This is a genomic window from Chryseobacterium oranimense, from assembly GCF_900129755.1.
GTDB classification, from domain to species: Bacteria; Bacteroidota; Bacteroidia; order Flavobacteriales; family Weeksellaceae; genus Chryseobacterium; species Chryseobacterium oranimense.
On record NZ_FQWT01000002.1, the window covers coordinates 807403 to 865073 of the forward strand.

General features: G+C 37.9%; 54 protein-coding genes and 1 pseudogene (2 of these 55 only partly in view). 14 read left to right on the plus strand and 41 right to left on the minus strand.

All coding sequences use genetic code 11. The features are described 5' to 3' along the window. The 9 genes from murG to mraZ form a co-directional block, all read right to left on the minus strand. A protein-coding gene (gene murG / locus BUB03_RS10170; RefSeq protein WP_073062567.1) for an undecaprenyldiphospho-muramoylpentapeptide beta-N-acetylglucosaminyltransferase crosses the window boundary here: on the minus strand, window positions 1–238 show its 5' portion. Its footprint begins 875 nt before the window's first position; the window shows 238 of its 1113 coding nt (coding positions 1–238); it begins with the start codon at window positions 236–238; the stop codon falls past the left edge of the window. Window positions 239–261: 23 nt separating this feature from the next. After that, window positions 262–1500 carry an FtsW/RodA/SpoVE family cell cycle protein gene (locus BUB03_RS10175; RefSeq protein WP_040992852.1) on the minus strand — a complete coding sequence of 413 codons (1239 nt, stop codon included), beginning with the start codon at window positions 1498–1500 and terminating at the stop codon, window positions 262–264. 80 nt (window positions 1501–1580) lie between these two features. Beyond that, window positions 1581–2912, minus strand: a complete 1332-nt coding sequence (gene murD, locus BUB03_RS10180) for a UDP-N-acetylmuramoyl-L-alanine--D-glutamate ligase (protein ID WP_073062569.1) — start codon at window positions 2910–2912, stop codon at window positions 1581–1583. An 86-nt stretch (window positions 2913–2998) separates the two neighbouring features. Further along, complete coding sequence (gene mraY / locus BUB03_RS10185) at window positions 2999–4240, minus strand: phospho-N-acetylmuramoyl-pentapeptide-transferase (RefSeq protein ID WP_073062571.1); 1242 nt, start codon at window positions 4238–4240, stop codon at window positions 2999–3001. Between the two features lie 79 nt (window positions 4241–4319). Then, window positions 4320–5780, minus strand: coding sequence for a UDP-N-acetylmuramoyl-L-alanyl-D-glutamate--2,6-diaminopimelate ligase (locus BUB03_RS10190; RefSeq protein ID WP_073062573.1), 1461 nt, complete (start codon window positions 5778–5780; stop codon window positions 4320–4322). A 68-nt stretch (window positions 5781–5848) separates the two neighbouring features. Next, on the minus strand, window positions 5849–7840 hold the full coding sequence (locus BUB03_RS10195) for a penicillin-binding transpeptidase domain-containing protein (RefSeq protein WP_073062575.1): 1992 nt from the start codon (window positions 7838–7840) through the stop codon (window positions 5849–5851). Further along, a complete protein-coding gene (locus tag BUB03_RS10200) occupies window positions 7824–8189 on the minus strand; it encodes an FtsL-like putative cell division protein (RefSeq protein ID WP_040992842.1) in 366 nt (121 codons plus the stop codon). The genes BUB03_RS10195 and BUB03_RS10200 overlap by 17 nt, the downstream gene beginning before the upstream one ends. 66 nt (window positions 8190–8255) lie before the next feature. Next, window positions 8256–9149, minus strand: coding sequence for a 16S rRNA (cytosine(1402)-N(4))-methyltransferase RsmH (gene rsmH, locus BUB03_RS10205; RefSeq protein ID WP_040992840.1), 894 nt, complete (start codon window positions 9147–9149; stop codon window positions 8256–8258). Window positions 9150–9189: 40 nt separating this feature from the next. Next, window positions 9190–9648 carry a division/cell wall cluster transcriptional repressor MraZ gene (gene mraZ, locus BUB03_RS10210; RefSeq protein WP_073062577.1) on the minus strand — a complete coding sequence of 153 codons (459 nt, stop codon included), beginning with the start codon at window positions 9646–9648 and terminating at the stop codon, window positions 9190–9192. 272 nt (window positions 9649–9920) lie between these two features. Here mraZ and BUB03_RS10215 point away from each other — a divergent pair, with 272 nt between their 5' ends. From BUB03_RS10215 to BUB03_RS10225, 3 genes are all read left to right on the plus strand, one after another. Then, on the plus strand, window positions 9921–10682 hold the full coding sequence (locus BUB03_RS10215) for an alpha/beta fold hydrolase (RefSeq protein WP_040992835.1): 762 nt from the start codon (window positions 9921–9923) through the stop codon (window positions 10680–10682). A gap of 66 nt (window positions 10683–10748) precedes the next feature. Next, a complete protein-coding gene (gene yihA / locus BUB03_RS10220; RefSeq protein WP_073062578.1) occupies window positions 10749–11372 on the plus strand; it encodes a ribosome biogenesis GTP-binding protein YihA/YsxC in 624 nt (207 codons plus the stop codon). After that, entirely contained in the window at window positions 11365–11814 is a 450-nt protein-coding gene (locus BUB03_RS10225) for a GNAT family N-acetyltransferase (protein WP_073062580.1), read from the plus strand. The genes yihA and BUB03_RS10225 overlap by 8 nt, the downstream gene beginning before the upstream one ends. 52 nt (window positions 11815–11866) lie before the next feature. On the opposite strand, the gene BUB03_RS10230 is transcribed toward BUB03_RS10225, so the two are convergent. The 13 genes from BUB03_RS10230 to BUB03_RS21690 form a co-directional block, all read right to left on the minus strand. Continuing rightward, window positions 11867–12748 (minus strand): hypothetical protein, encoded by an 882-nt coding sequence (locus BUB03_RS10230; RefSeq protein WP_073062582.1) that lies wholly within the window; start codon window positions 12746–12748, stop codon window positions 11867–11869. A gap of 10 nt (window positions 12749–12758) precedes the next feature. After that, complete coding sequence (locus tag BUB03_RS10235; protein WP_073062584.1) at window positions 12759–14096, minus strand: coiled-coil domain-containing protein; 1338 nt, start codon at window positions 14094–14096, stop codon at window positions 12759–12761. Between the two features lie 6 nt (window positions 14097–14102). Next, on the minus strand, window positions 14103–14510 hold the full coding sequence (locus BUB03_RS10240) for a hypothetical protein (protein WP_073062586.1): 408 nt from the start codon (window positions 14508–14510) through the stop codon (window positions 14103–14105). Window positions 14511–14517: 7 nt separating this feature from the next. After that, window positions 14518–14919 (minus strand): DUF6804 family protein, encoded by a 402-nt coding sequence (locus tag BUB03_RS10245; protein WP_073062589.1) that lies wholly within the window; start codon window positions 14917–14919, stop codon window positions 14518–14520. Window positions 14920–14930: 11 nt separating this feature from the next. Next, entirely contained in the window at window positions 14931–15146 is a 216-nt protein-coding gene (locus BUB03_RS10250; protein ID WP_073062592.1) for a TM2 domain-containing protein, read from the minus strand. Between the two features lie 4 nt (window positions 15147–15150). Beyond that, window positions 15151–15774, minus strand: coding sequence for a PH domain-containing protein (locus BUB03_RS10255; protein WP_073062594.1), 624 nt, complete (start codon window positions 15772–15774; stop codon window positions 15151–15153). Window positions 15775–15792: 18 nt separating this feature from the next. Then, the gene (locus tag BUB03_RS10260; protein WP_073062596.1) at window positions 15793–16302 is read right to left on the minus strand and encodes an SH3 domain-containing protein; all 510 of its coding nucleotides are present in this window, start codon (window positions 16300–16302) and stop codon (window positions 15793–15795) included. A gap of 15 nt (window positions 16303–16317) precedes the next feature. Then, complete coding sequence (locus BUB03_RS10265; protein ID WP_073062598.1) at window positions 16318–17388, minus strand: type I restriction endonuclease; 1071 nt, start codon at window positions 17386–17388, stop codon at window positions 16318–16320. 10 nt (window positions 17389–17398) lie between these two features. Beyond that, a complete protein-coding gene (locus BUB03_RS10270; protein ID WP_073062600.1) occupies window positions 17399–17731 on the minus strand; it encodes a YegP family protein in 333 nt (110 codons plus the stop codon). Window positions 17732–17740: 9 nt separating this feature from the next. Next, window positions 17741–17947, minus strand: a complete 207-nt coding sequence (locus BUB03_RS10275) for a hypothetical protein (RefSeq protein WP_073062602.1) — start codon at window positions 17945–17947, stop codon at window positions 17741–17743. A gap of 129 nt (window positions 17948–18076) precedes the next feature. After that, window positions 18077–18742, minus strand: a complete 666-nt coding sequence (locus tag BUB03_RS10280) for a response regulator (RefSeq protein WP_073062605.1) — start codon at window positions 18740–18742, stop codon at window positions 18077–18079. A gap of 13 nt (window positions 18743–18755) precedes the next feature. After that, on the minus strand, window positions 18756–20396 hold the full coding sequence (locus tag BUB03_RS10285; RefSeq protein ID WP_139258814.1) for a tetratricopeptide repeat-containing sensor histidine kinase: 1641 nt from the start codon (window positions 20394–20396) through the stop codon (window positions 18756–18758). A 59-nt stretch (window positions 20397–20455) separates the two neighbouring features. After that, window positions 20456–20638, minus strand: a complete 183-nt coding sequence (locus tag BUB03_RS21690) for a hypothetical protein (protein ID WP_139258815.1) — start codon at window positions 20636–20638, stop codon at window positions 20456–20458. A gap of 382 nt (window positions 20639–21020) precedes the next feature. Here BUB03_RS21690 and BUB03_RS10290 point away from each other — a divergent pair, with 382 nt between their 5' ends. Then, entirely contained in the window at window positions 21021–21791 is a 771-nt protein-coding gene (locus tag BUB03_RS10290; protein WP_073062606.1) for a hypothetical protein, read from the plus strand. Between the two features lie 68 nt (window positions 21792–21859). Here BUB03_RS10290 and msrA read toward each other — a convergent pair whose 3' ends face one another. From msrA to BUB03_RS10335, 9 genes are all read right to left on the minus strand, one after another. Continuing rightward, complete coding sequence (msrA, locus tag BUB03_RS10295; RefSeq protein WP_073062609.1) at window positions 21860–22414, minus strand: peptide-methionine (S)-S-oxide reductase MsrA; 555 nt, start codon at window positions 22412–22414, stop codon at window positions 21860–21862. 424 nt (window positions 22415–22838) lie between these two features. Then, complete coding sequence (locus BUB03_RS10300; RefSeq protein ID WP_040992816.1) at window positions 22839–23807, minus strand: ROK family protein; 969 nt, start codon at window positions 23805–23807, stop codon at window positions 22839–22841. 83 nt (window positions 23808–23890) lie between these two features. Next, a complete protein-coding gene (locus BUB03_RS10305) occupies window positions 23891–25102 on the minus strand; it encodes a PepSY-associated TM helix domain-containing protein (protein WP_073062612.1) in 1212 nt (403 codons plus the stop codon). A 50-nt stretch (window positions 25103–25152) separates the two neighbouring features. Then, the gene (locus BUB03_RS10310; RefSeq protein ID WP_073062795.1) at window positions 25153–27270 is read right to left on the minus strand and encodes a TonB-dependent receptor; all 2118 of its coding nucleotides are present in this window, start codon (window positions 27268–27270) and stop codon (window positions 25153–25155) included. Further along, the gene (locus tag BUB03_RS10315) at window positions 27270–28472 is read right to left on the minus strand and encodes a PepSY-associated TM helix domain-containing protein (protein WP_073062614.1); all 1203 of its coding nucleotides are present in this window, start codon (window positions 28470–28472) and stop codon (window positions 27270–27272) included. The genes BUB03_RS10310 and BUB03_RS10315 overlap by 1 nt, the downstream gene beginning before the upstream one ends. A gap of 46 nt (window positions 28473–28518) precedes the next feature. After that, window positions 28519–30666, minus strand: a complete 2148-nt coding sequence (locus BUB03_RS10320; RefSeq protein ID WP_073062617.1) for a TonB-dependent siderophore receptor — start codon at window positions 30664–30666, stop codon at window positions 28519–28521. A 154-nt stretch (window positions 30667–30820) separates the two neighbouring features. Continuing rightward, window positions 30821–33895, minus strand: coding sequence for a preprotein translocase subunit SecA (gene secA, locus BUB03_RS10325; protein WP_040992805.1), 3075 nt, complete (start codon window positions 33893–33895; stop codon window positions 30821–30823). 127 nt (window positions 33896–34022) lie between these two features. Next, window positions 34023–34244, minus strand: coding sequence for a DUF2795 domain-containing protein (locus BUB03_RS10330; protein WP_002662059.1), 222 nt, complete (start codon window positions 34242–34244; stop codon window positions 34023–34025). Window positions 34245–34386: 142 nt separating this feature from the next. Beyond that, a complete protein-coding gene (locus BUB03_RS10335; protein WP_073062620.1) occupies window positions 34387–35409 on the minus strand; it encodes a GDP-mannose 4,6-dehydratase in 1023 nt (340 codons plus the stop codon). 86 nt (window positions 35410–35495) lie between these two features. On the opposite strand from BUB03_RS10335, the gene BUB03_RS10340 reads away from it, so the two are divergent. Then, entirely contained in the window at window positions 35496–36293 is a 798-nt protein-coding gene (locus BUB03_RS10340; RefSeq protein ID WP_073062623.1) for a DUF2797 domain-containing protein, read from the plus strand. A gap of 36 nt (window positions 36294–36329) precedes the next feature. Further along, window positions 36330–38984 carry a hypothetical protein gene (locus tag BUB03_RS10345; protein WP_073062625.1) on the plus strand — a complete coding sequence of 885 codons (2655 nt, stop codon included), beginning with the start codon at window positions 36330–36332 and terminating at the stop codon, window positions 38982–38984. 56 nt (window positions 38985–39040) lie between these two features. Here the strand turns inward: BUB03_RS10345 and BUB03_RS10350 are convergent, their stop codons facing one another. After that, the gene (locus BUB03_RS10350; RefSeq protein ID WP_040992793.1) at window positions 39041–39391 is read right to left on the minus strand and encodes a hypothetical protein; all 351 of its coding nucleotides are present in this window, start codon (window positions 39389–39391) and stop codon (window positions 39041–39043) included. Between the two features lie 174 nt (window positions 39392–39565). Between BUB03_RS10350 and BUB03_RS10355 the strand changes: the two genes are divergently transcribed. Continuing rightward, window positions 39566–39760 carry a hypothetical protein gene (locus BUB03_RS10355; protein ID WP_040992792.1) on the plus strand — a complete coding sequence of 65 codons (195 nt, stop codon included), beginning with the start codon at window positions 39566–39568 and terminating at the stop codon, window positions 39758–39760. Window positions 39761–39881: 121 nt separating this feature from the next. Next, a complete protein-coding gene (locus BUB03_RS10360) occupies window positions 39882–40928 on the plus strand; it encodes a PA0069 family radical SAM protein (protein WP_073062628.1) in 1047 nt (348 codons plus the stop codon). Window positions 40929–41070: 142 nt separating this feature from the next. Here BUB03_RS10360 and BUB03_RS21870 read toward each other — a convergent pair whose 3' ends face one another. Together BUB03_RS21870 and BUB03_RS10365 are read right to left on the minus strand one after the other, a co-directional pair. After that, entirely contained in the window at window positions 41071–41232 is a 162-nt protein-coding gene (locus BUB03_RS21870) for a hypothetical protein (protein ID WP_175547496.1), read from the minus strand. Between the two features lie 193 nt (window positions 41233–41425). Next, window positions 41426–42376 (minus strand): isopenicillin N synthase family dioxygenase, encoded by a 951-nt coding sequence (locus tag BUB03_RS10365; RefSeq protein ID WP_040992790.1) that lies wholly within the window; start codon window positions 42374–42376, stop codon window positions 41426–41428. 84 nt (window positions 42377–42460) lie between these two features. Between BUB03_RS10365 and menD the strand changes: the two genes are divergently transcribed. Further along, on the plus strand, window positions 42461–44137 hold the full coding sequence (gene menD, locus BUB03_RS10370; RefSeq protein ID WP_073062631.1) for a 2-succinyl-5-enolpyruvyl-6-hydroxy-3-cyclohexene-1-carboxylic-acid synthase: 1677 nt from the start codon (window positions 42461–42463) through the stop codon (window positions 44135–44137). On the opposite strand, the gene BUB03_RS10375 is transcribed toward menD, so the two are convergent. After that, window positions 44134–44760 carry an aminotransferase class IV gene (locus BUB03_RS10375; RefSeq protein WP_073062633.1) on the minus strand — a complete coding sequence of 209 codons (627 nt, stop codon included), beginning with the start codon at window positions 44758–44760 and terminating at the stop codon, window positions 44134–44136. The two genes, menD and BUB03_RS10375, sit on opposite strands and share 4 nt — an antisense overlap. Continuing rightward, on the minus strand, window positions 44744–45721 hold the full coding sequence (locus BUB03_RS10380; protein WP_073062636.1) for an aminodeoxychorismate synthase component I: 978 nt from the start codon (window positions 45719–45721) through the stop codon (window positions 44744–44746). Before BUB03_RS10380 ends, BUB03_RS10375 begins: the two co-directional genes overlap by 17 nt. 47 nt (window positions 45722–45768) lie before the next feature. Here BUB03_RS10380 and BUB03_RS10385 point away from each other — a divergent pair, with 47 nt between their 5' ends. The 4 genes from BUB03_RS10385 to BUB03_RS10400 all read left to right on the plus strand — a co-directional run bounded on the left by BUB03_RS10385 (window position 45769) and on the right by BUB03_RS10400 (window position 48638). After that, window positions 45769–46491, plus strand: a complete 723-nt coding sequence (locus tag BUB03_RS10385; protein ID WP_073062639.1) for a hypothetical protein — start codon at window positions 45769–45771, stop codon at window positions 46489–46491. 71 nt (window positions 46492–46562) lie between these two features. Next, entirely contained in the window at window positions 46563–47300 is a 738-nt protein-coding gene (locus BUB03_RS10390) for a hypothetical protein (protein WP_040992787.1), read from the plus strand. A gap of 19 nt (window positions 47301–47319) precedes the next feature. Beyond that, the gene (locus tag BUB03_RS10395) at window positions 47320–48408 is read left to right on the plus strand and encodes an AI-2E family transporter (protein ID WP_073062641.1); all 1089 of its coding nucleotides are present in this window, start codon (window positions 47320–47322) and stop codon (window positions 48406–48408) included. Between the two features lie 2 nt (window positions 48409–48410). Further along, entirely contained in the window at window positions 48411–48638 is a 228-nt protein-coding gene (locus BUB03_RS10400) for a DUF3820 family protein (RefSeq protein ID WP_073062644.1), read from the plus strand. An 83-nt stretch (window positions 48639–48721) separates the two neighbouring features. On the opposite strand, the gene uvrB is transcribed toward BUB03_RS10400, so the two are convergent. Continuing rightward, window positions 48722–50713 (minus strand): excinuclease ABC subunit UvrB, encoded by a 1992-nt coding sequence (gene uvrB, locus BUB03_RS10405; RefSeq protein WP_073062647.1) that lies wholly within the window; start codon window positions 50711–50713, stop codon window positions 48722–48724. Between the two features lie 215 nt (window positions 50714–50928). On the opposite strand from uvrB, the pseudogene BUB03_RS10410 reads away from it, so the two are divergent. Next, window positions 50929–52145 (plus strand): annotated as a pseudogene (locus BUB03_RS10410) (PQQ-dependent sugar dehydrogenase). Window positions 52146–52204: 59 nt separating this feature from the next. On the opposite strand, the gene BUB03_RS10415 reads toward BUB03_RS10410, so the two are convergent. The 4 genes from BUB03_RS10415 to BUB03_RS10430 form a co-directional block, all read right to left on the minus strand. Beyond that, entirely contained in the window at window positions 52205–54637 is a 2433-nt protein-coding gene (locus BUB03_RS10415; protein ID WP_073062650.1) for a TonB-dependent receptor plug domain-containing protein, read from the minus strand. Window positions 54638–54799: 162 nt separating this feature from the next. After that, complete coding sequence (locus tag BUB03_RS10420) at window positions 54800–55957, minus strand: pyridoxal phosphate-dependent aminotransferase (RefSeq protein ID WP_073062653.1); 1158 nt, start codon at window positions 55955–55957, stop codon at window positions 54800–54802. A 4-nt stretch (window positions 55958–55961) separates the two neighbouring features. Continuing rightward, complete coding sequence (locus BUB03_RS10425) at window positions 55962–57041, minus strand: FAD-dependent monooxygenase (protein WP_073062656.1); 1080 nt, start codon at window positions 57039–57041, stop codon at window positions 55962–55964. Between the two features lie 243 nt (window positions 57042–57284). Continuing rightward, a protein-coding gene (locus tag BUB03_RS10430) for a tryptophanase (protein WP_073062658.1) crosses the window boundary here: on the minus strand, window positions 57285–57671 show its end. 990 nt of this gene lie beyond the right edge of the window; only the last 387 of its 1377 coding nucleotides appear in the window; the start codon falls outside the window, past its right edge; it ends in the stop codon at window positions 57285–57287.

A 57671-nucleotide genomic window follows, 5' to 3' on the forward strand; every position in this document is an offset into this window, starting at 1 on the left:
TGAAAGGCAAACCTAAATTCGAAAACAAGTTTCCCCTGTCAATTCCTGCGATATCAATTCCTTCAATTTTATAACCGGCCTGGGGAACTTTTTCCATTTCCATTTTCCCGTTGGCTCCTATGAACAAAAATTCTGTATCCGGAAATCTTTTTCTGATCTCATCTGCAATGGCAATAGCCGGGAAGATATGTCCTCCTGTTCCACCGCCGGATAATACTACTTTTAATTTTTTGTTCATTTTTATTTTGTTACTGATGATACCTAAGCGATATCATTAATTTCTGCTACACTTTGTTTTTTGCCCATTCCTTCTTCATCATATATCTGGATTCTTGAGCTTATATTTAAAATAATTCCAAGCTGGAGATAGGTAACCAGCATGGAGGTTCCTCCATAACTTATCAGTGGCAATGGCTGTCCTGTTACCGGGATCAGGTTGATGGCTACAGCAATATTCACAGCAAGCTGGACAAAAATCATCACCCCGAGACTGAGCACGAGAAGCGAGCCGAAAAAGGCGGGCATTTTGCTTGCGATCATTACAATCCTGATCATCATGATGAGATACAGGCTGATAAGGAAGGCTGCCCCGATTAGTCCATATTCTTCTACAATCACAGCAAAAATAAAGTCGGAGGCGGATTGTGGAAGCATTTGTTTTAATGCACTTTTTCCTGGCCCCATTCCTGTAATTCCACCATGTACGATGGCTGCTTTGGCCTGCATAACCTGGTAGTTTTTTGCTTTTACACTTTCATCATCCACATCGGCTGTTTTTGCCTTGCTGGAAGTAAATGTTTCAATACGGCTCATCCATGTATGCACACGGTTTCCACCGATGAGGTTAGTATTTAAAGCAATAATCAGAAATAATATAATGGCTATAAAGGATGAAGAGATAAATCCTGCAATATATTTCCAGTGAAGCTGTCCGATAATCAGTACGATTACAGAAACCATCAGAATCATCAATGCTGTGGAACCGTTATCTTTTGCAACCAATACAAAAACCAGCAGGATAGGCCCGAAAATATACATAATGTTCTCTATCGGAAGCCTTTCCCTTGTTATTTTTTTGGTCAGGTACCTGCAAAGGTAAATGACGAGCATGAGGAAGGCGAATGATGACGGCTGGAATGAAATGGGGGTTCCGGGAATTTTCAGCCATCTTGAAGCACTGGCTCCGTCAATAGTCTGACCTGTAAACATGGTAACAATGAGCAAAACGATCATGAGCCCAAGCAATATACTGCTGAGCTTTCCGATGTACTCATATTTGATCATTCCAACGACTCTCATGATCACAAGACCTAAGACGACAAAGAACATATGCTTGATGACGTGACCTGTTGTGGTCCCGTTATTAACAATATATTCCAGATTTGAACTTGCCGAGTATACAGGGAAAATAGAGAAAATGGAGATCACAAGGATGACCATCCAAAGTACTTTATCGCCCTTTAGCAATTCAATTCTGTTTTCTGTGTTCTGTTCGTCCATATTATATTCTGTATTGTTGTATTCATGTAAAATGTATTCATGAATCTGAAACCATTAATACATGAGTACTTTAATACTTTTTACATTTCCTTTAATACCTGCTCTTTAAACTGTCTTCCCCTGTCTTCATAGCTTTTGAAAAGGTCAAAACTTGCGCAGCATGGTGAAAGTAAAACCGTATCACCGCTTTTTGCCAGTGATTTTGATATTTTCACGGCCTCTTCCATGCTTGACGTGTCATAAATAAATTCTTTTTTGTCTTTAAAGAATTCTATAATCTTCGTGTTGTCTATTCCTAAGCAGACAATCGCCTTTACTTTTCTTTTAACAAGATCCTCGATTTCTGTGTAATCGTTTCCTTTGTCTAAGCCTCCAACAATCCAGACTGTCGGGGTTTTCATACTTTCCAGCGCGTAATAGGTGGCATTTACATTCGTCGCTTTACTGTCGTTGATGTATTTTACACCGTTGGTTTCGGTTACAAATTCCAGTCTGTGCTCTACCGCCTGGAAAGTCATCAGCGAGTTTCTGATGCTTTCGTTGTTGATTTCCAGTATTTTACCGGCTATTGAAGCGGCTAAGCTGTTGGCAACATTGTGATTTCCAAGAAGAGAAAGTTTGTCAATTTTCATTGAAAATTCGTCCTTCATTTTTACCACGATCTCATCATTGTTAATGAAACCTCCTTCAGACAATTTTTCTTTGGTTGAGAAAGGAATCATCTTAGCTTTTATTTCCAGCTTTTCAAGAATGTTTTTGCTCATTTCATCATCTTTGTTATAGATGAAGAAATTATCATTTTCCTGGTTTTCTGCAATTCTGAATTTGGCTAAAGCATATTCTTCATAATTGTAGTTGTATTGGTCCAAATGGTCCTGCGACAAATTAAGCAGCAGGGAAATATAAGGCCTGAAGTTCTGAATATCATCCAGCTGGAAAGAGCTTACTTCCAGAACATAATATTCATGGTTCTCATCAGCCACCTGTCTGGCAAAGCTGTATCCTATGTTTCCTCCCAATCCTACATTCAGTCCGTCGTTTTTCAGGATGTAGTAGATCAGGGAAGTTGTTGTTGTTTTTCCGTTGCTTCCTGTAATGGCGATGATCTTGGCATCAGTAAATTCTGATGCAAATTCAATTTCAGAGGAAAGTCTTATTCCTTTTTCATGAATTTTATGAACGATCTCTGCCTTTTTCGGAATTCCGGGGCTTTTCACAATCCAGTCTGCATCTAAAATTCTTTCTTCGTTGTGGTTTCCTTCTTCAAATTCAATTTCATTTTCGATTAAAAACTGCTTATAGTTATCCTTAATAGCTCCTTTGTCTGAAAGAAAAACTTCCAGACCTTGTTTTTTCGCTAAATAAGCAGCTCCGCATCCGCTCTCTCCACCTCCTAAAACAACTATTTTCATATTTATTCTTTTGTAAAATATATAATGTAAAAATGTATTAATGTAATTTGGCTTTGTCTTAATACTTCATACTTTATACAAAATTTTTATCTCATTTTTAATGTGATCAGGCATAAAATAGCCAGCATTACCCCAATGATGATCATTCTGTTTACGATCTTACTTTCATGGAACCCTCCTTTCTGGTAGTGGTGGTGTAATGGTGACATTCTAAAAAATCTGTTATTCTGGGCATATTCCAGCCCGTATTTTCTTTTTCTGTATTTGAAGACTACAACCTGCAGCATCACAGAAATATTTTCAATCAGGAAGATCCCGCATAAAACAGGAATAAGAAGTTCTTTTCTCAAAATGATGGCTAAAACGGCAATCACTCCTCCAAGCATTAAACTCCCTGTATCGCCCATGAAAACCTGTGCCGGATAGGTGTTGTACCAGAAGAAACCGATAACAGCCCCTACCATGGCTACTGCAAAAATGGTCGTTTCCCCCATATTGGGAAGGAACATGATGTTGAGGTAATCCGCAAAAATAATGTTCCCGGAAAGGTAGGCAAACAGGGCAAGGGTAAGCAGTATGACAGCACTGGTTCCTGCGGCAAGTCCATCAATTCCGTCTGTGATATTGGCTCCGTTCGATACAGCTGTTACGATGAAAATAACGATAGGTATAAAGACAATCCATGCCCATTCGTGGGCATCTTTATCATTCATCCAAAACAGAATTCCACTGTAATCGAATTCATTATTTTTAGCAAACGGAACAGTAGAAACAGTAATTTTTTCTGTAGGCATGAAATTCTGCTCTACATTGTTTCTGTTCACCACCTTTGCATCTGCATATTTTCTTTTAACGGTGATATCCGGGTGGAAATACATTGTAATTCCGACGATTAGCCCTAATCCGACCTGGCCTACAATTTTAAATTTTCCGCTCAGACCGTCTTTATTTTTCTTGATTTTCTTTAAATAATCATCCAGAAATCCTATGGCACCCATCCATAACATTGAAACCAACAGCAGGACAATATATACATTGGTGATTCTCGTAAAGAGCAGCACCGGAATAATGGTTGCAATAATGATGATCAGTCCTCCCATGGTAGGGGTTCCTTCTTTCTGCTTTTGCCCGTCTAATCCGAGGTCACGTACAAGCTCTCCCATCTGTCTTGCACGCAGGTAGTTGATGATCCTTTTTCCATACACAAGAGCAATGATCAGGGAAAAGAGAACGGCAATACCGGCACGGAAAGAAATGTATTTCAACATTCCTAATCCCGGTATGTGAATTCCCTGACTTGTTAGATATTCGTATAAGTAGTATAACATAATTTCTATTCTTAATAAATGATCAATGATGATTGATGAATGATGTATCGTTTACCATTAATCAATTATCGATTATAATTTACTTGCTCATTAGCTTCCAAAGCTCGTTGATGGTTTCTTTATCATCAAAATGATGTTTCACACCATTGATTTCCTGATAGTTTTCGTGACCTTTTCCGGCTACCAATACTATATCTTTTGGTTCTGCAAACCTGATTGCCATTTTTATCGCTTCTTTTCTGTCCGGAATTGAAGTGTATTTGCTGAAGTTCTGAGGTTCAACACCTGCTTCAATTTCCTTGATGATCTGGGCAGGATCTTCTGTTCTCGGGTTATCCGAAGTGATAATTGCCAGGGTTGATTTTTTTGTGGCAATATTTCCCATTTCAGGTCTTTTCGAGTGATCTCTGTCGCCTCCGCATCCGAAAACGGTGATCAGTCTTTCGTTTTTTGTCCTGATATCATTGATGCTGTCCAGAATATTTTCCAAAGCATCCGGAGTGTGGGCATAATCTACAATAAAGAAGATTCCGCCGTCAGATCTGAAGGTTTCGAATCTTCCGGAAACTCTATTTAACTTACTGATCGCCTGCAAAATTTCATCCTGTTCAAAATCAAGCTCGGAAGCAATTCCGAAAACCAGCAGTAAATTGTAAATGTTGAATTTTCCTGTCAGTGTTGTCCAGAATTCTTTTCCATTGAAATTCAACAGCATCCCGTTGAAATCAATTTCCAGAGATTTCCCGTGGTAGTCTGCCATGGTTTTCATAGCATACGACTTTTTCTTTGCTTTTGTATTCTGAAGCATCACCATTCCGTTTTTATCATCCACATTGGTGATGGCTATGGCCGTATCTTCCAGTTCATCGAAGAATCTTTTCTTTGTTTTCAGGTATTCATCAAATGTTTTATGATAATCTAAGTGATCATGAGTAAGATTGGTGAAACCGGCCACTTTAAAATGCAGACCTTCGATTCTGTTCTGGGCAATTCCGTGAGAACTTACTTCCATAAAAGCGTATTCACAGCCTTCCTCAACAGCCTGAGCTAAAATCTTATTGATGGTAATAACATCCGGAGTAGTATGGGTTGCAGGAATAATTTTCTCGCCGATTCTGATCTCCACAGTAGAAAGCAGTGCGGAATCATAACCTAAATTTCTGAACACATCAAAAAGAAGAGTAGATACAGAAGTTTTTCCATTGGTTCCGGTAACTCCGATTAATTTAAGTTTCTGAGACGGGTTTCCATAAAGGTTAGAAGCAAGATGACCTAATGCCTTTGATGAATCTTTCACCTTGATATAGGTTACATTTTCATTCAATGTTTCAGGAAGCTCTTCGCACACTACTGCTTTTGCACCTTTTTCAACAGATGATGCAATGTATGAATGTCCGTCTGCAACGGTTCCCCTCACTGCTATATAGAGCGAGTTTTCCGTAACCTTTCTGCTGTCGAAAGCCAATTCTGAAATCTCACGGGTATCATCACCGTGAATTTCTAAAACTGGGATCCTTTTTAATAATTCTGTTATTATCATTTTTATCAATAGGATTTTATCCTATTCTTTGTTAAATCGTCTTCTTCGAGACTGGTTCTTCTTATTTTTTAATTCTGCAGAGACAAATAAATTCTCTGGTTCTTGCTGATTATGGTGCCTTCCAGCGGAAATTGTTCCTTGATTCTTCCAACCCCTTTATAATCAACTCTGTATCCTAAGTTTTCCAATTGCGGAATGACATTTTTACCGATCAGTCCGACTACGCTTGGCATTTGTTTATTATTTACAGCTATTTTAATATTAGGCTCTACCATTTTATTCAGGTTCACCTTTCTGTCTACCAGCATTTCTTTTTCGATATTCTGAGGTGTTTTCAGGAATGTTTTTCCTGCGATTTCTTTAAATACCGGTGCTGAAACGGATCCTCCATAAAAACCTTTGGCGGTATTCGGTTCGCTGATCATTACGTAGCAGGTGTACTTCGGATGATCTGCGGGGTAGAAACCGGCAAATGATGCGCGATATTTCATCGGACCGGGAAGCCAGTATTCAAACCTTGCGGTACCTGTTTTTCCTGCCATTTTCAGGTTAGGAGTAAAGATGCTTCGTCCGGTTCCTTTTTCCACTGCTTTAGTCAGGGCACTGGTCATCATTTTAATGGCTTTTTCGGAGGCCATTTTATTGACCATTACTTCCGGTTTGGCGCTGTAGATTACTTTGCCGTCTTTCATGATCTTATCGATGAAGAGAGGTTTAAGCATTTTACCGCCGTTGGCAACGCCATTATAGAAGGTTGTTAACTGCAATAAGTTGATATTCGATGAATAACCATAAGAAATAGAGGCTAATGTGGCAGCGTTCCATCTCTTGTTTTGCGGTGTTACGATCTTCGGTTTTGTGATGCCCGGAAGTTCGATATCCATTTTATCGAATAATTTCCATCTTTTCAGGTGGTCAAGGAAGATCTGAGGCTTATCTGCATAATATTTGGTAATCAGTTTTGCTGTTCCCACGTTACTTGATTTCGCTAAAACATCACTGATGTCGTAAGTTCCTCCGCCGTGGCCGTCTGAAATCCTCTGTTTGGCATAGGTCCAGACGCCGCCTCCTACATTTACCGTTGTATTTTCATCGATGAAGCCATCGTCCATTGCTGCTAAAAGAGAAATGGTTTTAAAGGTAGAACCCGGCTCAATATTATCTTTTAAAGCATAGTTGTAAGAATCTTCATATTCTCCGTCTTCTGTCCTCCTAAGATTGACCAAAGCTTTTACTTTTCCGGTTTCTGTTTCCATAACGATCACCGTTCCGTGTTTTGCTTCAAAATTGATCAGCTGCTTCTCTAAAGCGGAGTGGGCAATGTCCTGAATTCTAAGGTCTAAGGTGGTATAAACATCTTCGCCGTCCACAGGTTCTTTTACTTTCCAGTAATCGATTGGTTTCCATTGGGAAGAGTTGATTCTTTGTTCTAGTCTTTTACCGTCGGTTCCGGTAAGATATTTTGAAAATGCTCCTTCCAGACCGGCTTTCACTTCACCGTTGTCTATACCGATAGTTCCGGCTCCGATCTCTGAGGTGGCAAGCTCACGCTTATAATTTCTGTCTACGATAAAGCCTCCTTTATTTTTTCCTTTTTTGAAAATCGGGAAGTTTCTGATACGGTCATACTGATCGAAATCAAGCCCTTTTACCAAAGTATAGTACTGATTTTTCTTTCTCTTCTGTTCGTCGAATTTCTTTCTGAATTCTGTTCTGGGTTTTCCGAACATCTTACTTAAGGAATCCGTAAGCGCACCAATGTTGTTGCTGTATATCGTATCTTTCATGGTTTTGAAATCAAGATAGATATCGTAGCGCATTACTGTTGTGGCGAGTATGGAGCCGTCTGAGGCAAACAGGTTTCCGCGGGCAGCTTTCAAAGTGGCCTCACGGTAGTTTTTATTAATGTAATCGTCTTTAATTTCCTGAACATTAGTGTTTTGCAGGATTACTATCCTGGCAAGAAACATCACAAATACGCACAGAACTCCCACTGCGAAGAGGTAGCCCCACCTTAACGTTTTTTTACGTTTGTTATCGTATTCATTTTGTTTTTGCATCTGTACTGTCTAGTTTTATAAGCAGTTTATGAGGATGGTTTTCCAAAGTCATCAGTGAGTCTTTGGCGACTTCCTTCCCCAGTTGCGATTCCATTTTTACTTTGATCAGCTTACTCTGGGCGTAAGCGTTTCTCGATTTATATTCTTCAGTTTCTTCTTTTAATGCATTGACAATTTTGATCTTTTTGTTGACAAGGTGATTGCTGTAAATCATTGCCATCATCAGAACAAACAACAGTAAAAAATACTTGTAATGAGTTTTAATCTCATCACGGTTCAGAAAGTTCCCTTTTATAATGTCTATAAAAGTGAGCTTTTTCTGAGGGCGGTTTGTTGTTCTTTTTGCCACGCTGTTTTATAATTGATGACTGATAAATGATGGGTTGATCCGAATCATTCAATCATATTTTATCATTTATACCTTAATTCCTGTTCTCATTTTTGCACTTCTTGCTCTGGAGTTTTCTTCGATTTCCTTATCATCCGGGATAATCGCTTTACTTTTGAGCAATTCAAATACCTTTTTGTAGTTTCCGTAGATGTCTCTTTCCTGCTCGCCTTCAAACATTCCGTTTTTCAGGAATCTTTTTACCAAACGGTCTTCCAATGAATGGTAAGAGATAACTACAAGTCTTCCTCCTGGTTTTAAAATATTAAGTGCCTGAACGAGCATTTCTTTCAACGCTTCAAGCTCCTGGTTAACTTCTATTCTTATCGCCTGGAAAAGCTGTGCATAAAATTTATTGACCTTATGAGGCGGAATATAGCTGAAAAGCTTCTTCAGATCCTCGGTGGTATTTATGGCTTTTGCTTTTCGGTGATGAACAATATCTCTTGCCAGTTTTCTCGCTTCCCTCAGCTCACCGTAATGGTAAAAGATGTCGGCCAGTTCTGTTTCTTCGTATTCATTAATTACCCTTTTGGCATCAAGGCTCTGCATCACGTTCATTCTCATGTCCAAAGGGGCATTGTTTCTGGTAGAAAAGCCTCTTTCTGCTTCATCAAACTGGTGGGATGAAACACCAAGATCTGCCAGAACGCCATCAATCTGGGAAAAGCCATACATCAGCATGGAGTTTTCCAAAAACCTGAAATTCTGATTAACCAGTGTAAATCTTGGGTCATCAATTGTATTTTTAAGGGCATCCAGATCCTGGTCAAAACTGAAAAGTTTTCCTTTCTCTGAAAGTCTGCTCAGGATTTCTCTTGAGTGGCCTCCTCCTCCAAAAGTGCAGTCCACGTATATTCCGTCAGGATTCGTCACCAAATCATCAACGCTCTGCTTCAATAAAACGGGGTTGTGGTACATACTTAATTGTGTTTTTTACCTGCTTTTCAGCAATTGTGGTTTATTCTTCGTCAAAAGAGCCCATTACATCTTCAGCCAGGCTCGCAAAATCAGCTTCATTGGTTGAGATCACCTTTTCGTAGGCTTCTTTATCCCAAATTTCAAAAAGCTCTCCTGCGCTGGTAATCACGGTATCTTTCTGAAGGTTTGCAAAATTCACCAGATCTTTCGAGATCTGAAGTCTTCCTGCATTGTCCAGTTCTACTGTTTTTACTCCTGCCGTAAAAATTCGAATGAAATCAGCATTCTTTTTGATGAATCTGTTCAGTTTATTGATCTTGCCCATCAGTTTGTCCCAGGCATTCATGGGATAGACTTCGAGGCAAGGCTGGAACACAGATCTCTTGACTACAAACGCCTTATCGTCGAAGTTTTCCATCTGTTTGATCAGGGAGGAGGGAACTTTTAAACGGCCTTTGTCGTCAATTTTACACTCATATGTTCCAATGAAACTTTTCATTTGGGACAAATTTATATAATAATTTCCAAAATTTCCCACTTTTTCCCACTTTTTGACTTAATGTTAATAAGTTTTATTAAGGATTGAATTTGAGCGAGGTAAGTATTTGATATAATGCCTGTTGTAAAAACTGTTATTTAGCCCATAGGAATGGGGTTTTGAAAAAAGTAAAGAAAAAGGGTGATATTATATTATTTTTACTTTAAATTAGGGTAATCAAAATTTTTTTGAGGTTTAATTTGTATTTTTGCAAAGCTTTATTAAGGCATTTTATGATATTTAGTACAAAAAAAGGAAAGAAATATACTTTTGTAGAGGCGGGAGAAGGACATCCATTGGTGCTGTTGCACGGTTTAATGGGTGGTTTGAGTAATTTCGATAAAATGGTAGATTTTTTTTCGGAAAAGGGGTTCAAGGTATACGTTCCTCAGTTACCTATTTACGATCTGCCCGTACTTAATACTAATCTTACCACTCTTGCAAAATATATTATCAAGTTTATAGAAAGTCATATCTCCGAACCTGTTACCATTGTAGGAAACTCTATGGGCGGGCATGTAGGGCTTATTATGACTTTGGCAAGACCGGATCTGGTAAAGAATCTTGTATTAACAGGAAGTTCGGGACTATATGAAAGAACTTTCGGAGATAGTTTCCCGAGAAAAAACGACCGCTCCTATATAAGGAAGAAGACGGAAGAGGTTTTCTATGACCCGGCTGTTGCCACAGAAGATCTTGTAGACGAGGTTTTTTCTGTAGTAAACGACAGAATGAAAGGAATAAAGACGGTAATGCTGGCACGAAGCGCGATCAAGCATAATATGCTGAATGATCTTCCTAAGATTTTGACTCCAACGTGTCTGATCTGGGGAAGACAGGATAATGTAACGCCCCCTGAAGTGGCTGAGGATATGCACAAGTTTATTCCCAATTCGGATCTGTTCTGGATAGATAAATGCGGGCATGCTGCGATGATGGAAAAACCGGATGAGTTTAATGAGATTCTCTACAGCTGGTTAAAAGATAAAGTTTAAAAAAAATAATAGTAAACCATTAAGAGCTTTTCTTAATGGTTTGTTTTTCTAAAAAATATTCGAAAGATGGTTATTAAAACGGCAAATTTTGTAAAAAGTAGCGGAAAATGGCAGGAGTGCCCTGAACCTACTATGCCTGAATATGCTTTTATCGGAAGGTCTAATGTAGGAAAATCATCATTGATCAATGCAATGATGAATCACAAAGATTTGGCAAAAACTTCCGGGACTCCAGGGAAAACACAGCTGATCAATCATTTTTTAGTGAATGAGGAATGGTATCTGACGGATTTACCTGGCTATGGGTATGCTAAAGTTTCAAAATCTATCAGAAAGGATTTTGAGAAGCTGATCACCAATTATATTCTGAACAGAAGAAACCTTGTGAATCTTTTTGTTCTGGTAGATTCAAGGCATACTCCGCAAAAGATAGATCTGGAATTTATCCAGTGGTGCGGGGAAAGCGGAATTCCTTTTTCAATTGTTTTCACGAAAGTTGATAAACTGAAACCGAATGTTGCGATACAAAATGTAGAAAACTATAAAAACGAGCTGCACAAAACCTGGGATGATTTGCCCGAACTGTATGTAACTTCTGCGGAAAAGAAAACGGGTGGTGATGAGATCCTGGATTTTATTCAGAAAACGAATGAATTCCTTAAAAATAATAATGTAAGTTTTGATGAGTAATATAATCTGGAAGATTAAAACCTTCGATGAGTTTACGGTTCCTGAGCTGTACTCGGTCTTAAAGGCCCGTATTGATGTTTTTGTGATTGAGCAGAACTGTCCTTATCCTGATCTGGATAATTACGACCAGAAGGCTGTACATATCTGGGCCGAAGAAGACGGGGAAATCTTAGCCTACTGCAGGATTTTTGACAAAGGAATCAAGTATGAGGAAACTTCTTTGGGAAGGGTTCTAACCACGGAACAGGCAAGAGGAAAAAGTCTTGGAAAACAGCTAATCCAATATGCTGTAGAAACCATTGAAAACCGTTTTCATACTTCTGAAATTAAGATCTCAGCCCAGGATTATTTATTAAGATTTTACTCCGGGTTCGGGTTTATAGATACAGGAAAGAAATACCTGGAAGATGATATTCCGCATACGGAAATGATCAGAAAATAAAAAAGCGAAGAGAAATCTTCGCTTTTTTTGAATACCTTGAGTGTTTTTTTAATTATTTGCCTGTAATGGCTTTTAAAATAATGGGCTCTAAATTGGAAGGCAGATCTGCTGATTTTATCTGGTATTTCTTGATTTTCATTTCTTTAAACCACTTTTCCCAGTATTCTTTAATGACAGCTTCTTCAAATGGATTTCCTTTTTCTGGATTGATTCCGAGCACGATGACCTCCAGATTGCTTAAATTATCATTAGCTTTCACGAAACCAAGATTTTTTTGCTCAAAGGCTGTCTTGAAATCAGATGTTGTTAAATTATTGGATTTAACAAGCTTTGAGGTTAAATAAGAAGTCTTTGCTTTTTCTGAAAACCTGGAGTTTTCATGATACATATATCCGTCTGTCAGGATGAATAAGATATTTCTGTGATCTTCTTTTACACAATAATCATTGACTTTATTTTTAAAAAATTCCCAAATATCAGAGCCTACATAATTTCCATCTTTGATTGCAGACTGATAGATATTAGCAGGTAATTCAGCATATTTTTTTTCAACGGTATTGAAATAGGCTTTGTTGGTATTCTGGTCAAAAGAAACTTTAAGCTCTTTTGTAAAGTCATTGATTTTGGGATCTGAAGGTTCAGGATTAAAGAAAACCTGCATCTGATCATTATAGGTAATGATTCTTTTTGTTTTGATATGGTTCAAGAATCCTTTCTCGATCGCTTTAATGTATTCTATATCCCTCTGGAAATACTCCATTGTGGGATTGGGGTTTGTGTTGGGATCGATCCGGTCGGATAAATCAATCAGAATGCTCACGTTGATATTGTTGGGATCGGGTTCGGGAATACTTTTACCGCCTTTGGGATCTACAGGATCTTTACAACAGGAAATTAAAGATATCATCAGTAATATGTAGACTATATTTTTCATAGGGAGTGAGTTATAAGGCAGATAAATAGACTAAATTTTGACTGTCGGAGTTGGCTCCCACATCTTCCAGGTTGGTGCTGTAAATATCAATACAGCTATCGATCATGATTTGCTTTTCTGTTTTTGAAACAGCTATTCTCTCACCAATATACGTGATCCAACCCTGAACATATTCTGAAGCATAGAGTTTATAATCTTTAGTGGGAATGATCACTCCGTCAATGATGTTTTGAAGCTCTTCAATTCTTCCGCGTGTTTTTATAATGAGTTCTTTAGTCGTTCCGATACTGACGAGGATTTCTTCAATTTCTTTTTTAAGAACATTAATTTTTTCCATCAGGAAGAGCACGTTCTTCTGTCTGATTTCCTGTTCATTTTTAATTTTATCTTTCTCTCTGTGCTCCTTCATCACAAAATCGAAAACCAATCCCCAGATAATGTACACAATGAATCCCGCGAAAATAATTCCCCAAAACTGGTTTTTGGTAAATGCGATAGTTAGATCGAATGGGGGAGAGTCGAAGGTTTTGTTAAGTTCATATAATTTTGACTCAATTTCGTACGCTAAAATGGCATCAAAGATGAAAGTGACAATGAATAAAAGTCCCAGTTTGATATAATTGAGCCTGGTTTTGTTTTCTCCAAACATGTGGATCAAAAAGCCCAGTCCTAAGAACACAGATGGAATCAGAGTGACAAAGGCTCCTTCTATTACCCCTTCATTCCAGGCTTTGCTGAACGCCTGTGCATCCAATACACTTTGGATTACCGTACTTTTTGCATCAAAACTTTTAAAAAATGCAGAATAAGACGTAGAAATATAAAATGTAAGCAGGTATAAACTGATAGGAATAAGGAGAATAGCACCGATCCAGAATTTTGTGGAAGCCCCTTTTGTTGCTTTTACATTGTATTTTTCCGGATTTCTGGGTAAATCATTGATCTCTGCTTTTAAGCTTTCAATTTTATTTTGATGATCCTCAATCTCCGTGTTTTTATGGGTAAGCTGTTCTTCTTTGGTTTCCAGTGAGACGGTTAATGCTTTGATCTCTGTCTCACGGTTTTTTTGTTCGTTAACATAAGATTCTTTGAGTTTTTGCTGCTTTTCCACCATTTCTTTTTCCTCATTCTGGAATTTGGAATACACGGCATCCAGGCAAATGAAAAGGGTCGTATGATTTCCGTTGTTTCTGGAGCTGTCTCTATAGCCGGCTTCATGATACGTTCGTTTTCTGCTTTCCTCAGGGGACTCTGCATTAGGGTCAATTTCAGGTTTGGGGAACTCCTCTTTTGGAGTTTCAATGGGAATTGATTTTAATTTGAATAAATTTTTAATATTGGTCGTCATGATCAGTTAGTTTTTTAATTCATATAAAATATCTGTTTTATTTTTACCGTCTTTTACAGAGGCTATCAGATAATCGACAATCGCTTTTACGTTTTCTTCCAGAAATCCGAACATCCGGACATATTTTTCCATTGCAGAATATTCGTTTGGAGAGACCACTCCGTCTGCCCAGATCATTACCGTGAGGTCATAGAGGTAGTCTAGTTTTTCTTCAATCGTCTGGGGAACGAGTGATTTAAAATTGATGGGATTTAAAAGGATTTCGTCCAGATTTTTAGGTGAAATACCTCTTTCTTCTGCACATTTATAAAGCATTTTCAGTTCCAGGGCACTGAAATCATCGTCACAAATGGCCATCTGGTAGAGTCTTAAAAAGTGGGCTTTAAGATTTTCAGTAATTTGAATGTTTTCCATGGTTGGATTAATTTTCTCTTGGTTTTTTTGGATTAATAATGGCATCCCGGGAATGCAATCTAGGTGAGGCGGGATATATCGTAGGCTCTACAGGAGTTTCTATGGCTTCTTCCTTTTTTTCTTCCGGTTTTTCAGCAAAAGCAATGAGAAGAAAGAGAATTCCGGTTATAATATCCAAAGGAATCCATATACTTTTTCTATAGAGATAAATAGGAAAAACAGGATTGAAAAGGATAAGGATGAAAAGGAAAATCAGGCTGAAATAATATTGCTTAAAGCGGACTGCATTATACAAAACCAGTAAAGCACCCATGGAGATAAGAATTCTCAAAATAGTATAATATTCTATAGGAAGCCTGAAAATAGCTACGAAACAACAGATCGCACATAGGGTAAGAAAAGGTTTCATGGGATAAAGTTTTAAAATCCGGTCTTGAGATTATATTTGTAATTAAAATTATCTTCAAACATAAAAATGAATACGAAGAAATCAATCAATGCTATAAAGACGGGAATAAATGTCCAACAGAATAACAAATAAAATAATCCCAATTTATTTTGATTTAAATAAAATCTATGAATGCCCAGTCCTCCTAAAAAGAAAGCAAGTATTGCTGCAGTAAATTTTGATTTCATATGGCTAAACTCTTGATAATATCTCGTTCTTTTTACTTTCAAATTCTTCAACAGAAATGATTCCGCTATCCATTAATCCTTTCAGTTTTTGTAAAACAGCAAAAGGATCTTCGGCTTCTATAAGCTGTGTAGCAGATTGTGGGGTATGAACAGGCTGTGCTATTATCGGAGTGGCATTATTTACTGTGACCCCACCTGCTGACGCTCTTCTGACCTCAAGATCTTTTTCTCTTCTTACTCCTCTCATTTTCTCTTCAATTTCCTGGGCAAACTGATAAAGTTTTCTGGCTTGGGCTTTTGGGAGATAATCCATTATATTGATGTAATTGCTTACAGTCTTCATTGTAAAAGTAGCCCCTAAAATCCCTTCTTTAATGTGGCAGTCTGCAACATCTACCCAATTATAGTCCTGAAAGTCCATAGATAATCCAAAGTTTTTAGGTCTGCAGAAGATAATTCTTCTGTTGGTAAGTGCTATACAGTCTGGAGAAAAATTGATTGCAGGTTTTTTTTGAACCGCAATATATTCTACAAACTCCTGAGATGTTATAAGGTCATTGATTCTCTCTAAAAGCTTTTCAACAGCTTTTGGATCTTGTTCTTCGTTTAAAAATTTCTTTAAATTCATGATGTTTTTGTTTTCAATTTATTTTACATCTTTGTAATAGACATACCCAACTTTTCCGCTTTTTTTCACCTGTACTTTATACCAGGAATCATGTTTGGATAACTGTTTTAATTCTGTGTTTTTTGGAACGGTTTCTATTACTTTAGAGTTTAGAAAGGGCTTTGCATAGATTTTAGTAACTGCAATCCCTGCAAAATACCGGTTGTTGGTATTGATGTTAATTTCATCAATACGGATTTTCGGAGAGCTATAAGATTTATTTTTTTTAGTGTAATGTGAATCCGGATAATAGGCTTTAGACTTCTTTTTCTTTGAGGATGATTTCTTTCTGTAAGAACTACCACTGCATACGCCACAGCTTCCCCCGGAAGAACAATGAGCGCAGCCCGTGCAGTTGGAGCAGGCGCTGCAGGATGCAGAACCGGTACATCTTCCGCCGTGATGTAAACTTTCGGAATCAGAAAGATTAAAAGAAAGAGCCGTAAATGTACCTACGCATAGGATGAGTATAGAAATGAATGTTTTCATGGATATTAGTTTTGGTTAGTTATAATTTTCTAAGGTTTTATGGAGTTCTTCTTTGAAATTATATATTTCATCCAGATTATTCAGAAGTACTTTTTCGCCGGCTTCTTTACCATTGTGGAACGTTTCCAAATATTTGTTGTTGGTATTAAAATGGAAACGGCAGAGAGGTTTTCTGTTGTTATCATCCAATAAAACTCCGAAATAGGATAAAGTATCCCTGTGAGCAATTCTTTGAGAGGGAACTTTCTCTCTCAAAATAGCTTTGACAATCTGAAAGGCTTCCAATTCCTCTTCGGTGGTTACAATCTTTGAATCATTATTTTCATCAATAGGCTGTGCAGTTTTCATTCCTTCCTCCTGTTTTTCAAGCTGTTCATTGATACTTAAAGCAGATTTCAGTCTGAAACTGATAGACTCGTTGATGGAAGTTGCCAAAGCCTTCTTGGTATATTCCTTAAAAGAGACCATTCTGTTGGCTGTCATTGGTTTTTCAAAAAATCTGCTGACTAATAATTTAACGAGCTCATCGGAAGGGGTCTCAATTTCTTTTTCAAATTCTTTCCTGATCGCTTTGATGTATTTTAAGGCTTCGGCAGAATCTAAAATACTTTCAAGATTGTAATCTTTTTTGGTAAAACTTTCCAGGATTTTGATGGAACTGTCTTTTAAATCTTCAATATTGATGGTGAAAAATGGTTTCTCATCCATAATATTAGGCTTTTCCAGATCGGTGTAAAAATTATAGATGATCCCATTAGTAAGTACACCAAACCGTGTTTTTGAAACATGATAATACCGGTGAAGCTGGGAATTGTGTGCATCGGCGCTTTCTTTCCAGTGCTTGCATTCTATAATAAAAATAGGTTCATCATTATGCTTGATAACGTAATCTACTTTCTCACCCTTTTTTGTTCCGATGTCGCAAATATGTTCCGGAATTACTTCCGTCGGATTAAAGATATCGTATCCTAAAATCTGTATAAAGGGCATTACAAATGCATTTTTTGTGGCTTCTTCCGTGCTGATCTGTTCTTTCAGTCCGACTACTTTCTGATGTAACTGTTCAAGTTTAATTTTGAGATCCATAGTATCGTTTTTAAAGAGTTTCGTCAACGATTTCTGCAGTAGGCGCATTTTTTTTCACAGATGAAATCCCGACTTCCATTGAAGATTTGGAACTGTAATATTGGCTTTTACCAATGATTTCTCCGTTTCTTGCTTTGAGTACAAAATAATCTTTCTCGTTCTTAGCAACTCTTCTGTCGTATCTTAAGTCCTCCTGGGAATTGATCTTCACAGACTCAATACCTTTCAGACAAGATGCTTTCTGAACGTAACCTTCGCTGGTTAAAATAATTTCGCCATTTCCGGCTTTTAAATTAAACTGATATTCGCTGTTGACTCTTTTTGTGATGACAAATTTTTCCATAACAATTACTTAGCTAGTGTGACATTCGTTTGAACATGTTTTACATCCATTTGATTGGGAGTACGTTTTCTTTGATTCTTTTACAGCATCTTTACAAGAAGAATATTCTCCCAGATATTTTCTATTCGCAGATTCCGGCAGATATCTGCAGTTTTCATGATGTACTTCATGATCTCTGTTGCTTTGTGCTCTTGTGTTTACGTAATACTTTTTCATATTATTTATTTTAAATGTTTAACACTCCAAAAGTAGAATGATTAGAAAACCAATCCTTACGGTTAACCGTAAAAAGAAAAACCTTTCAAAAAATTGAAAGGTTGTATAGAATATGCATTTGAAATTTCTTTATATAATTCCTAAGTCTTTGCAGAAGGCTATTAATTGTTGATTGCTTGTAACGCCCAGCGCTTCTTTTAAACTGTTTAATTTTTTTTCTACACTACTCAGGCTATTGGGGGTAATATTATTATTCTTCAGGTAAGTTGGAATGTTTTTTTGCTGTACCCCTTGAGAAAGAAGAGAAACAAGCGTTATGTCATAGGGTGTAAACTCATAACTGTTGAGTTTCTTAACTTCCTGTTTAAGGTCCAGAGAGAGATAATTTTCGTTGACATAAACGGATGCAATTGCTTTTTTCAGCTCTTTAGAGTCGTTTCTGGCTTTACGGACGTATCCATTAATCCCGGATTCGGTAAAAAGCAAGTCAATAATTCCTGATTTACGTTCTCCGGAAAAGACGATGATTTTTAATAAAGGTTGTAACTTTCTGACTTCGTCAATCAGTTCTTTTCCATCTTTGATATTCTGTTGATGATGGTCTTCTTCATAAGAAAGATCCGTAATCATCAGGTCATAAGGATCGTTTTCCCGGATGGATTTTTTTACTTTTGCTAAAGCATCGTCACAATAATATACATAATCAACATTGGGAATATTGAGCTCTTCTAATGTTTTCTGGACAGATAAGCTACCCATTTCATGGTCTTCGGCTATTAAAATTTTTTTGAACATTTTTTTAGTTTTTTTAGTAAACAGGAAATGAAATGTCGATTTTCAATCCTTTTTCGGTTTCGGAGTCAAAAATAATTTGTCCTTTCAAAATTTCTATACGGGAAACCATATTTGCTAATCCATTTTTATACACTACTCCTCCGGGCACTCCAATTCCATTGTCTTTATAGTGAATAATAATCTCATTATTTGTTCTTTCAAAACGGAAAGAAACAATGCTTGCTTTGCTGTGTTTTTTCATGTTGACAAGCAGTTCACGAATGACTTGATAGATTTCTTCCTGTTTAGGCAGGCTTACATTTTCCCAGATATTTTTTTCATTTCCGGCAATATAAGTTTTTACGATATCATTCTTAAATGAACCAATACTGTTTGAAATTCTTTCGTTAAAATCCTGTTCAGCTTTAGCGTCTTCATTTTCATATGAAATATCCCGGGATTTCTCGTACACAAATTCCAGCTCATCTAAAGCTTTTTCTTTATCAAAATTTTCCTGGTTTTCTATTTTTGTCATGACCTGATAGATCCCGTTGGCAACTACGTCGTGAACTTTTTTAGAGAGTTTGAGCTGGGTGTTTTTGACTTCCAGTTCTTTTTCCTGCTGAAGTCTTTTTTTTCTTTTTTTATACCAGAAAAAACCACCAATTAAAAATATGGATAAAGTACTTAATCCTATATTTCTTTTCAATAATTCAACTTCGTTTTCAGCAATTTCATTTTTCATTTTTTCTGCATCAAACCTAATCATGGCGAACTGGTTTTTAGCTTTATTCCTAGCTGTTTGAAGACTATCATTAAGATTTTGATACTTCAAAAAGAAATGTTTTGAGTTATTAGAACTCTCTAATGTAATTATCTTCTGAAGTGCTCTTAACTGATCATCTGGGCTATTATTTTTTTTAGCTATCTGCCAGTTTTCATTGGCATAATACAATGCTTTTTTAGGGTCTTTATTTTCAAAATATTCTGTTAAATGATAAAAACTGGCATTTAGGCCGTCATTGTCGTGTATTTCCTTTCTGATTTGAAGAGCTTCATTTAACTCTGATTCAGCAATGTATAGTGGGTTTTGACTAAACTTAGTAAAAGCTAAATTATCATAAACTTTTGAGAAGATTTTGCGTTGAGCTTTTATATTAGGAAAGGCTAATATTTTGTTAAAAATATGAATAGCTGAATCATATTTTTTTAAGTATGTATATGAAATTGCTTTATTGTTTAACAGTGTTAATTGATATATAGGATCTTGAGAAAAATGTGCTGCTTTATTGTAGAATTGAGCAGCTTTATTAAACTCTTTTAAATTCTGAAATGTAACCCCTAAATTATTATAATTTCCTACAATTTCTAATGTATCTTTTTTTTCATTTAAATACTTAATTGCTGATAGTGCTGTTTCTTGGCTGCCATAATAATCTCCGGTGTCACATTGAATAATAGCCATATTTACTAAGCAACTACCTGCGAATGAAGGATTGTTCTCCTGAATGAAAAAATCTTTTGCACTGTTGAAATACTTAAAAGCACTATCTTTTTCCGAGCTTATTAAATAGTTATAAGCCTTATCATAATCTGTTTTGCCACTTTTCGAAATTTTATTTTTTTTATTGCAAGAAAATAGAATTACTAACAATAATAAGAGTAGTTTTTTCAATTAGTTTTTTACCAAAAATAATAAAAAAAGCGAAAGAAATTCTCTTTCGCTTGAATTGGTTATTTTTTTGGAGGAGGAGGAAGTTGTCCTGTTTCCCCTCCAGTATCTCCCGGATCCAGACCTTCTCGCGGATCTGCAAGCTGAACTGTCGTTTGGGTTTGATTATTATTGTTACATGCTGCCGTATTGGCGTTATTATTTGAAAATGCTAAACCTAATAGCATTAATATAAACTGGATCATTTCCTTAAAATTTTGAAGTTTTTAGACTGTTTTTCTTCCTCTCATGATTTTGATCATGAGCAGTACACGTTTAAAATTTCGAAGCGCTTCTAATTTTTTGGGGAAGTGAACCTTCAAAAACGGAGGAGAAACATCTGCTTCCCAACCCGAAGTTTTCCTCTGTTTTATCTGGTGAGTTTTGGAATCAGCTTTTTTTGAATCTTTTTTATTGTTTATTTCTTACTGATCTCTGAGGACAAAGTAAAGACAGAAACGGGTGTCATTCCTAGACAGTGGAAAGACAGGTTATGGAAGTTAAATGTCTGATTTTTACGGAAATCCGTAAGGTGGTTGTCTAAGTTTTGTCTAACTTAGACAGCACTAATCCATTTAAACTAATTCCATGTTTGATAAGAAGAAATTGTTGCTAAAAAAGGCATACGAAAAAGCAAAACAAAAACTAAACAGAATTTACTCTAGTAATGTTTCTGTTTTAACTTATCTGGCTTTAGAGCTAGAAGAGAAGTTTGGTTCTGTTAAGGATGTAAGGACTTTTGTGAGATATCATAAAAGACTTATTAAGGAAAATAAGGACTATGAAATAGATGAAATTACCCTAGATCAGCTAAGCTGGTATGTAGGATATGAAAATTTTGAGAAATTTTGTGAGAATGCAACGATTGAGAAAAATACAGGGGAAACAAAAATAGAACTCAAAATAGATCAGGATGAAGACTCCATTTCTGAGAGGTTGTCCAGGATCATTATAAACATTACCAATCAACCCATTTTTAATGTACCTCAATTAGCAAAAAATGGGATGGGAATCGGGGTTATGGTATTGACTTTGGCTTTTGGACTGGCTTATCAAGGAGGAGGTTGGGGTGAAGATAAATATATGTATTGGAATGGAGAAGAATATGTAGGGACAAGCGATGCGAATGCTAATCCAAACTCCGAGGTAGTGGCAATGGATAAAAATATATTTAATCACTTTAAGAAAATTACAAGACCAGATACTTTGACGGTAGAAAATGCCGTAGGTAAGGCTTGGTATTCTAAATATAATAATAAAGTAGAGTTTTTTACAATGGATGGAAAAAATCCTGAAAACGGAAAAGAACTCAAAAGAGTTAGTGAGCATATGGTAGATTTTTATGCTGGAATAAAGTAAAATATACTTCGTTTCAATTACTTTCACACAAAAAAAGCGAATATCAAATAGATATTCGCTTTATATTTTTAAGCCTCATTTAGCATTCCCAATTCTCCAAAATGTTTTTTAAATTTCTGGATCTTGGGCCCTACTACTGCGCTACAGTAGGGTTGTGTAGGGTTTTCGTTATAATAACCCTGGTGATATTGTTCTGCAGGCCAGAATTTATCGAACTGCGTAATTTCAGTTACATATGTTCCAGGCCATTTTCCCGATGCTTCGGATTTTTTAAGGGCTTCTTCAGCTTTGGCCTTTTCCGCCTCGTCTTTATAGTAAATCACGGAACGGTACTGGGTTCCGATGTCATTGCCCTGTCTGTTCAGTTGGGTAGGATCATGAAGGAAAAAGAATACTTCCATTAACTGTTCATATGAAATGATCTTCGGATCAAATGTGATCTGTACTACTTCCGCATGTCCGGTTTCTCCTGTACAAACTTCCTCATAGGTAGGATTATCCTTGTGGCCTCCTGAATAGCCGGAAATGGCAGAATGAACCCCTTTAAGCATATTGAAGCAGCTTTCCACACACCAGAAGCATCCGCCCCCGAAAGTGACCTGCTCTAAATTATTATTATCCATTATTCTTTAATTATTTTATTTACCGGCTTTTCTCTTGAAATTGCATAAAATTGAGTGAAAAACCAATCAAAAATATGAAAAAGTTTTTCATTTGGTAAGAGAAATCAAATGATTTAAAGCATAATTGATATTACCTTTTTTTATTGCCGGGGATGTAGGAGTGCAATTATAAAATTGAATGGAAGATATTTTTTCTTCTCACAGATTTCACAGGTTTGCACGGATCACTCTTTAAGAAATAAAGCTCTTTATTTAAAGAAATCATGTAAGAATATTTCTGCAATAGAGTTTAAAAGTCACACATAACAAGACTCTGTGAAATCTGTTTGATTTGTGGGAAATTCATCCACATAAAGATCATTAGTTGGTTCAAAACAAAAAAAAGCACCCCAAAGGATGCTTCTGTTATTTAAATTAATTTCAGTTATTTTTCCCAAACCAGGGCACTTGCTCCAAGAATGGCAGCATCCGCTTCGTCCAGCTCACTGAAAACCAGTTTTACTTTATTTCTGAAGATCGGGAGAAGGTTTCTCTCCATATGCAGTTTGGCGGGCTTTAAAATAAAATCACCGGCCTTGATAACGCCGCCAAATAAAAGAATGGCTTCAGGTGAAGAAAACATAACGAAATTCGCCAGGGCTTCACCCAGTTTCTGACCTGTATATCTGAAAACTTCAATAGAGATTGGATCTCCTTTCAGCGCACATTCGTGGACTGTCTTTGAATTGATCGATTCTTCAGGGTATTGATTTAATAATGATTCAGGGAATTCAGCCCTCATCTTCTTAGCGGTAATTGCTATTCCTGTTGCTGAGGCATAGGCCTCAAGGCTTCCTTCGGATCCTGTGCTCCAGTGCTTTCTTCCGCCCGGCTTTACAATAGTATGCCCAAGCTCTCCGGCAAAACCGTCATGCCCGTATATAAGGCTTCCGTTAGAAATAATTCCGCTTCCAACGCCTGTTCCCAGGGTAATCATGATAAAATCTTTCATACCGCGCGCAGCACCGAAAAGCATTTCTCCCAGAGCTGCAGCATTGGCATCATTGGTAATGGTACAAGGCAGGTTGAATTTGGCTTTCATCAGCTGGCTGAAAGGGACCAAGCCTTTCCAGGGTAAATTCGGAGCCTGTTCTATGGTTCCTTTATAATAGTTGGCATTGGGAGCGCCTACCCCGATTCCGTCAAAGTTTTTTTCGGCACCGTATTTTTCGATCAGAGGCTGAACTTTTTCATACAGGGCGTCGATAAAGTCTTCCACTTTCTCGTACTCGTCGGTTTTCAGGCTTCCTTTTTCCAGAACTTCACCGCGGTGGTTTACCACTCCGAACTTTGTATTCGTTCCGCCGATATCAATTCCGAGAGCAACTTGTTTTGATAAATCTATTAATGACATTTCTAATTATAAATTCAAAGGGTTAAAAATATAAAAAAGATTGTATTAATAGATTATTAACAAAACTTTTATTTAAAAAACTTTTAAGCCGGTCTGGCTGTTTTCTTTTTTCTTCTTCCCCACCAGATCAGGAATCCCGTTACAGGAAGGGATGCACATATAAGGCTGACAATGAATGCGATAATTTTTGTAGGAAGGCCTAAAATAGCTCCGACGTGAATATCATAGTTGGCGCTGACTGTTTTCTCACCAAAATTTTTGTCTTTCGGATCATGGGTATGGAGCAGTTCTCCCGAATTCTCATCAAAAATCAGGCTGCTGCTCTTATGATAAGAATAGGAAAGGTGTTTTACATATACCTCAAAGTTAGGATGCTCGTGGTCATCCATATGTTCATGGCCAAGGTCGATAGCAAAACCAAAAGAATCCGGATATTTCTGATTAACGGTGGCAATAATTTTGTCCAGCGTACCTTCTGTCCTTACTTCTATAGGAGCTCTTGTTTTAATGTAGGAAAAATCCGGATATTTTGTTTCTCCGCCGGAAAAGATTACATAGATCATTGCCTGTACTACGAAAAATGCATAAAACAATCCTGTAATGGAGAAGATCAGGGCAAAAATGGAGGCATAAAAGCCCAGTACATTATGAAGGTCGTAATTTTTCCTTTTCCAGCTTTTGATGTTTTTCCATTTGAAAGAGAAACGCTGTTTCCTTGCCGCTTTATTTTTAGGCCACCAGAGAATAATCCCGGTAATAAGCATGATAACGAAGATGATAACAGGAATTCCCACCACGTAAGTTCCCCATTCCTGCTTTAATAAAAAGCTCCAGTGAATCATCTTTACAATGTTGAAGAACCCGTTCTTTTCATCATAAGTTCTGAGGACTTTTCCTGTGTAAGGGTTTACATAGGCTGCTTTATAAATAGGGAATTCATCAAAATAATTCCAGGCACTGGTATTGTGTTCGTACCAATAAAAGACATAGGACATCTTTTTATCAATCGGAATGTTGACCCAATGGACGGGATATTTTTCTTTTACCTGTTCTGTAACAGATCTTTCGATTACCCGGATAGGAAGAACCTGTTTCTGTTCTATATTCTGTTCATTGTGGTAAATAACATCTTTCCTGGTGACGTTTTCTATTTCATCCTTAAACACATAAAGCGCTCCGGTAATGGAAATAATAAAGATCAGAAAACCAATGCCTAAACCCAACCACAGATGCAGTCTGGCACTCCATTTTTTAAAAAAACCTGGCTTTTTTTTATGATGATGTTTTTTCTTCATATTGAAGGTCAAAGTTTTGCAAAGATAGCTTAACTTTTTATTTAGTTTAATTAAAATTTATATTCCAGCATCAAAGTTCCTCTTGTTCCCGGTGAATTCACAAATTCGCTGTCACGGGCAGACCACCAGGCGATAGCAGGCTGGTACATTCTGTTGAATATATTCTCAATTCCCAGTGACACTTTCCAGTTTTTACTGATTTCATAGCCGGATTTGAAATTGAAAACGGTGTATTCCGGAACATAACCCTCTCCGTACACAAACATTCCTGTTTTTGCATTGGGTTGGAACCTGTCCTGCTGGAATGCATGCAGCATGTCAAAACCTATGGATAAAGTAGGGATGGGTTTTACCTGAACATACGCCAGTACTTTTGGAGCAGAAATCCTGCTGTTGTTGATTTTTGCGGAATAATCTCCATCATCTTTAATCGAGGTAATTCCTTCCATCCAGCTATAACTTCCTCCAAAACTGACCCATCTTGCAGGGGTAAAATGAAGGAATCCTTCCACACCGTAAACAATTTCCGGTGATCTTTGTATGGTTAAGGCTCTGTCTGCACTCTGTACAAATGAAGCCCCAAGCTTTGAAGTGCTTACATAAGAGGTAATTTCATAATTGATCCATTTCGAGATCTGCCCTGTTGCTCCAAACTCATAGTTATTCACAATAATAGGCTTATTTTCAAGGTTTTGGATAGTTCCCTGGGTAGATGTTCTCAAAATTCTTCCCAGCTCGTTGATAGAGTAGGATTGTGAAAAGCTGCCGAACAGGTTAATAAATGGCTCAATATTGTAACGGACTCCCAAATTGGCCACTAAGGCATTGTATTTCAGTTTTCCTCCGGTAACAAAGATGCTTGTTGTAAAAGTGCCATCACTTTTAATGGAAGAAAGAGTATTGAAATCTCCAACTTTAACGCTCATGTTTTCGTAACGCAGGCCTCCTTTAAGGGTTAGTTTTTTCAGTAAATCAATTTTAACCAAAACAAAAGGAGCAAGGTTGGTCATATTCATGTCAGGGGTCCAGTAACGGCCGTCTTCAAGTTTCTGAACGGTCTGGTCATTAAGGATATCCGTTCCGTACATGATTTCACCCTGAGAATTGGCGGCATTCCAGAGTTTTGTGTCAAAATTGAATCTTGCTCCGTATTTTTTGGAAATGACATTGGATTGTCCTCCTCCCAAAAATGTATCACTATATCCGTAAACGGTTCTGAAATCCTGCATGTATGCATTGAAATTCAGTGATGTGGTTCCTCCGAAAAGATTCTGGTTGTCGTAATTGATCCTGAAATTATGGTTTCTCGGTGTTCCCTGTGGTGTGGTTTCAAGGCCTTTTCCTTCTCCCTCACCAATGGTTGGAGTTATTCCGTATTTACCGGTTTTTAAACCTAAGTTAAGATCTGATCTGGAAGAATATCCAATGTAAGAAGCTTCAATTCTCTGGTCACTATTGATATTATAACCTACTTTAAGCATTCCGTTATAATTATCCATTTTTGCAGTGCTATAGGTTGGGGTAAGATATACGCCGTCGGCATCTTTCATATAGCCGGTTCTTTCATAGGCTAAAGACAAGACATAATCAAACTTATTGATCTTTCCGGATAGCAGCTGGCTGGCTCTTACTCCTAAAGTTCCGCCATACGGCTGGCCTGTAAAACCTACCTGGGATATTCCGGAAATTTTTTTATCAGTTTGGCTTCTTCTGGTGATATAGTTGATAATCCCTCCATCTGCCCCGTTTCCGTAGATAGATGAGGCGCCTTTGATCACTTCAATCCTTTCAATCACTGAAGGATCAATGCTTCTGATATCTCTAGCTCCGTTTCTCAGCGGTGTAGATTGCGGAATCCCATCAATAAGGACAAGCACCTGTCTTCCTCTCAGGGTTTGACCTGTATTGGAAGTCTGTCCGGAGTTGGTGCCCAGGCTGGGAACCGTATACTGAAGAATGCTGGTGATATCGGAATTGACGGTCAGTTGCGATTGGATTTGTTTTTCAGCAACGATGGTTACCGAGCTTGGAATTTCTTTAATGTTTTCTTTTTTTCTGGAAGCAGTCATTACGACTTCATCTACATTATTGGTCTGCAAACTGTCTTTAACCTGTGCAAAAACAGATACAGAGCCTAAGCATGCGGCTGATAAAAGCGCTTTTTTCATTATATTTTCTTTCCTAGTTTTTTTTGTTTTCCCCACCACACCAAAAATCCGGTGACGGGAAGTGAAGTACAGATGAGCCCGGTAATGAACCAGAGTATTTTTCCGAACAGCCCGAAGTAAGATCCGGTATGGATATCATAGTTAGCATTGGCATATTTCTCCGCATTGTTCAGTTTCTGATGAGGTTTTTCTGCCAGAAGCTTTCCTGAGTATTTATCGAAGACCAGTGTGTTTCTTTCGCTGAAACGACCATCTTTTCCGTAGATGGTAACCGGAATATTTTTTAATTCTTTTCCTTTTTTGTTTTTTCCGTTCAATGGAATTCTGAAACTGGAAGATGAGGCGTAAAGTTTTTCAGTCTGTCCGGCTGCGATGTCAAAAACCGAACTGTTTTTTTGCATCAGTGAATCGGGAGAGCTGATCTCTTTTTCTTTTGGCAGTTCAAGTGAGCCTGATAATGTAAAATTGAAGGCATTCTTCACATACGGATAGGCAAAATAAATTCCGGTGATACTCATCATAAGCGCTAAAAAGGAAGCATAAAATCCTAATACATTATGAAGATCATAGTTTTTACGTTTCCAGGTCTTTACATTTTCCCAGCTGAACCAGAAACGTCCTTTTCTCGCTTTTTTGTTTTGTGGCCACCAGAGAATGATCCCTGTGATCAGCATGATGATGAACAGAACTGTAGGAATTCCTACAACATATTTTCCCCAATCCGATTTTAGCAGTAAGCTCCAATGGATAGCTTTTAAAATGGGGAAAATGTCATATTTTTCATTATAAATTCCTGTAATTTCTCCAGTGTACTGATTGACATACACTAGTTTATTGATAAGCACTTCATCAAAATAATTCCAGGCTTTTTTATTTTTTTCGTAATAAAGAAATTCGTAAGACTTGCTTTTTTCTAACGGGATTTCAATGCTGCTGACAGGATATTTTTCATTTATTTCGAGAGAAACCTTTTCCTTAAGGATTTCAATGGAAAGCGGGTTTTGTCTGATGGTTTCTGCTTTTACATAAATGGCATCTTTTCTGAGAACACTTTGAATCTCATCTTTGAAAACATACATGGTCCCCGTTAAAGAAACGATGAAAATAATGACACCAACAGATAAACCAAACCACAGATGCAGTTTGGCAGACCATTTCTTTGTAAAAGAAGGTTTCTTTTTATGGTGGTGCTTCTTTTTCATTAAAATAAACTATTCCTGAATTTCAGGAATAGTGAATATGTGTTGATTAAAATTTATAAGCAATTGTTCCTAAGAAGTTGGCCAGTTTTTGAGGATTCGCTGTGGAATATCCTGTCCAGTAATGTTCATTGGTAAAGTTATCAACTTTAACTCCGATTCTGAATTTCTTGGCATCGTAAAACGCATTGGCATTCAAAACGAAATATTTTGGCAAAATGAAATCTCCTGTTACATTGTTGTCACTGGCATAATTTCCACCAAATCCGAATCCAAGCCCTTTTACTTTTCCGTCAACAAACTGGTAAGCCAAGTTGAAATTTGCGTTCCAGAAAGAACCAGCTGTGGTTGGTCTTGTTTTAGTAGCTTCATCAACAGTGTCGTTGTAAGCCAAACCTCCGACTAAAGAAAATCCTTTCACTAGGTATGCATTAACCTCCAGCTCGAAACCTTTGCTGAGTGTAGAAGCAGACTGTTTCTGAACTGAAACAAAATTTGGGGCATATTCTCCGGTGTAAAGCAATTGATTTTTTACTTTGATGTTGTAGTAAGAAACCGTTGCATTGAATCTGTTATTAAATAAACTTGCTTTGAAACCTCCTTCAAACTGGTTTCCTCTTTCAGGGTCTGATAAGGTCGTATTCCCTGCTACATCGGAAGTATAATATCCGTTGGATTTGAAAGAGTTCTGGTAATTTCCGAAGACAGAGAATTTATCCTTCACGATTTCGTAAACAATTCCTGCTTTTGGAGAAAATGCAGATTGGTTGAATGCTTTCTCCGCATTGGGTCCGGACATTCCGCCTAAATAATCATTGTTTTCATAGCGAAGTCCTGCCATAATGTGTAGGTTCGCAATCGGGGTAAATAAGTTGGAAATGTATCCTGAATAGGTATTCAGATCTCTTAAATAATCCCAGGTTGAAAAATTTGCAGGATCTGCATACAGTGCAGACAAAGCATTGGCATTCATTCCGGAATAATCTGCACCTGAAGCCGCTACAGAATCGAAATTAGAGTTCAGGTATTTGTATTTCAATCTTTCCGTTGTTCTCATATAATCAAATCCAACAACTGTTTTGTTTTTCATTCCGTTTGAAAAATCATAATTGAAGTTGAAGTTTTGTTGAATTTGAAACCAGGACTTTTTACTGTTATTGGTAGACTGATCTGCTCTTGTAACTAAATACTGTCCTCCTGTGTAAGAAATCGAAAAATATGGATTATAGCCGTCTGAATAAGAATCGGAATTATTGATGTAGGTATTTGAGGTAATATTATTGTTGATTTTCCATTTCACGTTTCCGAAAATATTGGAATTTCTTGCCGTCATGTATAGATCTTTCCCGGTGTAAGATTCCTTATAGTCCAGGCCTGCCGCCTTTTCCAGATCTTTCATGTTATTAATTCCGTTCAGCGTTTTCGGCGAAAGATAGAAGTAATAAGGATTTGCCGTTACCCTGTTCTGGAATAGTTCATAATCTACATTCAGCTGAACTTTGTCAGAAACGTTCCATGTCAAGCTCGGAGCGAAGGTTGTATATTGATTTCCAGCATTGGTTTTCGTGAAATTTCCCTCATTTGTATAAGCTGTATTTACGCGGAAAAACAAGTCTTTTGTGATCGGAGCGTTAATATCTGCAGTTGCTCTGTAAGTATTGTAGCTTCCTGCAGAACCTGAGACTGCACCGAAGAAATTCTGCTGAGGTTTTTTGGTCACCCTGTTAATAAGACCTCCATAAGAAGCTACGGTGCTTCCGTAAAGTGTTCCGACAGGACCTTTCAGGAATTCCAATGTTTCTACATTGATTGCATCAATTGTAGATGTAACTGGAGCGACCACTCCATTTCTTGTAGAAGCCTGCGAAGGAAAACCTCTTAAAACGAAGAAGGAACCACCGTCTCCGGCTCTTCCTGTGGGATTCCACATTTTCTGTAAGCCGGTTACATTCCTGTAAGCATCATCAACCGTAAAAATGTTTTCATTTTCCAAAATCCCTTTATCAATAGAAGAATAGACTTGTGGATTTTCTATGAATTTCACCGGCATTTTGTTGGACGATTCGGTATCGAGCTTTTTCACCATTTTATTGATGATAACCTCTTCAATATTTTTAGAATTTGTAGAATCTTTTTTCTCTTGTGCAAACGTTAGCATAGAACCCAACAGTGAGGCGCAGATCAGTACATTTTTCATGAATAACTCAAATTTTCTGCAAATATATTGTTTTTAATTGTTCTAAATAAATAATAAAATTGATTTTTGTCATAAATTTATTAGGTGATGAATAGCAAAACCCCGCTTCAGCGTAGCTGAAGCGGGGTTTTTATAAGATTTTATTATTAATTTCTTAAGCCGGAATTTCTCCTTTGTATAAGAAAGAAATAATTTCTTTGTTCATTTTGTCAACCATTTCACTAAATAAGTGGAATGATTCCTGTTTGTAGATTACCAACGGATCTTTCTGTTCATAAACCGCACCTTGAGAAGATCTTCTCAGGTCATCCATTTCACGAAGGTGAAGTTTCCAGTTCTCATCAATGATGGATAAGGTGATGTTCTTTTCAAAATCATTGATAAGGCTTTCACATTGAGTATCGTAAGCTTCTTTAAGGTCTGCAACAATTGTCATTGTCTTGTGGCCGTCTGTAAAAGGAACCTGGATCATTTTGAACATTGAACCCTGATTCTGATATACATTCTCAATAATAGGGAATGATTTCTCTTTCAGTAAGTTCAGCTTCATTTTATAATCTTCCTGGGCTGCCTTGAATACAATGTCTGTTAATTCTGCCACCTGCTTGCTCTTGAATTCATTTTCAGAAACAGGAGATTCCATAGTGAAGAATTTGATGATATCGAATTCGAAATCTTTATAGTTTCCTGTAGCTTTTCCTTTGGCAACAATGGAGTTGGCAACATCGAAGATCATATTTGTAATATCATACTTCAGGTGATCTCCGAAAAGGGCATTTCTTCTTCTCTTATAGATCACGTCACGCTGCTTGTTCATTACGTCATCATATTCAAGAAGTCTCTTTCTGATTCCGAAGTTATTTTCCTCCACTTTTTTCTGAGCTCTTTCGATAGATTTGCTGATCATGGAATGCTGAATAACTTCACCTTCCTTGTGACCCATTCTGTCCATCATTTTCGCGATTCTTTCAGAACCGAACAAACGCATCAGGTTATCTTCAAGAGATACATAGAACTGAGAGCTACCCGGGTCTCCCTGACGTCCCGCTCTACCTCTGAGCTGTCTGTCTACACGTCTTGAATCGTGTCTTTCGGTACCGATAATAGCTAAACCTCCGGCTTCTTTCACTTCTTTGGTCAGCTTGATATCCGTACCACGACCTGCCATGTTCGTCGCAATAGTTACAACTCCCGGCTGTCCGGCTCCGGCAACAATCTCTGCTTCCTTCTTGTGAAGCTTCGCGTTCAGTACCTGGTGAGGAATTTTTCTTAATTGTAGTGCCTTTGAAAGCAACTGAGAGATTTCAACAGAAGTAGTACCTACAAGTACAGGTCTTTGAGCTGCTGTTAATTTTTCAATTTCTTCAATTACGGCATTGTATTTTTCACGGTTAGTTTTGAAAACTAAATCCTGTCTGTCATGTCTTAAAATAGGACGGTTGGTAGGAATCACCACAACATCAAGTTTGTAGATTTCCCAAAGCTCACCTGCCTCTGTTTCAGCAGTACCCGTCATTCCCGCAAGCTTGTTGTACATACGGAAATAGTTCTGAAGCGTTACGGTAGCAAAAGTCTGTGTAGCTGCTTCAATTTTTACGTTCTCCTTCGCTTCGATTGCCTGGTGAAGACCGTCTGAATAACGTCTTCCTTCCATAATACGGCCGGTCTGCTCATCAACGATTTTTACTTCACCGTCAATAACCACATACTCATCATCTTTTTCGAATAATGTGTAGGCTTTCAATAGCTGGCTCATCGTGTGTACGCGCTCGGATTTTTCAGCGAATTCAGAGAAAAGCTTTTCTTTAGCCTCAAATTCTTCTTCTTTAGATAAATTTTTAGCCTCAACTTCAGCGATTTCTGTTCCGATATCCGGAAGTACGAAGAAGTTTGGATCGGAATTCCCCTGAGACATATATTCTACCCCTTTATCGGTAAGATCAACCTGATTGTTTTTCTCTTCGATTACGAAGTAAAGATCCTTATCTACGATCGGCATGTCACGGTTGTTGTCCTGCATGTATTGAGCTTCCACTTTTTGAAGCAATGCACGGTTTCCGCTTTCCGATAAGAATTTAATTAATTGTCTGTTTTTAGGAAGACCTCTGTAAGCCTGAAGCAATTTGAATCCTCCTTCTTTTGTATTACCAGCAGCGATTAATTTTTTAGCCTCGTTAAAGATCGCAGAAACTGTTTTCTTCTGAACTTCAACGATTCTGTCGATAGAAGGCTTAAGAACATCAAATTCCTGTCTGTCTCCCTGAGGAACCGGACCAGAAATAATTAGCGGTGTTCTGGCGTCATCTACCAATACGGAATCCACCTCATCCACAATAGCAAAGTTCAGTTCTCTCTGTACAAGCTCTGAAGGTGAGGTCACCATGTTATCTCTCAGGTAATCGAAACCGAATTCATTATTCGTTCCGTAAGTAATATCCGAGTTGTATGCTTTTCTTCTTCCGTCTGAGTTCGGCTGGTGATTATCGATACAGTCGATGCTCATTCCGTGGAACTGGTAAAGAGGTCCCATCCATGCCGAGTCTCTTTTGGCCAGATAGTCATTCACCGTTACTACGTGAACTCCTCTTCCAGGAAGTGAATTTAAGTAAATAGGTAATGTTCCTACCAAAGTTTTACCTTCACCTGTTGCCATTTCGGCAATTTTACCGCTGTGAAGAATAACCCCTCCGATAAACTGAACATCATAGTGAACCATGTCCCAAACTACAGGAGTTCCGGCAGCATCCCATGAGTTTTTCCAGATTGCAGTATCTCCCTGGATCTCTACGAAATCTTTACCCGCGGCAGCCAATTGTCTGTCCCAGTCACTTGCCTTAATGCGGATCTCTCCGTTCTGAGCCCATCTTCTTGCTGTTTCTTTTACCAGGGCAAAAGCTTCAGGAAGGATCTGTGCCAGAACTTTCTCTTCAATTTCGTATGATTCTTTTTTCAGAGATTCAATCTTTGAGAAAAGAGCTTCTTTTTCATCTACATTAGCTGAATTTTTTATCTGCTCTTTTATCTGTTCTATCTGCGCTGTTATTTTGCTGGTTGAAGATTTTATGTTCTCTTTAAATTCAGCAGTTTTTTCTCTCAGCCCATCATCAGTCAACTGCTGAATGGCTGGTTCTACAGCTTTGATTTTTGTTACAACTTTTTTTACTTCTTTTAGGTCCTGCGCTTTTTTGTCTCCCAAAAACCCTTTAAGAACTTTGTTTAAAAAACTCATAAATTTTTTGCTTTATGCTTAAAACGATATGCTTTAAGCGTTTTACTGACACGCTTAACGTGTGAATTGTGTATATAAAAAAGGGCAAATAAGCTCTAAGCGTAATGCTCAAAGCTTATTGCTTTCATTAATATTCGTCTTCGTTCCAAAGGAAATCCTCGTCGGTAGGATAATCACTCCAAACCTCTTCGATAGATTCATAGATTTCTCCTTCGTCTTCAATTGCCTGAAGGTTTTCCACTACTTCCATTGGTGCACCAGTTCTGATTGCATAGTCAATAAGTTCTGCTTTTGTCATTGGCCAAGGTGCGTCACTTAGGTATGAGGCTAATTCTAATGTCCAGTACATAATTTTCTGATTTTTTTGCAAAAGTATAAAATTAGCTTATATTATACGCTTTTTTATACTTGATTTTCAATTCTTTTTGATTAATTTTTGTTCATTGTCCTTCATAAGCTGCATTACAGCTGTCCCAACAACTTACATGCTGTCATTTTCTCAAAAACCATTCCACAAATTTTTTTATGCCATTTTGGAAGTCTGTGTCTGGTTTGTAGCCAATTAATGTCTTCGCTTTTGAGATATCTGCATTGGTTTTCCGGACATCTCCCGGCTGCATTGGCAGATTTTTTCTGATGGCAGAAATTCCCAGGTTGGTTTCTATTGTACTCAGCATTTCAGATAAAGTAATCACTTCGCTTTCCCCAAGGTTAATAATTTCATAAACTCCGGAATGGGTCTCCAGATAAAGGATTGATTTCGTGATTCCGTCAATAATATCATCAATATAAGTGTAATCTCTTGCTGTATTTCCATCACCGTAAAATGGAATTTCCTGGCCTTCCGAGATCAACTTTGTAAATTTATGAATCGCCAGATCCGGCCTCTGTCTGGGCCCGTAAACTGTAAAAAACCTGAGCTGGATGATGTCTATGTGATATAAATTATGGTAAACATGTCCTAAAACTTCACAGCTTTTTTTGGTCGCAGCATAAGGTGATATTGGATTGTCCACATTATCCGTTTCTGCAAACGGAATTTTTTCATTGTTACCGTAAACGCTTGATGAAGAGGCGGATATAAATTTACTGATATTGAACTCCTTGCAAAGTTCCCATAGGTTCATTGTTCCGCGTACATTCACTTCTTCATATTCCAGTGGTCTTTCAATGGAAGGGCGTACTCCTGCAAGGGCTGCAAGGTGAATGACAAGATCTATTTTGTGGCTCTTAAAAATAGCTTCAAGGCCTTTTTTATCACGGATATCCTGATAATATAGCTTATATTTATCCGACTGTGAAATGGCAACCAGATGCTGAATATCGGTCTCTTTGTCCGAAAATTCAAAATCCGGAATTTTATCAATAGACTCTAATGTATTTTTAATTTTAATCTGATAATTATAGAAATCATCAAAATTGTCAACGTTTATGACAGAATGTCCATTTCTTAATAATCGTTCTATTAAATGAGAACCGATAAAGCCGCTTCCTCCAGTTACAAGATAAGTCATTTGTGGTTTTTTAATGGCACAAAAATATAAATTTACTTTTTGAAAATATAATCATTAAATTTACTTAAAAAAGTAATATAAACAGTATGCAGTTTCAAGGGCAAATTTTAAAGATGACAAGCTTCGATGATCAACCCATTCAGTATTATCTGAATCTTTCGGGGGATCTGATCCACATGAATGAATTGTTTGGAAGGGAGTTAACGATAAAACATACAGGATTTCAATGCGTTAATTGTGGAGAAAACAAGCCTGTCTACAGGATGGGATTCTGCAAAAACTGTTTTTTTGAAAGTCCTTATGCCAGTGATACCATTATTCGTCCTGAACTCTCCACAGCCCATCTGGATATTGCTGAACGTGATCTGGAAGTAGAAAAACAAATCCAGCTGCAGCCTCACACTGTATATCTGGCGTACACCGGGGATGTAAAAGTAGGGGTAACGAGAAATACTCAGATTCCTACAAGATGGATCGACCAGGGGGCCACTTTTGCCCTGCCGATTGCCCGGACGGAAAACCGCTACGAAGCAGGAATGATAGAAGTAGCTCTGAAAGAACACCTTCCCGACAAAACGAACTGGAAAAAAATGCTTCAGGATGATTTGGAAGGCGAAGTAGACCTTGCGGATTTCCAGCAGAAGATAAAGCAGTATTTTCCTGATGATTTCCAGAAGTTCTACAGCGAAGGAGAAAATTTATGGAAATTCGATTATCCTTTTGATAAGCCTGAAAAAATAACTTCATTTACTTTGGACAAAAAACCTGAATTTACCGGTAAGCTTAGAGGGATTAAAGGGCAATATCTCAGTTTTGAAGGAGGGAACTTTATGAATGTAAGAGGACACGAAGGTTATGTAATTGATTTAAATATAAAAAATTAACCTTATATTTAAAATTACAAAAAATCACACACATATATGAAAAGATGGGTTAAAAAGTTATTGATAGGCCTGGGAATTCTTCTGCTTATTCTTCTTGCGGCAAATTTCGGACTGAATATATGGCTTAAAACCCAGCTTCCAGGATATATAAAGAAAAATACGGACTATAAAGTTTCCTATAAAACATTGGATGTGGATCTTGGGTCCGGAAATATTTTTGCATCAGGCATAACGGTAAACAGCAAAAATCCACAGAATACCAATGTCATTGGTCTTCAGGGAACCATTGATACATTAAAGATCAGCCGGTTCGGGATTTATGATGCTATTTTCAATAAAACGATCAGCTCATCCGATCTCCTGCTGGCAAAGCCCAATTTGAACATTATTCTTGCCAGGCCTGTAGACCGTAAGACCGGAAAAAAAAGAAATCCTGTCCTGTTTGAAAATATCAGGATCAATAAAGGAACAATCAATATTTTCAAATATACCAAACAGAAGTTCTTATCGGTTCAGGAACTCGATCTTTTTGTAGAAAACCTTCAGATGACTGAAGAATCTGTAGAAGATAAGCTTCCCGTGGTTTTTGATAAGTACGATATTAAAGGAAAGAATTTTTTCTTCCGGCCGGATAATGTATATGCCATTACCATCAGTACGATCAGTACAGCGGATGGCCAGATGTCCGTTGGAAATTTCCGCCTGATTCCACTTTTAAATTTTGACCAGTTTAAAAGGTTTTATCCTAAAAAACCGAAACTGTTTGAATTTTCCATTCCTAAAATGGAGTTTAAAGACATCGTTTTGGCAAAAAATAAAATTAGTCTGGCCAATGCTGATTTTCAAAATCCTGTTCTAACGGTTTACAATACAGGAATAAAATCTCCAAAAACAGAAAAAAAGATCAATTTTGAAGTTAATTTAGAAGATATAAGGCTCAATAATGCTGCAGTAATCGTTAACAAACCCGATGGAACCCGGCTGCTTTCTGCAAAAATCCTGAATATAAAAGTTAATCAGCTGAAATTTGATAAGGTTACTGCAGAAGAAATGATTCCGGTCGGATACAAAGACTTCCGCTTTTCAGGAAAAGATATACAGTATTCCAATCATCAGAATTTTTCAGTTGAAAGTATTGCCTTAAACCCTAAAAGCGGCGAAATCAGGAATCTGATACTGTCTCCGGGAACTCCTGAGGCAGGAAAAGGATCCATGGACCTGAAAACCGATCATATTGCATTTAATATCAATAAGTTTGAATTTGTTAAAAGAAAGCTTAATCTCGATCTTAAAGATGTACTTGTTGAAAATATAAAAGGAACTGTTAAAGCAGGAGCAACTAAACCCAAAGTGAATAAAGGTCCGGGAATCATTCAATCGGTAATTGTCCGGAAGATGTCTGTGAAAAATTCTGATGTTGTTTATGATAAAGGAATGCAGCCATTGGCATTTCATGATCTTAATGCAACAGTTAATAACATTGAAATAGGACCAAAACCAAATAATCAGGGACTTTCTTTTAAAATTAAAGACTATTTCCTGACCACCCGCAATTTTGCCTATAAAACACAATTCTATCATCTGAGTGCCGGACTTCTAAAATTAAATAAAAATAAAATCCTCGTCAACAATTTTGCCATGAAGCCTCTCATTTCGAGAGCCCAGTTTATCAGAATGATACCTGTGGAACGGGATCTCTACGATATTAAGGTTTCACAGATATCGGCAGACGGAAGCTGGGATCTTTTCTCAGACAGCAAATCGATCAATGCGTCAAATGTAACGGTTCTTTCTGCTGATGCCAATATTTTCAGAAGTAAAATCCCGAAAGACGATCCTAAAGTAAAACCTTTATACTCTAAGCTACTCCGGTCTATAAAAATTCCAATGACGGTTAACCATCTTGACCTGAAAAATTCGGTTTTGGTGTACGAAGAAGATACTCCCGAAAGTGCAGGGCCGGGCAAGCTTACGTTCAGTAACTTCAATATGAATGTGAAAAATCTGAACTCTGCCAAAACAAAAGGGAAACCTACAAGAGTGGATATCAAGATCGACTGCTCATTCATGAATCTGGCCCCGCTGTCCGTCAACTGGAATTTCGATGTGGCAGATCAGAATGACAGGTTTTCAATTGCAGGAAGAACAACCAACCTTCCGGCGAATGGCATTAATCCTTTTATCAGACCCTATCTTCATGTGACAGCTACTTCCGGAACAATCCAGGAAATGCTGTTTAATTTTAAAGGAAATCCTTCCGGGCTGAACGGAGCGTTCAATCTGAAGCATAAAGACCTTAAAATTGCTGTTTTAAATAAAGAGAATCATGAAAAAAAGGGTGTTCTGACGGCTGTTGCCAATCTTTTTATCCGTTCAGATTCCGGGAAGTTTCCGGAGGCTGTTGCCGTGGAAAATGTTGAGAGGGATCCTACAAAGTCGTTTTTTAATCTTTTCTGGAAAGGAATTGAGCAGGGACTGAAGAAAACTTTAATAGGAGTGAATGTCGACAAAACGGAGAAAACCGTAAAAAATGCCGTTTCATCCGTAAAAGAAGTAAAGCAAACCGTAAAAGAACTGAAACAGGATATTAAAGCCAAAAAAGAAGAACCTAAGCCGCAGGAACAGAAAAAGGAGAAGAAAGGCTTTCTGAAAGGAGTTTTTAAGAAAAAAGAAAAACCCGGAACTGAATAGTTTCGGGATATATCTTAAGGGGTAAAGTTGCTATTTTAAACTTAATTTTTAATCTGTTAAAAGTTAAATTCATCACTTTCCTGAATGGGAATGTCTCTTAAAAATTTATCAAATTCCTCACCAGGGTAGTTGCTGTCTGCCCCGTAAGAATCTATAATCATTCCGCGGTTTCCTGCATTGTCTTTTACTACGTACAATACTGCATTGTCATCAGGATTGCTGTCGCCCTCGAAACGGTATGTTTTTAAAATAGTCAGTTCAGAAGGCTGATACACTTTCTCTGAATTCTCAAATTTCATTTCACAGGCCTCATTCATTCTGAATTCTCTCTGTATACCTCTTTGCGATAAAGTATTCATAACCTGGCTCAGGGTGGTCATGCGGTCTGTATTTTCTGAATTATCCATAATATTATTTTTTAAGATGAGTACAATAATTAAACCATTGATAGGGCAAATTTAAATAAAAAAGCCAATTGCATCTTTCATTAAAATAAAGACTAATGTTAACAAAATTTATAATTCGGAAATCAAAATTAGGTATGCTTTTTGCAATAGCTACGTTAATAAATCGGACAAAATATGAAAAAAGAAGTTGGCGTTTTACTGGCAGGAGGAGTTGGTCTTTTGGCAGTATTAGGTTTTATTGGATTAAAAAAGATATTGACTAAAAAAGATAAAGCATATAGTGATACCTATTCGGACTATCACAGACATTTTGATGGAAAAAACCACGAAGATGAATATCACGGAGTGGAATTTTATGCACTGAAGTAGTAAAAGAATATATTTAATTATGTTTAAATCCGGTCCCTTTGAAGAGGCCGGATTTTTTTGTGGATAACTTAGTGTTAAAACTCATTATTTTATAAAAAATCCATTCTAATTTTACATCATCATGCAGAACGAAAAATTCATAAAAGGACAGGGAGCTCAGCGGAACGTAATCAATCGTTTCGACAGGTATACCTATGAGCCTGAAGATGAAGATTTCGAAACGATAAAAACCTCTTTCACAGAAGTTTTCCCGAAAACCATTGTAAATCAGGTGAAAAGTGAGGACCTTCCTATGGAATATTCCATGAATCCCTACCAGGGTTGTGAGCACGGATGTTCCTACTGCTTTGCCAGACCCACCCATGAATACTGGGGCTACAGTGCCGGAATTGATTTTGAGAGAAAGATCATGGTGAAAAAAAATGCTCCGGAACTATTGGAGAAATTTTTTCAGAAAAAAGGCTACAAACCGGCACCCATTCTTCTTTCCGGGAATACCGACTGTTATCAGCCGGCAGAAAGACAGTTTGAGATCACCAGAAAAATGCTTCAGGTCTGTCTCGACTACAGACATCCAGTCAATATTCTGACAAAAAATGCCCTTGTACTGAGAGACCTGGATATTTTAAAGCCTATGGCAGAACAGAACCTCGTTTCTGTATCTCTGAGCATTCCTACAATTAATGAAGATCTCAGACGGAAAATGGAACCGAGAACAAGCTCAGCTCCGAATAAATTAAAAGCAGTAGAAATTCTTACAGAAAACAAAATTCCGGTGCATGTTATGGTAGCGCCGATTATTCCAGGCCTGAACAGTGATGAGCCGCTTACGATTTTAAAAGCCATCTCGGATGCAGGTGCTTTGAGCTTCGGGTATACGCTGGTAAGACTGAATGATACGGTAGAGCCCGTTTTTGTCAATTGGATTGAGGCTCATTTTCCGGACAGGGCTCAAAAGGTTTTGAATCTTATCCGTTCTATGCGCGGCGGAAAGCTGGGTGATAAAAGGTATTTTGAAAGACAGAGGGGAGAAGGGAATATCGCTGAAATGATCCACAATACATTTAAGATCGGAAGAAAGAAATATTTTGACGGAAGAGAATTTCCCAAACTTTCTACAGCAAACTTTACCGGAGCAAAAGATCAGCAGCTGAGATTGTTTGATTAATATGACTTCTTGTAAAATTCAATAGGAATGGGCTTTAGCCCATTCACAATAAAATAAAAATTCCAATGGCTTCAGCCGAAACATAAAAAAGAAAAACCGCACCTTTAGGCGCGGTTTTCTTATTCTTTTGTGGTGGTCAACCTTAGATCGTGTTGTCCGGGCATTGGAAATCATCGCTGCAGGTAGCACAAACTACGGTGCCGTTGCAGTAATACATACAAAATTCAGGTTCCGGAAGTTTAATTCCTCCTGCTCCGGAAATGCTTTTTAACTGGCTGTTGTTTAGTTTTTTTAAATTTTTCATATTGTTTTAATTAAAAATTTGATAGTAAAGTAAAGATAATTAAAATCTTTTTAACTAAAACAATCTGTGGTAGAATAGAAGTTAAATTTTTTTAATAAGATCTGTGTATTAAAAATAAAAGTCAATAATTAATCCTAGTATTGCCCACAAATACGGGTCAATCATCAACAGATCAATTATTGACTTTTTTATGTTACTTTTTGATAAGTCCTAATTCTATCAGTCTTTCATGTAAAAACTCTCCTGCTGTAGTATCTTCATACAGTTTCGGGTTGTTTTCATCAATACAGTTTTCAAGAGCATTCAGTGACATTTCACTCACCGGATGCATAAAGAAAGGAATAGAATACCTTGATGTTCCCCATAATTCTCTTGGAGGATTAACCACTCTGTGAATGGTAGATTTCAGCTTGTTATTGGTATGTCTTGATAACATATCTCCTACATTGATCATCAGTTCATCAGGTTCTGCAATCGCATCGATCCATTCTCCGTTGTGGTTCTGCACCTGAAGACCTTTTCCCTGAGACCCCATCAAAAGGGTAATCAGATTGATGTCTCCGTGTGCTGCAGCTCTTACTGCATCATCAGGTTCCTGGGTAATTGGGGGATAGTGAATAGGTCTTAAGATAGAGTTTCCTTCGGCAATCTTGTCGTCAAAATAAAACTCATCCAGACCAAGGTACAGAGCCAGAGCTCTTAATACATACTGTCCTGTTTTTTCAAGCATCTGGTAGGCTTCTTTACCTACTGCATTGAATTTTGGCAGCTCTTCAACGATTACGTTGTCAGGATATTCGGATTTGTATTTTGAATCATCAGACACGTACTGTCCGAAATGCCAAAACTCCTTTAAATCTCCTTTTTTGAAGCCTTTTGCGGTTTCTTTACCGAATCCTACGTAACCTCTCTGGCCGCCGATTCCTGGAATTTCATACTTCTGCTTCGTTTCTACAGGCAGGTCAAAAAAGTTTTTAACCTCTCCGTAGAGTTCATCTACTAATTTGTCATCAAGAAAATGGCCTTTTAAGGCAACAAAACCAATTTCTTCATAAGCTTTTCCGATTTCATTTACAAATTTCTGTTTGCGTTCCGGGTTGTCCGAAAGGAAATCACGCAGGTCTACACTAGGTATTTTATCCATTTTTAGAAATTTACGAATTACAAAATTACATTTTTTTTAAATGAAATAATTCTAAAATAAGTATTTATCAGTTAAATTTGCTGTATGAAAAAATATTCTTCTAAGAGAAGTATTCAGATACTTGCCCATCTTCTTCAGCAGTACGGAATTTCAGATATTATCATTTCCCCGGGGTCCAGAAATGCTCCCCTGGCCATTCATTTTTCTGAAACCGATGCCTTCAACTGTTACAGTATTGTAGATGAAAGAAGCGCTGCTTTTGTAGGAATGGGGATGGCTAAAAGTGAGAAGAAGCCTGTAGCAATAACCTGTACCAGCGGTTCTGCTGTGGCCAATTATTATCCGGCAGTTACTGAAGCTTTTTATCAGAATGTTCCGCTTTTGATCCTGACTGCTGACAGGCCTACTGATTATGTAGATATTTTTGACGGGCAGACGATCAGGCAGAAAGATATTTTTCACCAGCATTCTTATGGCGACTTCCAGCTTTTGGAAGACAGCAAAGAGAATGCAGAAGATGTTAATTTTGATATTATTAAAAAAGCCATCGAACAGTGTTTTGAAAAGCAGGGACCGGTACATATTAATATTCCGCTTGAAGAGCCATTGTATGAGCTGGTTTCAGAGCTTCCGTCTTTCCCGACTGTTGAAAAAACAATCAGGCATAAAGAATATGAGATTCCTTCCAACCTGATTGCAGACTGGCATACCTCCCAAAGAATTATGATCCTGGTGGGAACAAAAGATTACAGCCCGGAACTGGAAAGCCAGCTGACGCAGTTGGTGAAAAACCACTCTGTTGTTGTATTGAGTGAAGCCAACTCCAATCTGTATCACGAGAAGTTTTTCAGGCATATTGACCGTTATATTTTTAATTTCACAGAGGAAGATTATAAAACCTATGCTCCTGACCTTTTGATCACGGTAGGGCAGAACGTGGTTTCCAAAAAGGTAAAACAATTTTTAAGAAGCGCCCGCCCGAAGCAGCACTGGCATCTGGATGAAGTATGGCAGCCGGATACCTATTTCTCTCTTACGGAGAAGATAGAGGTGAAGCCTGAGGTATTTTTTTCCAAACTTCTGAAATTTATCAATCTTGAACCAAGACCTTATTTTAACCTTTGGGATGTCTTAAGGGATAAAAAAGATGCCAGACATGAGCAGTTTCTGAACATGGTTGAATTTTCGGATTTTTATTTCTTTAATAAAGCTTCGCAGACCATTCCGGAGAACTATAATATCCATTTCAGTAATTCCTCAGCGATCAGATATGCCCAGCTGTTTGATTTTGGAAAAAGAAAAATGTACTGCAACAGAGGAACCAGCGGTATAGACGGTTCTACCTCTACAGCAATGGGTTTTGCCATTAAAAATGCGAATCCTACATTGCTTATTACCGGAGACCTGAGCTTCTTTTACGACATCAATGGTCTTTGGAACCAATATATTCCACCATTTGTAAGAATCATTATTTTCAATAACGGGGAAGGGAATATTTTTAAAATTATTCCGGGACCAGGTAATGCCAACCCTAATACACTGGATGAATTTATCGCTACAAAACACCGTAAGCATGCTGAGCATTTAGCCAAACACTTCGGCTTTTCTTACATCAAAGTAGAGGATGAGCCGACCCTTGACAGAGTACTGGAAAATTTCTTTAAGCCGGATTTACAACCTAAAATACTGGAAGTGAATACATATGGTAAGAACAGTGCAGATGTACAGAAAGCTTACTTTGAATTCATGAAAGGGAACTAAAGATCCAGATATTCTTCATTCCCCGGCAGATTGGTAATTTTGTCGATAGGGTAAATAAACATATCATCAAAATCATTCAAGGCATTAATCAGTTGAAAATGAGAGAACTGCTTAATGTTCTGAAGAGTGATTTCTGTTTCTTTGATTTTCTTCTGTTTCAGAAGGTTTTGTCTCTGTACCCCATTCAGAAGATAAGTAGCCGGGGTAAACCAGTCCTTACCTTTAAGGAAAAGGATGTTGGAAAAAGAAGTATCTGTAATATGATTGTTTTTAAAAATAATAATCTCCTCAGCTTTTGACTTCATTTTCATCTTTTCGAGCTCCTTACGGTCTTCAAACTTGAAAGAATAATCGAAGCTGTTGTTTTCTACCAGCTGGAAACTTTGTATTTCAGGAATGGCGTAGGGGATCATCATGGTGCGTACCCTTTTATCCAGGTCATAGGAAAGTCTCAGTTTAAAAAGACCATCTTCATCATGCTCAAGGTTTTTAAAGATTTTGGCCAGATCAATAGAGCCTTCCTTCCCGAAGTGGGCAAAAGTCTGGTTAACGCGTTTTTGGTGTAGGTCCAAAAGAAAAATCTCCTGATCTTCTACTTTTATGCTTTCAATGAATTGGGACATAGATTTTATTTTTCATTTCCTGATATTCGTCTTCTAACCTGCTCATGTGAGTAATACCGCCGCCGCTTTTAAAATAGAGTTTATCTCCTTCCTTTTCAATAAAGCGGATCATGACACAGCTGTCAACGTTTTTACCGTCAAACCAGCCGCACACTCCGGTATAATACCCTCTGTCGTATCCTTCTGCATCCAAGATTATTTCCAGCGTTTTAGGCTTCGGCGCTCCGAGAATTGATCCGGCAGGAAGCAGTTTTTGCATGATGCTGCCGACCTTTCCTGCAAATTCCTCTTTTACCGTTCCTGAAATCTCAGAACTCATGGCATACAGATCTTTTTGCTGCGTCCTGATGAGGTCTATATGCTGGAACTGATCTACTTTCACTTCATCTGCTACCATGCTGAGGTCATTTCGCAGGAGATCCACAACCGTGTAATGCTCTGCCTTTTCTTTTTTGTCGTTTTTCAAAACTTCAGCCGCATTTTCCAAAGAGGCATCAATAGTGCCTTTCATGGGATACGTCAAAATTTTGCCGTCTATAATCTTTACAAAAGTTTCAGGAGAAAAAAATACAAAAAAATCTTTATAAAACACTTTGTACTTCGCAATTGAGTGATAAAAAATTTCTTTAAGGCTTAAATTGGTCTGAACTTCAGTTTTTCGGGTGTAATTGGTAAGATAGGAATTCCCAAGACGGATATTTTTCTGAACCTTGTCAAATCCTTCCTTAAAGCTCTCAAGTGTTTCCGGAAACGGCTTCCATTCAATCTTTTTATTAAGGCTTTGTTTTTGTTTTGTGTTTGAAAATCCCTGAAAATCAATTAATAAACCTGATTTTTCAATCTCGTTTTCTTTATAGATTTCTACATTTTCCGAAAGGAAATCGATCATGAAGAAATAGGGAACATTCTGAAGAGAAAGTTCGTCCATTTCCAGAAATTTTTGATGATTCATTGAAAACATCCTGCAAAAATAATTATTGATGATTACTTTTGCAGAAATTTTTTTCAATGCAGAGCAGATATCCTCAGAAACCGGGAATAGATTTTATACTGAAGCAGGCTTTTTTCTATTGGAGCAAGACTCTTTTCTTTCAGTTAATATTTTCAATCTTTTATTTCGGAATTTTTTTTACAGTGGTTTTCTTCCTCGATGGGAAGTACGGCATTTTAGCCCAGTATGCTGAAGCTGCAAAATATGCGAAAGACGGGTTGGAAGCCTATTCTGTACAGATCCTGAAAATACAGGCAAATCCGGGATTTCAATATTTTTCGTGGGCTATTATCGGAACTTCCGTATTTCTCTATCCTCTTAACCTTGGATTTTATCAGATCTACAGGAAAATTGACCTTAACGAAAAGCTTGAACTGGGAGATCTTCTTGCGGGGTACAATGGCATTAATTTTTTCAAATACATCGGATACTATATTTTCTGGTTATTTGTTTATATCTATACTTTTCAGACGATCATTCTTGCTGTTATATGGATATTTGTCACCATTTTGGTTGCTCCGCTGATGTTTTTTAACAACAAGAGAATCTTTGAAGCGATTCCCCTAAACCTGCAGGCGCTGAGAACATACTTTCTGGAAATATTTGTGTGTGTCATCGTTGCGGTTATCTTTAAATATGTTGGGTTTGCCTTGTTTTTTGTAGGCGGTTTATTTACCTTTCCTTTTTGGAATGCAATGATTTACTCTCTGTATAAAACGATTTTCTCTGAAAAAAGTTAAATTTAAGCAGGTTTAATGTGTTTTTATGCCAAAAAAAGTTAATTTTGGTGAAACCATTAAAATATTAAACTATGTCAGAATTTAACGAATTTGATCAACAGGGTTCTGTTCCAAACAAGGATACAGGATCTATCATTTCACATGCTTTTGAAATGTATAAAGGGGTTTTCCTTTATGGAGTTGTCGCTATGGTAATTTATATTATAGGAGGTTTTATTATCCAGACTGTCAGCGGATTCAATTCTGCATCCATGATGGAGGAAATGAGAGATGCGGGAGGAGATTATTCGAACTTCAGCTACTGGAATGCTCCCGGTTTTTCGCTTTATCTTTCACTTTCAGGTCTGTTGGGAATCTTACTTGCCCCATTATATGTAGGTTTAATCTACATTGTTAATAAGTACAATACTAAAAGCCAGATTGATTTTGCAGACTTATTTATCGGTTATAAGCAGAATTTTGTAAACATCCTGATCTACAGTATTCTTTCAGGAATCATTTCAAGTGTTGCCATGATGCTTTGTTTCTTCCCGGTTATTTTTGTTTATCCTTTACTTTTATTGGGTTATCCTATTCTATTATTCGAAAATGCATCAGCTACTGAAGCTTTAGGAAAATCTTTCAATATTGCCAAAGAAAATTACGGAACGTTTCTTGGTACAACCGTATTGGGAGCGCTGATCTCTATTGCCGGAGTAATTTTGTGCGGAATCGGGGTAATTTTAACGGCACCTTTTATGATGGTCGTTATGTATTCTGCATACTGTGCTTTTTTAGGGAAGCCAAGACAAATTGCATTTAAGAACTAAGTAAAGAAGACAAAAAAGAATGAATAAAGATAAACAGATAAGCAATATTGCCATAAAACAAGTTGCCCTTCTCGCCATAATTCTGGTGCTGACCGGATTGATCTGTTTTAATCTTTCACTGTTTATACCATCGGTGCTTGGGGCAATCACTATCTATGTGGTCTGCAGAAAATACAATTTCTATCTGCAGGAAGAAAAAAAGTGGAAGCCCTGGCTCTCATCACTTGTGCTGATGCTGGCAAGTCTTATCATTCTTATTCTTCCGGTGTATTTCATTGCTGATCTCTTAATAGAGAAACTGGGGAATGCTCAGGTTTACATGACGAAATTTAATGTATTTCTGGACAAAATACATGCATATATCTACTCAAAGACTGGTTTTGATATTCTCAGCAAGGAGAATATGGATAAAGTGAAGAGTTCCGCAGGGAAGTTTTCCACTTCTGCAGTAAGCGGGACATTTAACACCCTTACTGTAGTGATGTCTATGTACTTTATCCTTTATTTTATGCTGGAGAGACCAAGGCTGTTTGAGAAGATTCTGAGTTCTTCCGCTCCATTGAAAAGAGCTAATATTTCCTTAATCGGCGATAAGCTTAGAAAGCTGATTATGGCTAATGCTATCGGAATTCCGGTTGTAGCTTTAGGGCAGGGGATCGTAGGTCTTGTAGGGTATTTCATTTTCGGTGCTCCGAGTCCTGTCCTTCTTTTTGCTTTAACGGCTGCTGCTTCCATGATTCCGGTTGTAGGGGCGGCTATTGTCTATATTCCGGTATGTATATTCATGATTGCAGAAGGAAATACGGGTCAGGGACTTGGTTTGGCTGCCTATTGTTTAGTTGTGGTCGGACTTACGGATAACCTGCTTCGTTTTACCCTTTTAAAGAAACTTGAAAATATTCATCCGCTCAATACCGTATTCGGAATTATCATGGGGATGAATTTATTTGGCTTTATGGGTTTAATTTTCGGGCCGATCCTTATTTCATTTACCTTACTTCTGATCCAGGTTTACAGAAATGAATTTTCAGACGAAGATACTCCTCCTGAGCTCAAACTGCCGGATACAGATGATGATCAGGAAGGAAAAATTAATTTAATTGTATAAAAGTGGAAGGCGTAAATTCGGAAATATTAAAAGAGATCTGTATCGTGAAGATGCCTTTCGGTAAGTATGAAGGGACCGTTCTGGCCGATCTTCCGATAAGTTACCTGGAATGGTTTACCAGAAAAGGAATGCCTAAAGGTAAATTGGGAATGCAGCTTTCAACCGTTTACGAAATTAAGTTAAATGGATTGATGGACCTTCTTATTCCAATAAGGGCTTCTGTAAAATAGAATCTGAATTTTTCTGACACTTGAAATATAAATTCTGGGGCGGCATCAAAGATGCCGCCCCAGAATTATTGTAATAAGATCAGTTATTCTTTCAATGCTGCAATTTCATCCCTAAGTTTGGCAGCTTTTATGAAATCAAGGTTTTTGGCTGCCGCTTCCATTTCTTTCTGCTTCTGGCTGATAATTTTTTCAATGTCTTTACCACCGTAGCTTGCTTTGGTTTCAGCGGCTTTTTGAAGGATCTCTTTTTGGGTATATTTCGGATCCGGGAAGTCTTTGCTTCTTCCTACGAGGTTTTCTGAGATTTTTTTATTTAAAGCCTGAGGTACAAGTCCGTTTGCTTCATTGTGCTGTATCTGTTTACTGCGACGGTATTCTGTCTCATCCAGAGTAGCCTGCATGGATTTGGTGATCTTATCAGCATACATGATTGCTTTACCATTGATGTTCCTTGCAGCACGTCCTACAGTCTGTATCATGGATCTTCTGCTTCTGAGCATTCCTTCCTTATCGGCATCCAGGATAGCCACCAGGGACACTTCAGGAAGGTCAAGCCCCTCTCTTAACAGGTTGACTCCAATTAATACATCAAAAAGACCCAAACGAAGGTCCTGCATGATCTGGATACGTTCAAGAGTTTCTACATCCGAGTGGATATACCGTGTTCTGATCCCGAATTTGGTAAAATATTTGGTAAGCTCTTCAGCCATTTTCTTCGTTAAGGTTGTCACAAGTACTCTTTCATCGGCATCAGCTCTTTTTTGGATTTCCTCCATTAAATCATCAATCTGATTGATACTGGGTCTGACCTCAATTACCGGATCCAAAAGACCTGTCGGACGGATAATCTGCTCGATATAAGTTCCCCCGGTTTTTTCCAGCTCATAATCTGCCGGTGTTGCGGAAACGTAAATTACCTGGTTCTGCATGGCTTCAAACTCTTCAAATTTAAGCGGTCTGTTATCCATGGCGGCAGGAAGTCTGAAACCGTATTCCACCAATGATTCCTTTCTGCTGCGGTCGCCTCCGTACATGGCATGAACCTGAGGAACGGTAACGTGGCTTTCGTCGATAACCATCAGGAAATCCTTGGGAAAATAATCGATCAGGCAGAATGGTCTTGAACCGGGAAGCCTTCCGTCAAGATACCTTGAATAATTCTCGATTCCTGAACAGTAGCCTAATTCCTTGATCATTTCAAGATCCAGTTCTGTTCTTTCCTGAAGTCGTTTAGCTTCAAGAGGCTTCTCGATGGAGTTGAAGAAATCTACCTGCTTTACCATATCATCCTGAATGTTTCTGATCGCTCCGTTCAGAGTTTCTTTTGATGTTACAAAGAGATTCGCAGGGTAAATCTGGATCTGGTCAAAATTAGCTTCTACATTGCCGCTTACTGGATCAAAACTCTGAATCTTTTCAATTTCATCCCCAAAAAACTGAATCCTTACTGCATTATCAGCATAGGCTGGAAAAACATCAATAACGTCTCCTTTTACCCGGAACGTACCTCTTTGGAAGTCTTCCAAGGTTCTGGAATACAATGCATTAACCAATGAATGAAGTAAGGCTGTTCTGGTTACTTTTTCTCCGATGGCCAGCGTAATGAGTGATTTATGGAATTCTGAAGGATTCCCGATACCGTAGATGCACGAAACGGAAGCCACGATCAGTACATCCCTTCTTCCGGAAAGCAAACTGGCTGTTGCAGAAAGACGAAGTTTCTCAACTTCTTCATTGATGCTGAGATCTTTTTCTATATAAGTTCCGGTGGTGGCAATATAAGCTTCCGGCTGATAGTAGTCATAGTAACTTACAAAATATTCAACAGCGTTATCGGGAAAAAATTCTTTAAACTCCATGAATAGCTGTGCCGCCAGAGTTTTGTTGTGGGCAAGAACCAAAGTGGGTCTCTGTACATTCTGTACAACATTTGCAATGGTAAAGGTTTTCCCGGAGCCTGTTACCCCGAGAAGGGTCTGGTATTTTTCACCGATCTCAATGCCTTCGGTAAGCTTTTCAATGGCTTGTGGCTGATCGCCTGTTGGTTTATATTCTGATTGAAGATTAAATTTCATAGGAAATGATGTATACAACAAAAATACGAAAGAAATTTTTAGCCTTCATAAAGTATTTGAAAATGACTGTTTTGACGACAATTTTTTCATCATCTCTTTTGTGTACTGAATAAAGCACTACATGGGTAACATTTTTCTTTATTTATAAAATTTATAAGTATAAATTTTTATGGCATTATTTTTCTATTTATCTTTTTACACCAAATCATAATGTTATGAAATTCAATCAATTTTACGTACCGGCACTCAGTGTATTTTTACTTTTATCTTCGTGTAAAAAGAATAATGCGAATGCCCAGCAGACAGGAAACGACGGGAGTGTGGAAACCGGAAAACCGAATACAAACTACCAACCGGCTTTTAAAGGGCAAACCCGGATTAAAGCTGTAAAAACAACCACCGCCTATAAGGTGGAAGTTCTTAATAAAAACCTTGGCCGGCCTTGGGGAATCATTAACCTGCCGGACGGAAAGTTTCTTATTACCGATAAAAACGGTCATGTGAATGTAGTTTCCGCAGATGGAAAGCAGGTCTCAAAAATTGAAGGATTCCCAAAAGTAGATGCCAAAGGACAGGGAGGAATGCTGGATGTGGCACTTGATCCGGATTTTAAAACAAATCAGATTGTTTATTTCAGTTTCTCTGAACCATTTGGAAAAGGAAACCTGACCTCTGTGGCAAAAGGAAAGCTTTCAGCAGATCTTAAAAGTATATCTGAAGTAAAGTTATTTTCCGGGCTGAACCTTCCTATGATGGTGACAAACATTACGGAAGCAGGCTGGCATTTGATAAAGACGGAAATTTATTTGTAAGTACCGGGGAAAGGTCCGACAAGGAAACGAGGGTGTATGCCCAGAGAACGGATAATTATCTGGGGAAAATACTAAAGATTACAAAAGACGGTAAGCCCGCTCCCGGAAATCCATTTATTGGAAAGCAGGGATTTAAGCCCGAAATATATGCTTATGGCGTAAGAAATCCACAGGGGATGGCAATAGACCCGAACGGAACCCTTTGGGATGTTGAGATGGGTCCGAGAGGGGGAGATGAAATCAACCTGATACAGCCGGGAAAAAACTACGGCTGGGGAGATGTTACCTATGGAATTGAATACTCAGGAGCTAAAGTGGGAGACGGAATTACACAAAAAGAAGGGACGGAACAGCCTGTTTATTACTGGGACCCTGTAATTTCTCCAAGTGGAGTTACTTTCTATACCGGGAATATTGAAGAGTGGAAAGGAAATCTAATCATCGGATGCCTCAGTGGAGAACATATTAACAGGATTGTGATGAAAGATAATAAAGTTGTGGGAGAAGAACGCCTGCTTGCTGATCAAAAAGAGCGTTTCAGAGATGTTCTGAATGGAATGGATGGCAATCTGTATGCGGTAACTGACAGCGGAAAATTATATAAAATTTCCAAAAAATAAAATAAAGAGACTGTATTACAGGTTATCCTGGTACAGTCTCTTTCATAAAAAAATAATATTTAAAACTTAAAATTAAGTCGTGCGAAAGCCTGTCTTCCGGCAAAGCCCATCTGGACAGGGTCAAAAATCCCTCCTGACTCCGTATTTCCATCTACAGCAGCGGTTTGCAGGGTAGGATAGCGGTTGAATAGATTCTTGCTTCCAATAGTCAGGTTCAGGTTTTTGGAGAATTCGTACCCAAAAGAAATATCGGTAGTTACTTTTGCGCCATAAAGCTGATAATCATCTGCTCCACCGTACCCGATTAGTTTCACTTTATCAAATCTCACAAGCTGTACATTGGCATTGAACTTATTGATCTTGTAGTTTAAGTTTAGATTGACCTTTGTTTTAGGAGCCGAAGCTAAAATAAATGCTTTTTCCCTTGCGCTCAAAAAGATGTCTTCTTTACCTTTTAGTTTTTCTGGGGCATTTACTTTAGTGATCTCCATATCATTATAGTTTCCGGCTAAAGTGGCAGTCAGTTTTCCCGGACCGAGATCATCAGTATAGCTCAAAATAATATCAACACCCTTTGTTCTGGTATCTATTGCATTGGAAAAGAACTGAGCCTGATCAATAAAAGGATACTTAAGCTGAACATCCTCAGGTAAATCGTCCCGGGAGAAGTTACCGGTCAGTACGATTCTGTCTTTTACTTTAATATAATAACCATCTATTGTTGCTGTAAATTTTGCCGTATTAAATGTAAATCCGGCGCTTCCGTTTAATGAAGTTTCCTGTTTTAGCTGGGAGATTCCTGATTGTTGTGCAAGATCACTGTCATTGGAAGCCAGCTGAATAGTAACAAGATTTCCTCCCTGGAAATTCGTAAACTGAAGACTGTAATATTTCTGAGCCAAAGAAGGAGCCCTGAACCCGGTGGAAACAGATCCTCTGAAAGCAAATTGTGGAGTAAAGGCATATCGTGTAGCAAACTTACCATTTAAAGTACTTCCGAAATCATTGTAATTCTCAAACCTTCCGGCTGCGCTGATCATCCATTTCTTGGTAATATCCAGTTCAGTGTCTACATAAGCTGCAAAATTGTTCCTGTTTTTTTTAAATTCCTGGGAGTATCCTGGAAAACCTTGTGAACCGCCTGGACGGACATCGCCGGAAAGCGGATTAGTCACCAATAAAGCTTCGGGAGTATCAGCGGTTACAACATTCCCATTGATGTCATACATGGCATAAGAAGCCTCTTCTCCCTTGATGAGCTCAAACTGCTCGTATCTGAATTCAGATCCGAAGGCCACATTTAAACCTTCCAGTACCTTAAACTGTTTTGAAGCATTAAATCCTGTTGTATTCTGTAAAAGAGAGTGCCCGCCGGCATTAAAGCTCGTGGGAGACTTCACTCCCAGAGTAGCATTAATGGTATTGTCTATCTGATAAGTAAACCTGTTACTTCCGAATGCATTGTAAAAATCAACATCCCAGTTGGCTACTTTAAACTTCAATCCGTTATCGAATGTGAAATCTGTAATGCTGGTATCTTCTATCGGGTTAAAACCGTTAGGGTATATTTCAGGAATATTGCCGTCGGCATCCGGTGTTCTTGTCCATGCGTAAGCATTGGTTTTTCGGTAAGAGAATCCTTGTCGGGAATAGAATTTTAGACCGTCCGATAAAGGAAGTTCTACGTTTCCGAAGAAATAGACATTCTGGGATTTAGCATCACCAAACCTTTCTCTCGGAGATGTATATTTTTCAGGGTTGGCATTTCTTATGGTACGGTCTTTATTGACAAATTCAACGGTGAAATTCCCAAAACCACCCTTATTTCCTATTTTGGTTCCTAGATTTCCGCTGAAATCGAAGGTTGTTCCGTCTACTTTATGATCTGATACCACATCATTATTTCCCGGACTTTTAAAAAGATTCATTCCATAAAATGCATTGCCTTCAAAGCCATGATTACGGTCATTAAGAATAACGTTAATAACCCCGGCAATTGCATCAGAACCATATTGTGCAGAAGCTCCGTCACGTAGCACCTCAATCCTTTTTATGGCTCCAATCGGAATCGTGTTCATATCCGAACCCGTATTCCCTCTTCCTTTTGTTCCGAAAACATTGATCAGGGAAGATTGATGATATCTCTTTCCGTTCAGTAAAAGAAGGGTCTGGTCCGGTCCAAGCCCGCGTAATGTTGCAGGATCTGTGGCATCGGCCCCATCCGATCCGGACTGTTTATTGGAATTAAATGAAGGCGCACTGAACTGAAGAAGCTGGTTGACTTCTATCTGCCCCGTTGACTGGCTTACCTGTTTGATGTCAATGACGTCAACGGGAACGGGCGTGTTGGTAATAGTTCTCTTTTTATTCCGGCTTCCGGTAATGGAAACTTCATCTATTTTTGACTCTTTGGAAATAGTATCATTAGTATTTTGGGAATACAGCATTGATGCGGTTCCTAAAAAAAGAATGCTCGTGTACTTCAATCTCATATTTCATATTTAAGTTGGTGATTGTATCAAAAATATTGAATTTTACTGTCAAATCAACATGAAAATATGCTATTGTGTAAGAATTATTTAAATTAAGTTAAATTTTTATTAATTAAAGAAAATTATAAACTTAAATCATTGAAATAAAGAAAAATTTTAACATTAAAAATTTTTGATTATCCGATCAAGCCCTTCCTCTAAAATTTCACGGGATGTGGAAAAACAAATTCTGATATGTCCTTCGGCACCTTTTCCAAACCATCTTTCGGATCCGGGGACCACGGCTACTTTTCCGTGTTGTAACACGTGTCGGGTAAATTCATCACTGGTTAAATTATTTTTAATTTTCGGAAATAAGACAAATGTAGCTTCAGGTAAATTGGGGCTCAGGATTTCTGAACGGCTCAGGATGTTAAAAGCAAGGTCTCTATTCTGCTGAAGGTGGTTCAGGAACTCTTTATACCAGGGTTTTGCCCTTTCCAGAGCCACACTCCCTGCAATCTGTGAAAGGGTTGAAACTCCTTCTATGGTGGAATTAAAATTGGATTTTTCTGTAAAATCCTCAAGAATCTCCTGATCATTACACAAAACGGCACCGATTCTCAATCCTGCAATTCCAAAAGATTTTGAAAAACCATATACCGTAAAGCTCTTTTTCTTTGCCTGCTCTGAAACTGAAGAATAGGTATGAAATTCTTGATCGTCATAAACAATATCGCTCCATATCTCATCACTCATCACCCAAAGGTCGTGGGCGGAAGCAATTTCTGATATCTTTTTCAGAACTTCTTTAGAATATACTTTTCCCAGTGGATTGTGGGGATTGCATATGCTGATGAGTTTTGTTTTAGGATTGATGAGTTCTACAAGCTTCTCAAAATCTATAGCGCCTGTTATATGATCTACAGGGCATAGTCTTACGGTTCCGCCCGCCGCTTCTACAGATCTTTTAAAGAGAAAGTCTACCGGATCTAAAATAATAGCTTCATCTCCCGGCTTTAAAACATAGGATGCGATCAGGAACATTCCCTGCGCAGCACTGTTTACGGCAAGTACATTTTCAGGGGTAAAGCTGCCATGTTTTTCTGCATTAAAGTGTCCGGCAACGTTTTTTTTGAACTCCGGAAGCCCGGAGAACGGACCATAGCTCAAATAGCCGTCTTTTATATATTCAATAATTCCCTGTTCTATTTCCGGAGCGGTTCTGAAATCCGGATCAGCAGCGGTAAGAGGGATAACGCCTTCTTCTATCGTTGCCCATCTTCCGTTATAGGCCTTCCTTTTTAAAGCATCAAAATTAATATCGTTATTGGTAAACATTTCTTTATTTATATGATATGGGTAAAATATTTTCTGTCTGCTCGTGAAGAGGTTTTAAAAACTGGTCAAGAAGAATCCTTCCGTTCCTGATGTGGATTTCTATTTCCGGTTTTCTTTCAGCTTCGTACTTTCTGAATGCTTCAGCGGTATCTTTTTCTGAAATAAGGTATTGAGTCAGTGTAAAAGAATCCTTTAATGCTGAGGTTACCCCCTGGCTCGTAAAGGGAATAAGGGGATGGGCAGCATCTCCGATGAAAACAATATTGTCTTTATAAAAAGGATTGAGTTTTTCCAGCTCATAAACCCTCCACAAATGTACATTTTCATAATTGGATTCCTTAACAATAGAAGATACCATAGGATCCCAATCGTCGAAAACCTCGAACATATAGTTTTTCAGGTTGTCAACAGAACATTGTTCGCTGATCTTATATTTCTCATTGTCAAACTGTGAATACCACAGTACCGTATCCTCGGAAAGCTTAAGGATTCCAAAAGTCAGTCCGCCATCTTCATGATGATATTTCATGAAGTTGTTTTCCAGGCGCGCAGCAATATCCCGGTTTTGGATAATATTGACGATTTCGCTTTCCTGTACGGACCGCATTACCTCGTCTTCAAATATTTGTCTCCTGATACGGCTTTTAGAACCATCCGAGACAATCGCCAGGTCAGAATCTATATAGGTTCCGTCCTGCTTTTTGAGTTTTCCTTTCCGGGTATCGCATGGAGCTATTGTTTCATCGTAGGTAATTTTTTCAGCCGGAATATTCCGGGCAAGAATCTCAATCAGCGAGCTTCTCGAAATAACAAAGACATCCTGCAGCTCCTTTTCTGCAAGTATTTTTCCTGTATGGGAATACCGGATATATTTTTTTAAAAAGTTGCCCCTTTTAAAAAGCACAGACGGGTCAATGATCTGTGAAAGATATTCTATTCCTTCTTTCGGAAGCAGAAAGCCATGACCGGTAAGATCGTCTTTCTTTCTCCTTTCGTAAATGTGGTAATCTAATTGGTGTTTTTCTAAGTAACTCGCTATGCTTAAGCCGGAGATGCCGGCGCCCACGACAGCAATTTTGTTCATCTCGGAATAGTGGATTTTTTCAGTTAGTGTTTCAGCTTACTTCCTGTAAACTATTTATTTGATAAGTGCAAATGTAAATTAAAAAGAGTCATTAATTGAAAAAAATAATTGAATATGGTTTAAAATTATTTGAAAATAAAATGAAAAGCATAGCAATTTATTTGCTTTCATAGAAAAGTGGAGTTATTTCTTTCTTGAAAGTGAATACATCAAAAAACCGGGAAATAAATCCCGGTTTCAATTTTATGCTTCTTCAAGCTGAACTGTAAAGTGTCTTAACAGATCAGGCTCCCAGGTTATTTTATATCCTTTGGAAATCTCTTCACGTCTTTCATAAACGTTTTTGATCGCTGCTGCAATATAATCCATATGGTTATTTGTATATGTTCTTCTTGGGATGGCAAGACGTACAAGTTCCAGTTTCGGATAACGGTTTTCTCTGGTTTCAGGATCTCTGTCTGCCAGCAATGTTCCGATTTCTACAGTTCTGATTCCTGCCTCCTTATAAATCTCCAATCCTAAAGTTTGTGCCGGGTATTCCGCTCTGGATACTTTTGGAATAAAATTCAGGGAATCGATAAAAACAGCATGGCCGCCAATCGGCTTCTGAACAGGAATTCCATATTCAAT

Coding starts and splice junctions, on each gene's coding strand:
- BUB03_RS10310 (WP_073062795.1), bottom strand. CDS start 27,270: ATGAAAAAAGCGCTTTTATCAGCCGCATGCTTAGGCTCTGTATCTGTT.
- BUB03_RS21870 (WP_175547496.1), bottom strand. CDS start 41,232: ATGAAAAATTTAAAAAAACTAAACAACAGCCAGTTAAAAAGCATTTCC.
- BUB03_RS10335 (WP_073062620.1), bottom strand. CDS start 35,409: ATGACTTATCTTGTAACTGGAGGAAGCGGCTTTATCGGTTCTCATTTA.
- BUB03_RS10320 (WP_073062617.1), bottom strand. CDS start 30,666: ATGAAAAATGTACTGATCTGCGCCTCACTGTTGGGTTCTATGCTAACG.
- murD (WP_073062569.1), bottom strand. CDS start 2,912: ATGAAAATAGTTGTTTTAGGAGGTGGAGAGAGCGGATGCGGAGCTGCT.
- BUB03_RS10300 (WP_040992816.1), bottom strand. CDS start 23,807: ATGTCATTAATAGATTTATCAAAACAAGTTGCTCTCGGAATTGATATC.
- msrA (WP_073062609.1), bottom strand. CDS start 22,414: ATGGATAATAATAATTTAGAGCAGGTCACTTTCGGGGGCGGATGCTTC.
- BUB03_RS10350 (WP_040992793.1), bottom strand. CDS start 39,391: ATGGATAATTCAGAAAATACAGACCGCATGACCACCCTGAGCCAGGTT.
- BUB03_RS10265 (WP_073062598.1), bottom strand. CDS start 17,388: ATGGATCTCAAAATTAAACTTGAACAGTTACATCAGAAAGTAGTCGGA.
- BUB03_RS10175 (WP_040992852.1), bottom strand. CDS start 1,500: ATGGACGAACAGAACACAGAAAACAGAATTGAATTGCTAAAGGGCGAT.
- BUB03_RS10375 (WP_073062633.1), bottom strand. CDS start 44,760: ATGTCCCAATTCATTGAAAGCATAAAAGTAGAAGATCAGGAGATTTTT.
- BUB03_RS10385 (WP_073062639.1), top strand. CDS start 45,769: ATGCAGAGCAGATATCCTCAGAAACCGGGAATAGATTTTATACTGAAG.
- BUB03_RS10365 (WP_040992790.1), bottom strand. CDS start 42,376: ATGGATAAAATACCTAGTGTAGACCTGCGTGATTTCCTTTCGGACAAC.
- BUB03_RS10195 (WP_073062575.1), bottom strand. CDS start 7,840: ATGCAAAAACAAAATGAATACGATAACAAACGTAAAAAAACGTTAAGG.
- BUB03_RS10250 (WP_073062592.1), bottom strand. CDS start 15,146: ATGAAATCAAAATTTACTGCAGCAATACTTGCTTTCTTTTTAGGAGGA.
- BUB03_RS10290 (WP_073062606.1), top strand. CDS start 21,021: ATGTTTGATAAGAAGAAATTGTTGCTAAAAAAGGCATACGAAAAAGCA.
- BUB03_RS10225 (WP_073062580.1), top strand. CDS start 11,365: ATGAGTAATATAATCTGGAAGATTAAAACCTTCGATGAGTTTACGGTT.
- BUB03_RS10260 (WP_073062596.1), bottom strand. CDS start 16,302: ATGAAAACATTCATTTCTATACTCATCCTATGCGTAGGTACATTTACG.
- BUB03_RS10360 (WP_073062628.1), top strand. CDS start 39,882: ATGCAGAACGAAAAATTCATAAAAGGACAGGGAGCTCAGCGGAACGTA.
- BUB03_RS10190 (WP_073062573.1), bottom strand. CDS start 5,780: ATGATAATAACAGAATTATTAAAAAGGATCCCAGTTTTAGAAATTCAC.
- BUB03_RS10420 (WP_073062653.1), bottom strand. CDS start 55,957: ATGTTTACCAATAACGATATTAATTTTGATGCTTTAAAAAGGAAGGCC.
- BUB03_RS10390 (WP_040992787.1), top strand. CDS start 46,563: ATGTCAGAATTTAACGAATTTGATCAACAGGGTTCTGTTCCAAACAAG.
- BUB03_RS10380 (WP_073062636.1), bottom strand. CDS start 45,721: ATGTTTTCAATGAATCATCAAAAATTTCTGGAAATGGACGAACTTTCT.
- secA (WP_040992805.1), bottom strand. CDS start 33,895: ATGAGTTTTTTAAACAAAGTTCTTAAAGGGTTTTTGGGAGACAAAAAA.
- BUB03_RS10395 (WP_073062641.1), top strand. CDS start 47,320: ATGAATAAAGATAAACAGATAAGCAATATTGCCATAAAACAAGTTGCC.
- BUB03_RS10230 (WP_073062582.1), bottom strand. CDS start 12,748: ATGAAAAATATAGTCTACATATTACTGATGATATCTTTAATTTCCTGT.
- BUB03_RS10270 (WP_073062600.1), bottom strand. CDS start 17,731: ATGGAAAAATTTGTCATCACAAAAAGAGTCAACAGCGAATATCAGTTT.
- BUB03_RS10275 (WP_073062602.1), bottom strand. CDS start 17,947: ATGAAAAAGTATTACGTAAACACAAGAGCACAAAGCAACAGAGATCAT.
- BUB03_RS10340 (WP_073062623.1), top strand. CDS start 35,496: ATGCAGTTTCAAGGGCAAATTTTAAAGATGACAAGCTTCGATGATCAA.
- BUB03_RS10345 (WP_073062625.1), top strand. CDS start 36,330: ATGAAAAGATGGGTTAAAAAGTTATTGATAGGCCTGGGAATTCTTCTG.
- menD (WP_073062631.1), top strand. CDS start 42,461: ATGAAAAAATATTCTTCTAAGAGAAGTATTCAGATACTTGCCCATCTT.
- BUB03_RS10415 (WP_073062650.1), bottom strand. CDS start 54,637: ATGAGATTGAAGTACACGAGCATTCTTTTTTTAGGAACCGCATCAATG.
- BUB03_RS10315 (WP_073062614.1), bottom strand. CDS start 28,472: ATGAAAAAGAAGCACCACCATAAAAAGAAACCTTCTTTTACAAAGAAA.
- BUB03_RS10245 (WP_073062589.1), bottom strand. CDS start 14,919: ATGAAACCTTTTCTTACCCTATGTGCGATCTGTTGTTTCGTAGCTATT.
- BUB03_RS10280 (WP_073062605.1), bottom strand. CDS start 18,742: ATGTTCAAAAAAATTTTAATAGCCGAAGACCATGAAATGGGTAGCTTA.
- BUB03_RS10235 (WP_073062584.1), bottom strand. CDS start 14,096: ATGACGACCAATATTAAAAATTTATTCAAATTAAAATCAATTCCCATT.
- BUB03_RS10240 (WP_073062586.1), bottom strand. CDS start 14,510: ATGGAAAACATTCAAATTACTGAAAATCTTAAAGCCCACTTTTTAAGA.
- mraZ (WP_073062577.1), bottom strand. CDS start 9,648: ATGAAAAGTTTCATTGGAACATATGAGTGTAAAATTGACGACAAAGGC.
- BUB03_RS10305 (WP_073062612.1), bottom strand. CDS start 25,102: ATGAAGAAAAAACATCATCATAAAAAAAAGCCAGGTTTTTTTAAAAAA.
- BUB03_RS10330 (WP_002662059.1), bottom strand. CDS start 34,244: ATGTACTGGACATTAGAATTAGCCTCATACCTAAGTGACGCACCTTGG.
- yihA (WP_073062578.1), top strand. CDS start 10,749: ATGGTTATTAAAACGGCAAATTTTGTAAAAAGTAGCGGAAAATGGCAG.
- BUB03_RS21690 (WP_139258815.1), bottom strand. CDS start 20,638: ATGATCCAGTTTATATTAATGCTATTAGGTTTAGCATTTTCAAATAAT.
- BUB03_RS10425 (WP_073062656.1), bottom strand. CDS start 57,041: ATGAACAAAATTGCTGTCGTGGGCGCCGGCATCTCCGGCTTAAGCATA.
- BUB03_RS10355 (WP_040992792.1), top strand. CDS start 39,566: ATGAAAAAAGAAGTTGGCGTTTTACTGGCAGGAGGAGTTGGTCTTTTG.
- mraY (WP_073062571.1), bottom strand. CDS start 4,240: ATGTTATACTACTTATACGAATATCTAACAAGTCAGGGAATTCACATA.
- rsmH (WP_040992840.1), bottom strand. CDS start 9,149: ATGTACCACAACCCCGTTTTATTGAAGCAGAGCGTTGATGATTTGGTG.
- uvrB (WP_073062647.1), bottom strand. CDS start 50,713: ATGAAATTTAATCTTCAATCAGAATATAAACCAACAGGCGATCAGCCA.
- BUB03_RS10215 (WP_040992835.1), top strand. CDS start 9,921: ATGATATTTAGTACAAAAAAAGGAAAGAAATATACTTTTGTAGAGGCG.
- BUB03_RS10255 (WP_073062594.1), bottom strand. CDS start 15,774: ATGAATTTAAAGAAATTTTTAAACGAAGAACAAGATCCAAAAGCTGTT.